48 protein-coding genes and 1 pseudogene (1 of these 49 only partly in view) are annotated in these 56,412 nt (G+C 73.8%); 24 read left to right on the forward strand and 25 right to left on the reverse strand.

The features are described 5' to 3' along the window. Positions 1-1,002: 1,002 nt before the first annotated feature. Positions 1,003-1,223, forward strand: a pseudogene (locus tag DQ392_RS27425) (mycothiol transferase); the annotation flags it as partial. A 367-nt stretch (positions 1,224-1,590) separates the two neighbouring features. Here DQ392_RS27425 and DQ392_RS36025 read toward each other — a convergent pair. Continuing rightward, the gene (locus tag DQ392_RS36025; RefSeq protein WP_114018385.1) at positions 1,591-2,565 is read right to left on the reverse strand and encodes a DedA family protein; all 975 of its coding nucleotides are present in this window, start codon (positions 2,563-2,565) and stop codon (positions 1,591-1,593) included. A gap of 181 nt (positions 2,566-2,746) precedes the next feature. Here DQ392_RS36025 and DQ392_RS36300 point away from each other — a divergent pair, with 181 nt between their 5' ends. After that, positions 2,747-3,760 (forward strand): superoxide dismutase family protein, encoded by a 1,014-nt coding sequence (locus tag DQ392_RS36300; RefSeq protein WP_425470614.1) that lies wholly within the window; start codon positions 2,747-2,749, stop codon positions 3,758-3,760. A gap of 96 nt (positions 3,761-3,856) precedes the next feature. On the opposite strand, the gene DQ392_RS27440 is transcribed toward DQ392_RS36300, so the two are convergent. Both DQ392_RS27440 and DQ392_RS27445 read right to left on the reverse strand, forming a co-directional pair. Then, positions 3,857-5,575: an alkaline phosphatase D family protein gene (locus tag DQ392_RS27440; protein WP_114018387.1), complete on the reverse strand. Its 1,719-nt coding sequence runs from the start codon at positions 5,573-5,575 to the stop codon at positions 3,857-3,859. Positions 5,576-5,776: 201 nt separating this feature from the next. Then, the gene (locus DQ392_RS27445; protein WP_114018388.1) at positions 5,777-6,457 is read right to left on the reverse strand and encodes an HNH endonuclease family protein; all 681 of its coding nucleotides are present in this window, start codon (positions 6,455-6,457) and stop codon (positions 5,777-5,779) included. Positions 6,458-7,040: 583 nt separating this feature from the next. On the opposite strand from DQ392_RS27445, the gene DQ392_RS27450 reads away from it, so the two are divergent. The 4 genes from DQ392_RS27450 to DQ392_RS27465 all read left to right on the forward strand — a co-directional run bounded on the left by DQ392_RS27450 (position 7,041) and on the right by DQ392_RS27465 (position 11,592). Then, positions 7,041-7,622, forward strand: a complete 582-nt coding sequence (locus DQ392_RS27450; RefSeq protein ID WP_114018389.1) for a TMEM165/GDT1 family protein — start codon at positions 7,041-7,043, stop codon at positions 7,620-7,622. A gap of 142 nt (positions 7,623-7,764) precedes the next feature. Further along, the gene (locus DQ392_RS27455) at positions 7,765-9,765 is read left to right on the forward strand and encodes an MDR family MFS transporter (protein WP_114018390.1); all 2,001 of its coding nucleotides are present in this window, start codon (positions 7,765-7,767) and stop codon (positions 9,763-9,765) included. A 354-nt stretch (positions 9,766-10,119) separates the two neighbouring features. Continuing rightward, positions 10,120-10,728: a peptidoglycan-binding domain-containing protein gene (locus DQ392_RS27460; protein WP_245982096.1), complete on the forward strand. Its 609-nt coding sequence runs from the start codon at positions 10,120-10,122 to the stop codon at positions 10,726-10,728. A gap of 192 nt (positions 10,729-10,920) precedes the next feature. After that, the gene (locus tag DQ392_RS27465; RefSeq protein ID WP_114018392.1) at positions 10,921-11,592 is read left to right on the forward strand and encodes an HAD-IA family hydrolase; all 672 of its coding nucleotides are present in this window, start codon (positions 10,921-10,923) and stop codon (positions 11,590-11,592) included. Between the two features lie 72 nt (positions 11,593-11,664). On the opposite strand, the gene DQ392_RS27470 is transcribed toward DQ392_RS27465, so the two are convergent. Continuing rightward, on the reverse strand, positions 11,665-12,024 hold the full coding sequence (locus tag DQ392_RS27470) for an antibiotic biosynthesis monooxygenase family protein (RefSeq protein WP_114018393.1): 360 nt from the start codon (positions 12,022-12,024) through the stop codon (positions 11,665-11,667). A gap of 391 nt (positions 12,025-12,415) precedes the next feature. Between DQ392_RS27470 and DQ392_RS27475 the strand changes: the two genes are divergently transcribed. Next, positions 12,416-14,584 (forward strand): bifunctional glycosyltransferase 87/phosphatase PAP2 family protein, encoded by a 2,169-nt coding sequence (locus DQ392_RS27475; protein WP_245982032.1) that lies wholly within the window; start codon positions 12,416-12,418, stop codon positions 14,582-14,584. 156 nt (positions 14,585-14,740) lie between these two features. Here DQ392_RS27475 and DQ392_RS27480 read toward each other — a convergent pair whose 3' ends face one another. After that, positions 14,741-15,151, reverse strand: coding sequence for a DUF2000 family protein (locus tag DQ392_RS27480; RefSeq protein ID WP_114018395.1), 411 nt, complete (start codon positions 15,149-15,151; stop codon positions 14,741-14,743). Positions 15,152-15,259: 108 nt separating this feature from the next. Between DQ392_RS27480 and DQ392_RS27485 the strand changes: the two genes are divergently transcribed. Continuing rightward, positions 15,260-16,120 (forward strand): AraC family transcriptional regulator, encoded by an 861-nt coding sequence (locus tag DQ392_RS27485; protein ID WP_114018396.1) that lies wholly within the window; start codon positions 15,260-15,262, stop codon positions 16,118-16,120. Between the two features lie 15 nt (positions 16,121-16,135). Here the strand turns inward: DQ392_RS27485 and DQ392_RS27490 are convergent, their stop codons facing one another. Continuing rightward, positions 16,136-17,383: a cytochrome P450 gene (locus tag DQ392_RS27490; protein ID WP_114018397.1), complete on the reverse strand. Its 1,248-nt coding sequence runs from the start codon at positions 17,381-17,383 to the stop codon at positions 16,136-16,138. 342 nt (positions 17,384-17,725) lie between these two features. On the opposite strand from DQ392_RS27490, the gene DQ392_RS27495 reads away from it, so the two are divergent. Continuing rightward, positions 17,726-18,895: a steroid 3-ketoacyl-CoA thiolase gene (locus DQ392_RS27495; RefSeq protein ID WP_114018398.1), complete on the forward strand. Its 1,170-nt coding sequence runs from the start codon at positions 17,726-17,728 to the stop codon at positions 18,893-18,895. A 155-nt stretch (positions 18,896-19,050) separates the two neighbouring features. On the opposite strand, the gene DQ392_RS27500 is transcribed toward DQ392_RS27495, so the two are convergent. The 7 genes from DQ392_RS27500 to DQ392_RS27530 form a co-directional block, all read right to left on the reverse strand. Next, positions 19,051-19,704 carry a TetR/AcrR family transcriptional regulator gene (locus DQ392_RS27500; RefSeq protein WP_114018399.1) on the reverse strand — a complete coding sequence of 218 codons (654 nt, stop codon included), beginning with the start codon at positions 19,702-19,704 and terminating at the stop codon, positions 19,051-19,053. Between the two features lie 604 nt (positions 19,705-20,308). Beyond that, entirely contained in the window at positions 20,309-21,301 is a 993-nt protein-coding gene (locus DQ392_RS27505; RefSeq protein ID WP_425470616.1) for an ECF transporter S component, read from the reverse strand. Positions 21,302-21,402: 101 nt separating this feature from the next. Then, the gene (locus tag DQ392_RS27510) at positions 21,403-23,106 is read right to left on the reverse strand and encodes an ABC transporter ATP-binding protein (RefSeq protein ID WP_114018400.1); all 1,704 of its coding nucleotides are present in this window, start codon (positions 23,104-23,106) and stop codon (positions 21,403-21,405) included. Next, positions 23,103-24,557, reverse strand: a complete 1,455-nt coding sequence (locus DQ392_RS27515) for an energy-coupling factor transporter transmembrane component T (RefSeq protein ID WP_114018401.1) — start codon at positions 24,555-24,557, stop codon at positions 23,103-23,105. Before DQ392_RS27515 ends, DQ392_RS27510 begins: the two co-directional genes overlap by 4 nt. A 3-nt stretch (positions 24,558-24,560) precedes the next feature. Beyond that, positions 24,561-25,271: an SCO2322 family protein gene (locus DQ392_RS27520; protein WP_425470630.1), complete on the reverse strand. Its 711-nt coding sequence runs from the start codon at positions 25,269-25,271 to the stop codon at positions 24,561-24,563. 131 nt (positions 25,272-25,402) lie between these two features. Next, positions 25,403-26,782, reverse strand: a complete 1,380-nt coding sequence (locus DQ392_RS27525; RefSeq protein ID WP_114018402.1) for an SCO2321 family membrane protein — start codon at positions 26,780-26,782, stop codon at positions 25,403-25,405. A gap of 420 nt (positions 26,783-27,202) precedes the next feature. Next, on the reverse strand, positions 27,203-28,423 hold the full coding sequence (locus DQ392_RS27530; RefSeq protein ID WP_114018403.1) for a Strvi_7410 family MBL fold metallo-hydrolase: 1,221 nt from the start codon (positions 28,421-28,423) through the stop codon (positions 27,203-27,205). 191 nt (positions 28,424-28,614) lie between these two features. Between DQ392_RS27530 and DQ392_RS27535 the strand changes: the two genes are divergently transcribed. The 3 genes from DQ392_RS27535 to DQ392_RS27545 all read left to right on the forward strand — a co-directional run bounded on the left by DQ392_RS27535 (position 28,615) and on the right by DQ392_RS27545 (position 31,383). Next, positions 28,615-30,066 (forward strand): aldehyde dehydrogenase, encoded by a 1,452-nt coding sequence (locus DQ392_RS27535; RefSeq protein WP_114018404.1) that lies wholly within the window; start codon positions 28,615-28,617, stop codon positions 30,064-30,066. A 98-nt stretch (positions 30,067-30,164) separates the two neighbouring features. Continuing rightward, positions 30,165-30,404, forward strand: coding sequence for a ferredoxin (locus DQ392_RS27540; RefSeq protein ID WP_114018405.1), 240 nt, complete (start codon positions 30,165-30,167; stop codon positions 30,402-30,404). Positions 30,405-30,501: 97 nt separating this feature from the next. Further along, complete coding sequence (locus DQ392_RS27545) at positions 30,502-31,383, forward strand: LLM class flavin-dependent oxidoreductase (RefSeq protein ID WP_114018406.1); 882 nt, start codon at positions 30,502-30,504, stop codon at positions 31,381-31,383. Positions 31,384-31,437: 54 nt separating this feature from the next. On the opposite strand, the gene DQ392_RS27550 is transcribed toward DQ392_RS27545, so the two are convergent. The 5 genes from DQ392_RS27550 to DQ392_RS27570 all read right to left on the reverse strand — a co-directional run bounded on the left by DQ392_RS27550 (position 31,438) and on the right by DQ392_RS27570 (position 35,973). Then, the gene (locus DQ392_RS27550) at positions 31,438-32,556 is read right to left on the reverse strand and encodes a DUF2891 domain-containing protein (protein WP_114018661.1); all 1,119 of its coding nucleotides are present in this window, start codon (positions 32,554-32,556) and stop codon (positions 31,438-31,440) included. A gap of 92 nt (positions 32,557-32,648) precedes the next feature. After that, the gene (gene pcp, locus DQ392_RS27555; RefSeq protein ID WP_114018407.1) at positions 32,649-33,344 is read right to left on the reverse strand and encodes a pyroglutamyl-peptidase I; all 696 of its coding nucleotides are present in this window, start codon (positions 33,342-33,344) and stop codon (positions 32,649-32,651) included. Between the two features lie 11 nt (positions 33,345-33,355). Then, positions 33,356-34,324: a DUF979 domain-containing protein gene (locus DQ392_RS27560; protein ID WP_114018408.1), complete on the reverse strand. Its 969-nt coding sequence runs from the start codon at positions 34,322-34,324 to the stop codon at positions 33,356-33,358. Then, complete coding sequence (locus DQ392_RS27565) at positions 34,321-35,079, reverse strand: DUF969 domain-containing protein (RefSeq protein WP_114018662.1); 759 nt, start codon at positions 35,077-35,079, stop codon at positions 34,321-34,323. Before DQ392_RS27565 ends, DQ392_RS27560 begins: the two co-directional genes overlap by 4 nt. 195 nt (positions 35,080-35,274) lie before the next feature. Next, on the reverse strand, positions 35,275-35,973 hold the full coding sequence (locus tag DQ392_RS27570; protein ID WP_114018409.1) for a GntR family transcriptional regulator: 699 nt from the start codon (positions 35,971-35,973) through the stop codon (positions 35,275-35,277). 142 nt (positions 35,974-36,115) lie between these two features. On the opposite strand from DQ392_RS27570, the gene DQ392_RS27575 reads away from it, so the two are divergent. The 3 genes from DQ392_RS27575 (at position 36,116) to DQ392_RS27585 (ending at position 38,519) form a co-directional block, all read left to right on the forward strand. Beyond that, positions 36,116-36,886: a LamB/YcsF family protein gene (locus DQ392_RS27575; RefSeq protein ID WP_114018663.1), complete on the forward strand. Its 771-nt coding sequence runs from the start codon at positions 36,116-36,118 to the stop codon at positions 36,884-36,886. A gap of 80 nt (positions 36,887-36,966) precedes the next feature. Further along, positions 36,967-37,650 carry a 5-oxoprolinase subunit B family protein gene (locus DQ392_RS27580; RefSeq protein ID WP_245982097.1) on the forward strand — a complete coding sequence of 228 codons (684 nt, stop codon included), beginning with the start codon at positions 36,967-36,969 and terminating at the stop codon, positions 37,648-37,650. Next, positions 37,647-38,519, forward strand: a complete 873-nt coding sequence (locus DQ392_RS27585) for a 5-oxoprolinase subunit C family protein (RefSeq protein WP_114018411.1) — start codon at positions 37,647-37,649, stop codon at positions 38,517-38,519. Before DQ392_RS27580 ends, DQ392_RS27585 begins: the two co-directional genes overlap by 4 nt. A gap of 12 nt (positions 38,520-38,531) precedes the next feature. Here the strand turns inward: DQ392_RS27585 and DQ392_RS27590 are convergent, their stop codons facing one another. After that, positions 38,532-39,221 carry a TetR family transcriptional regulator gene (locus DQ392_RS27590; RefSeq protein ID WP_245982034.1) on the reverse strand — a complete coding sequence of 230 codons (690 nt, stop codon included), beginning with the start codon at positions 39,219-39,221 and terminating at the stop codon, positions 38,532-38,534. Between the two features lie 260 nt (positions 39,222-39,481). On the opposite strand from DQ392_RS27590, the gene DQ392_RS27595 reads away from it, so the two are divergent. The 3 genes from DQ392_RS27595 (at position 39,482) to DQ392_RS27605 (ending at position 42,793) form a co-directional block, all read left to right on the forward strand. Next, entirely contained in the window at positions 39,482-40,867 is a 1,386-nt protein-coding gene (locus DQ392_RS27595; RefSeq protein WP_114018412.1) for a glycosyltransferase family 4 protein, read from the forward strand. 73 nt (positions 40,868-40,940) lie between these two features. After that, on the forward strand, positions 40,941-41,729 hold the full coding sequence (locus DQ392_RS27600; RefSeq protein ID WP_114018413.1) for a class I SAM-dependent methyltransferase: 789 nt from the start codon (positions 40,941-40,943) through the stop codon (positions 41,727-41,729). Continuing rightward, on the forward strand, positions 41,726-42,793 hold the full coding sequence (locus tag DQ392_RS27605) for a prenyltransferase/squalene oxidase repeat-containing protein (RefSeq protein ID WP_114018414.1): 1,068 nt from the start codon (positions 41,726-41,728) through the stop codon (positions 42,791-42,793). The genes DQ392_RS27600 and DQ392_RS27605 overlap by 4 nt, the downstream gene beginning before the upstream one ends. Before the next feature lie 40 nt (positions 42,794-42,833). On the opposite strand, the gene DQ392_RS27610 is transcribed toward DQ392_RS27605, so the two are convergent. From DQ392_RS27610 to DQ392_RS27625, 4 genes are all read right to left on the reverse strand, one after another. Further along, entirely contained in the window at positions 42,834-43,844 is a 1,011-nt protein-coding gene (locus DQ392_RS27610) for an LLM class F420-dependent oxidoreductase (protein WP_114018415.1), read from the reverse strand. A 125-nt stretch (positions 43,845-43,969) separates the two neighbouring features. Next, positions 43,970-44,836: a DUF5336 domain-containing protein gene (locus DQ392_RS27615; RefSeq protein WP_114018416.1), complete on the reverse strand. Its 867-nt coding sequence runs from the start codon at positions 44,834-44,836 to the stop codon at positions 43,970-43,972. A 104-nt stretch (positions 44,837-44,940) separates the two neighbouring features. Next, complete coding sequence (locus tag DQ392_RS27620) at positions 44,941-45,813, reverse strand: N-acetylmuramoyl-L-alanine amidase (RefSeq protein WP_114018417.1); 873 nt, start codon at positions 45,811-45,813, stop codon at positions 44,941-44,943. Between the two features lie 141 nt (positions 45,814-45,954). Further along, positions 45,955-46,617 (reverse strand): class I SAM-dependent methyltransferase, encoded by a 663-nt coding sequence (locus DQ392_RS27625; RefSeq protein ID WP_114018418.1) that lies wholly within the window; start codon positions 46,615-46,617, stop codon positions 45,955-45,957. 254 nt (positions 46,618-46,871) lie between these two features. Here DQ392_RS27625 and DQ392_RS27630 point away from each other — a divergent pair, with 254 nt between their 5' ends. The 3 genes from DQ392_RS27630 to DQ392_RS27640 all read left to right on the forward strand — a co-directional run bounded on the left by DQ392_RS27630 (position 46,872) and on the right by DQ392_RS27640 (position 51,996). Beyond that, positions 46,872-49,190, forward strand: coding sequence for an acyl-CoA dehydrogenase family protein (locus DQ392_RS27630; protein WP_114018419.1), 2,319 nt, complete (start codon positions 46,872-46,874; stop codon positions 49,188-49,190). Between the two features lie 69 nt (positions 49,191-49,259). Then, positions 49,260-50,453: a lipid-transfer protein gene (locus DQ392_RS27635; protein ID WP_114018420.1), complete on the forward strand. Its 1,194-nt coding sequence runs from the start codon at positions 49,260-49,262 to the stop codon at positions 50,451-50,453. A 109-nt stretch (positions 50,454-50,562) separates the two neighbouring features. Beyond that, positions 50,563-51,996 carry an MFS transporter gene (locus tag DQ392_RS27640; RefSeq protein ID WP_114018421.1) on the forward strand — a complete coding sequence of 478 codons (1,434 nt, stop codon included), beginning with the start codon at positions 50,563-50,565 and terminating at the stop codon, positions 51,994-51,996. Between the two features lie 84 nt (positions 51,997-52,080). On the opposite strand, the gene DQ392_RS27645 is transcribed toward DQ392_RS27640, so the two are convergent. Continuing rightward, entirely contained in the window at positions 52,081-52,686 is a 606-nt protein-coding gene (locus DQ392_RS27645) for a response regulator transcription factor (protein WP_114018422.1), read from the reverse strand. After that, entirely contained in the window at positions 52,683-54,050 is a 1,368-nt protein-coding gene (locus DQ392_RS27650) for a sensor histidine kinase (protein ID WP_114018423.1), read from the reverse strand. The genes DQ392_RS27645 and DQ392_RS27650 overlap by 4 nt, the downstream gene beginning before the upstream one ends. Before the next feature lie 279 nt (positions 54,051-54,329). Between DQ392_RS27650 and DQ392_RS27655 the strand changes: the two genes are divergently transcribed. The 3 genes in view from DQ392_RS27655 to DQ392_RS27665 are tightly spaced (at most 46 nt apart) and all read left to right on the forward strand, a layout consistent with a single transcriptional unit that may run on beyond the window. Then, the gene (locus DQ392_RS27655; RefSeq protein ID WP_114018424.1) at positions 54,330-55,187 is read left to right on the forward strand and encodes a MaoC/PaaZ C-terminal domain-containing protein; all 858 of its coding nucleotides are present in this window, start codon (positions 54,330-54,332) and stop codon (positions 55,185-55,187) included. Between the two features lie 46 nt (positions 55,188-55,233). After that, positions 55,234-56,316: a Zn-dependent alcohol dehydrogenase gene (locus DQ392_RS27660; protein ID WP_114018425.1), complete on the forward strand. Its 1,083-nt coding sequence runs from the start codon at positions 55,234-55,236 to the stop codon at positions 56,314-56,316. Between the two features lie 32 nt (positions 56,317-56,348). Further along, a protein-coding gene (locus DQ392_RS27665) for a 3-oxoacyl-ACP reductase (RefSeq protein ID WP_181856599.1) crosses the window boundary here: on the forward strand, positions 56,349-56,412 show its start. Its footprint extends 881 nt past the window's final position; 64 of the gene's 945 nt are visible here — the first part of the coding sequence; it begins with the start codon at positions 56,349-56,351; the stop codon falls past the right edge of the window.

Consider the following 56,412-nt stretch of genomic DNA (forward strand, 5'->3'; position numbering starts at 1 on the left):
CGGTGCGCTTCTTCTCCGGTGGCGGTACGGGCTGGAACTGCCGCGGCGGCTGCCCCTGGTACGGCTGCTGCGGGAATGACGGCTGGGGCTGCTGACGGTCGTGCTGCGGGTACTGGTTTATGGCCCCCCTGAGAATGTGGATGCCGGATGCTATCCCGTGATGAGAGGGACACGTCAGTGCAGTGTCGGACTTGGTGTGTTGTGGTGGTACTCGTCAGTTCATGACGGAAAGCGGGGGAGTCACACGCGGGCCGCCGCAGTCTCGTTCGATGCGCCACAGACCGGTGTGGACGGTTGCCAGGGCCGCGAGGAAGGGACGGCCACCACGAGGGCGGTGAGCGCCGGCACGGTCGTCTCCGGCGCCGGCGGCGGGCGGGTTCGGGGCCATGGTTGGTCCCTTTCGGGGTAGTTGGCGTTCATGGCACAAAGACGTGTGATGGATCCCGGGGCCCGGGCGTGGCTTCATTCCCTCGACCGGTTCTTCGTGTGGGCCTGCCCTGTGCTGGCTGTCCTCGCGGTGGCCTGGGGCGTCGGAAACCTGGTGGTGGGGCAGCCCGTGCGTGCCGCCGTGTTCCAGTTCCTTCTGGCCGTGCTCCTGGTGGTCAACGGGTTCTCTGCCCGGACGCGACGTCGGCGCGACCGGCTCCCGGACGAGCGTCGATGAGCTTCCGGTGACTGGCCGAAGCCCGGTCAGCGGACCGGCACCCGGTCACGGGTTCACCACGTGGCCGTGCATGGCGGTGCGGCGGACCGAGTAGGGTCCGGCGGGCCGCGCGGCGTCGAGCAGCACGGAGCCCACCGGTGTGAGCGCGCCCCCTGCCGGTGAAGCGGGCGGACATCGGCGGCACCGGCATCGGCGGCCGGGCAGGGGCGACTTCGGACCGGCCGCTGTCAGTGGCGCCTGCCAGACTCGGGCGTTCACGACCAGGAAGGCGACGATGACCGGTACACCAGCACCGCTGCACCGCTCGCCTCGGTGGGACGACGACACCCGCCCCAACCGGTGACGTCGACGAAGCCTTCGCCGTCTGGCGGGCGGAGTGCGCGCGCTCCCGGCAGATCACTGCCGCTGCCGCGTCGTTGGACGCGACGGGGATCCGCAAGTGGACCGGCGCCCGATCTCGCTGCGGAGGATCCTGGTGGACATGATCGCTGAGTACGCCCGGCACATCGGGCATGCCGATCTCCTCCGCGAGCGCATCGACGGCTCCGCCGGATTGTGACCCGGGAGCGGGATGCCTTGTCCGGCACGGGACGCCTGCCCGGCACGGGAACGGTCACTTGCCGGTCAGGGGGAGGGGCGCCTCAGGGACAGGGAGGGGCGGTGTGACCGTCATCCGCTCGTGCCGCCGGAGTGGGGTACCGCCGTCGGGGCCGTGCCGCACGAGCCGTGGGGTCCCCTTGGCCGGGGCTCGCGCTCGCCGCGCCGGGGGATGACCCTGGCCCGGGAGAAGTCGTGATCCATCCGCACGTCTCCGTGCGGCTCGCGGCACTCATGGGCCGGATCGCACAAGCAGGGCAGACGGAGAGCCAGGGGAAGCTGTCCGGCCGAGGACCGCCGTTGGGGCGCGCCGCGGCGGCCGGGGGAGTTCACGCGGGAGCCGACGTCGCCGGGGCGGCGTTGGTGACACCCTCGCCGCCCACCACCGTCTCGCCCGCAGCCGCTTCGTGTGTCGTCGCCACGTCGTGCGTCACCGCATCGCTCGTCGCGGGCTCGCTCGCGACGCCGGGGAAGGCAGGGCCGGCGCCGGGGAAGCCGGGCACGGCGCCGGGGAAGCCGGGCAGCACGGCGTCGGGGACGCCGACCACGCGCATGGCGGGCAGGAACAGCGGCAGTACGGGGAACGTCGCGGGTCCTGGGAGCGTCGCGCCGGCTGCCGTCAGGGTCTGCTGGTCGACGGGTTTCGGCCCGGCGGCCTGTGCGGTGTGCGGTTCGCGCCGTATCAGGTAGGCGGCGAAGCCTCCGGCGAGGAACAGCGCGAGTACCGAGACGGCGGTACCGAGCCAACTGGTGCCCAGCCACTGGCCGCCCAGGTAGCCGAGTCCCACGCTGTAGGCGGCCCAGGCCACACCGGCCAGCGCCGACCACGGTACGAAGTCGCGGGCCCTGCGGTGTGCGGCGCCCGCGGACAGGCTGACGACGGAACGTCCGGCGGGGGCGAAGCGGGCGAGGATGACGAGGGTGCCGCCGCCCTTGGACAGCGCGCGGCCGAGCTGTTCCTGGGCCGAGGCGAGTTTGGGGGAGCGGGCGAGGGCGCGGTCGAAGCGGTCGCCGCCCCGCCAGGCGAGCCGCCAGGCGGCCAGGTCGCCGAGGACGGAGGCGCCCGCCGCGCACAGCACCAGCGACAGCACTTCCATCAGGTGGCCGCTCTGGGCGGCGTGCCGTGCGGCGGCGCTGGGCAGGTCGGCGGCGTCGGCCGCCGTGGTGCCAGCGGCCGCCGTGGCGGCGGTGATGACGAGCACGCCGCTGGGCAGGACGGGTACGAAGACGTCGAGCAGCACCGAGACGGCGATGACCGCGTAGATCCATGGGGATCCGGTCACCGACCCCAGGATGTCCGGCACTGTTGTCCCCGTTTCTCCCCTGCCCGGCTGTCGTCGGCTGGCGCGTTACCGCCGTACAGCGTACGCCCGGGTCCCCCGCTCAGGGCCGCTGGGTGGCCGTGGCGACGCCCTCGCACCGTGGCTGGTTACAGATGCACTGAATCAGACCATAGGACAACGTGAATCGGTGGAGGCCAGCACGATGAGGGCACGTATGCGCGCGGCGGGGGTGGGGGGAGTGGCCGCCGTCACCGTGGTGACGGCGCTGTTCGCGGGGAGCGAGCCGAGTTCCGCGAGCGAGGTACCCGCTGCCGGTAAGCCTCGGGGGCTCAAGGTCTTGCGGGATCTGTGGGGACCGGAAAACCGGGGGCCGGGGAACCGTGCGGATCTGGGGGGTTCGGAGGACCTCGGGGACGGCGAGGGGGCGCGGATCGTGCGGTCACTCCAGCAGGGCAAGGAGGTCGGCCTGCGGGACCTCAGCCTACGGCTGGGCTCGGGCACGGTGGAGATCGTCGGCAGAGAGGACTCGAGCGAGGAACCCAGCGAGGACCGCGGTGGAGACCGCGGCGAGAACTCCGGCGACGACCGCGGTGACGACCGCCGGAAGGGGGACGGCGGAGAGGGCCGGCTGACCCGGGAGCTGAGGGTGACCGACGGGCAGGGCGCGCACCGTGTCCTCCGGCTCGGCGGTAGGGGAGCCGGTGCCGCCGACCTGAGCGACCGGTCGGTCCTGGTGCGCTACGACCAGTTCTCCCCGGCCAACGCGTTCGTGCGCCCCGACGCGGTCACCTACGACCGTGCGAAGGTGCCGGCCGGGGCGCGTATCGGGGTCACCCGTACGGTCGCCGACGGGGCGACCAGCGTGCAGCTGGAGGTCGGCGGTCTGCCGAAGAACCGCACCTACGGGGCGCACGTCCACACCGAGCCGTGCGGTGCGGGGCCGGACGCGGCGGGCCCGCACTACCAGAACAAGAAGGATCCGGTGCGGCCCTCCACCGACCCGCGCTACGCCAACCCGCGCAACGAGGTGTGGCTGGATTTCACCACGAACGCGAAGGGTGAGGGGAAGGCCGTCTCGCGCCACGACTGGACCTTCCGTAAAGGGGAGGCGAGGTCGGTGGTGCTGCACGAGAGGGGCACGCGCACGGAAGCCGGTCACGCGGGGGAGGCGGGCGCCCGGCTCGCCTGCTTCACGGTGCCCCTGGCCGGGGGCTGACACGCCCCGCCTGACCCACTTCGCGCGGCGGTCCCGTGTGCCGCGCCGCGGCCCCCGCGCCGACCCTCCGGCGCAGGGGCTGTCCGCGTCAGCGCCTCAATCGCCCCTCCCGGCGCCCGGTTCGCTTCCGCTGAGCCGGCCGCTGAAGACCCGCTCCAGACCGGAGCGGGGTGTGCCGTCCGGCGCCGAGGTCGCGGCGCTCGCCCGGTCGAGCACGTAGGTGGCGTCTCTGCCGTGCATGGTGAGCGTCATCAGCATGTTGCCGAACCAGGGGCCGCCCGTGCGGCGCCAGCGGAAGGGGAGTTCCTCGACGCGCGCGTGCCGGATCAGCGCCTGTCCGAGCCTGCGGCCGATCCGGCTCCAGCCGAAGCGGAAGCCCGACCGCATGACGGCGGGGATGCTGTTGTGTATGGGTGAGCAGGTCAGCTGCGTCACCCGTGCGGGCCGGCCGCCTCCCGACACCTTGAGGTCGTCGAACTGGGGCTCGGTCACATAGGCGTGGTGCACGTCGCCCGACAGGACGCTGACGGAGGCGGGGGCCTCCTGGTCGGCGGCCACGCGCTGGATGAGCTCCGTCAGCGCGTGGAACGAACGGGGGAAGGCCGCCCAGTGCTCCAGGTCGGCGCGCTGCCGCAGCTTCTCGCTGAACCCGAGCCAGCGCGCGCCCCGGGCGCCGGAGCACAGTGCGGTGTTCCACGTCTCCAGCCCGTGCACGGCGGGTGGCAGGAGCCAGGGCAGTGAGCTGCCGAGTACCAGGTGGTCGACGGCTCCGGGGCCGCCGTCCAGTACCTGCTCGTGCAGCCAGTCCATCTCCTCGTCGTCGACCATCCGGCGTTCGGCCTCGGGCAGGACGCGGCCCGCACGGGTGTCGACCATCAGCAGCCGGACGCGGCCGAAGTCGCGGCGGTAGCTCCAGCGGGCCGCGGCAGGGTCGGCGTCGGCGCGCTCGGCGAACGCGCGCAGCGCCGGCGTGCCGTCCTCCGCGTGCCGTACGGCGGCGAAGACCGGGTTCTCGGCGAGCTCCGCCGGGGAGAGGTTGCCCAGGTGCTGGTAGACCCAGTAGGAGGTCAGCCCGCCCAGGATGCGCTCGCGCCACCAGTCGGTGGCGCGCATCTCGCGCTGCCACGCCTCGCTGGTGTTCCAGTCGTCGATCACATCGTGGTCGTCGAAGATCATGCAGCTGGGAACGGTGGACAGCAGCCAGCGCACCTCCGGGTCCAGCCAGGACTCGTAGTAGAGCTCGGTGTACTCCTCGTAGTCGGCCACCTGGTCCCACGGGGGTTTCTCCACGTCGCGCCGCTCGGCGAGCTTGGCGCGGACCCGCGCGGAGGTCTCGTCCGCGTAGACCTGGTCGCCCAGCAGGAGCAGGACGTCGGGCAGGGGACCGCCCGCGAGGGCCTGCTGCGCCAGTGCGTCCAGCGCGTCGGGGCCCACCGGGTCGTGCCGGGAGCCGGCCGGGCGGGCCGCCCAGCGGCAGGAGCCGAACGCTATCCGCAACGGCTCGGTCCCGCTGGGGGACGCCTCGGGCGGGGGAAGCGTGCGGATGGTGCTGGGCGGGTGGGCGGAGCCGGCCAGCGGCCACACTTCCCGGCCGTCCAGCGTGACGCGGTAGGGCGTCTCGCTGCCCGGCTCCAGGCCGACGACGGTGACCAGCGCGTAGTGGTGCCCTGCGACCTGCCAGGTACGCGCCGCGCCCCCCGCCGTGGAGCCCTCGCAGTGCACCTCGGCCTCGCAGGGGCCTTCGGTCTCCAGCCAGACCGTGGCGGTGTCCTGATCGACGTAGCGCAGCAGTGGGCCCAGTCGGAGGCCGGTCATGCCCTTCTCCCTTGCGTCCCTCGTGCCCGTCGCGCCGCACGGCACGCCCTGGTGGGCGGTGCCGTACCGCGCGCCGCACCGGCGTCGTCGTGCCGGCGGCGCCGTACGGTGCGGGCTTTCGACCCGCACCGTACGGAACGAGGGAGCACTCCGACCAGTTTCCTGGCCGGATCCCGTCCTGCCCGCGAGCGGGCAGGACGGTCAGCAGGTCGCCAGTGCCTTCTTCAGGGCAGCCTTCTCCGGGGCGTCGGCCGTCATGTCGTAGGTGTGCTTGACCCAGACCCACATCCGCGCGTACTCGCAGTGGTAGCCGGAGGAGGGCGGCATCCACTCGGCGGGGTCCTGGTCGCTCTTCTCCTGGTTCACGTTGTCGGTGACGGCGAGGAGCTGGGCGATCTTGAGATTGTTGGCCAGTTCCTGGCGCTTGTCCTGGGTCCAGTCGGAGGCTCCGGAGCGCCACGCCTCGGCGAGCGGGACGACGTGGTCGATGTCCAGGTCGGACGGCTCGGTCCACTTCTCGCCGTCGTAGGGGCTGGTCCACGAGCCCTTCGTCGGGTAGCAGTCGCTGCCGGTCTCGACGCCCTCGCCGTCCCGCTTGAGGACGGCCTCCCGGGTGTTGCAGCTGTCACCCTGGTCGATCCAGTGGGGGAATTTCTCGCGCGAGTAGCCGTCCATGGAGCCCTCGTCCGCCTCGGTGAGGTCCCCGAGCATCGTGGTGGCTTCCTCGGCGCTCGGCGGGGCGGGGGGCTCGGCGGCGGCGGGGGAGGCGCCCAGCGTGAGGCCGACCAGCAGGGCGGAGACGACCGCCGCGAGGGCGGCGAGGAGGGCCGACCAGCGTCGACGCGCGTAGAGGCGGCGGCCTGTGCGGTGTTCGTGCGGCATGCGAACTCCCTGTGTGTGGGGGGAAGTTGAGCAACGGTGCCGAATCGTGGGGCGGATGGTGTCGGTGGTGCGGTTCACAGCGTGACGGTCGTGTGCACGTCACTTCAAGAGCCTGCCCGGGAAAGCTCTCCCGGCCACACGCGATACACCCACACGACGGACGGGGGAGGGGAGTTGGCCATCCGGCCGGCTCCGACGGGTCCCGCCGGGCCCGGTGGTTCGGCCGGCTCCGACAGGTCCCGCCGGGACCGGTGTTCGGTCGGCTCCGGTGGTCTCGTCGGCCCGGCGGCCGGTGGCGTGGCGTACCCCACCCCGGGCAGTGATCGCGTCGTGGCGGAGGCATCACGTACGCTCGTATCTCGTCTGAAGGGGAGTAGCTCTTCGCCGGACCGTCGACACACTGGCCCGCCGCGCGCGGGCCCGGCGCCCGGAGCGGGGTGCCCGCCACCGAGTGGCGGCGCCGCGCCAGCGAGACCTTCGGCCGCAGTGTCCGCGTCCGTGCGCCGTGCACGGGTCGCCAGCGACGCTGCCGTGCCGAAGTGAGCTCGCGCCGGTGCGGCAGCCCGACCACTTTGGAGTCCCCGTGCTCAGCCTCACCGTCGCCGCCGTCGTCTTCGGCGTCGTCTTCCTCGCCGAGCTGCCGGACAAGACGGCCCTGGCCGGGCTGATGCTCGGCACCCGCTACCGCGCGTCGTACGTCTTCGCGGGGGTCGCCGCCGCGTTCCTGCTCCACGTCGTGATCGCCGTCGCAGCGGGCAGCGTGCTCACCCTGCTTCCGCACCGGCTCGTGCAGGCCATCGTCGGCGTGCTGTTCCTGATCGGTGCGGCCGTGCTGCTGCTCAAGAAGGACGAAGAGGAGGAGGAGCAGACCCGCAAGCCCGCCGACCAGTCCTTCTGGAAGGTCGCGGGCAGCGGCTTCACGCTGATCCTGGTCGCCGAGTTCGGCGACCTGACGCAGATCATGACCGCGAACCTCGCCGCCCGCTACGACGACCCGCTCTCGGTGGGCCTCGGAGCTGTCCTCGCCCTGTGGGCGGTGGCCGCGCTGGGCATTCTCGGCGGCCGCACCCTGATGAAGTACGTTCCGCTGCGGCTGATCACCCGCGTCGCCGCCCTGCTCATGCTGGCGCTGGCGGCCTTCAGCCTGTACGAGGCCATCGCCTGACCCCTCCCGGGTCCCGGCCGGAACCGGCCGCCACTCGACGGGGTGATGCCGAAGCGCGGCGCGCAGCGGGGCGCCGCCCGCCGCTCCCCCGGACGGACGCGGCCGCCGCGCCCCGGAGCGCGCGGCGGGGCACCGTGGACCCATGAGCGGGGAAGAGGCGGCGGCACCGGCACGCACCGGCGAGCGCGGGGTGCTGCTGCCGATCGGCGCGCTCCTGCTGGGGCTGCTGCTGGCAGCGCTCGACCAGACCATCGTCGCCACCGCGCTGCCCACCATCGTCAGCGACCTGGGCGGCATGGAGCACCTGTCCTGGGTGGTCACCGCCTACCTGCTGGCCGTCACGGCGGTCACCCCGCTGTGGGGCAAGCTCGGTGACCAGTACGGGCGCAAACGGCTCTTCCAGACGGCGATCGTCATCTTCCTGGCGGGCTCGGCGCTGTGCGGCATCGCCCAGAACATGCCGCAGCTCATCGGCTACCGCGCCGTGCAGGGCGTCGGCGGCGGCGGACTGATCACTCTGTCGATGGCGATCGTCGGCGATCTGGTGCCGCCCCGCGAACGCGGCCGCTACCAGGGCCTGTTCGGTGCCGTGTTCGGGACGACGAGCGTGCTGGGGCCGCTGCTGGGCGGGTTCTTCACCGAACACCTCGACTGGCGCTGGGTCTTCTACATCAACCTGCCGATCGGCGTGATCGCGCTCGTGGTGATCGCCCTCGCGCTGCACCTGCCGGTCAGCCGCCACCCGCACACCATCGACTACCTGGGCACGTTCCTCATCGCGGCCGTCGCGACCTGCGTCGTGCTGGTCACCTCGCTGGGCGGCACCTCGTGGCCGTGGAACTCCGCGCAGGTCTACGGCCTGGCCGGGCTCGCCGCCGTCCTGCTGGCCTGCTTCGTCGCCGTCGAGCGGAGGGCGGCCGAGCCCGTGCTGCCGCCGAGCATCTTCGCCGTACGCAACTTCACGCTCTGCGCGGCCATCAGCTTCGTCATCGGCTTCGCGATGTTCGGCTGCATGACCTACCTGCCCACCTTCCTCCAGGTCGTGCACGGCATCACTCCGACCATGTCGGGCGTCCACATGCTGCCGATGGTGCTGGGCGTGCTGGTCTCCTCCACGCTGTCGGGCCAGCTGATCACCCACACAGGGCACTGGAAGGTCTTCCCCGTGCTGGGGACGGCGATCACCACGGTCGGCATGGTGCTGCTGCACCGGATGACGCCCGACAGTCCGCAGTGGGAGATGGGCGCCTACTTCGCCGTCTTCGGCCTCGGGCTCGGCCTGGTGCTCCAGGTGCTCGTGCTGGTCGCGCAGAACGCCGTCCGCTACGCCGATCTGGGCGTGGCCACCTCGGGCGTCACCTTCTTCCGCTCGGTCGGCGCCTCGGTCGGCGTGGCCGTCTTCGGCGCGCTCTTCGCCTCACGGCTCGGCGGCAAGCTCGCCGACGCGCTGCGCGGCAGCCGCCTCCCCCCGGGCGTGACGCCTCAGAGCCTCAAGCACGATCCGCAGTCCATCGGGCGGCTCCCTCCCCAGGCCAGACGCGGGGTGCTGGACGCCTACTCCTCCTCCATCACGGACGTCTTCCTCTACGCCTCACCGCTCGCCGCCCTCGCCTTCCTGCTGACGTGGCTGCTGCGCGAGCAGAAGCTCCGCCGCAGCGTGCAGGTACCGGACGAGAGCGAGACGCTGGGCCCCTGCCCCGTCGAGCGCAGCTCCGCCGACGAGGTCACCCGCGCCCTGTCCCGGCTGTGCACCATCGAGGGGCGCCGGGACCTGTACGTGCGCATCGCCGCGACGGCCGGGATCGAGCTGGCGCCTTCCGCCACGTGGATGCTGCTGCGCGTCCACAACGACGGGCCCGTCGAGCCCGCGCTCCTGGAGGACGCCGGAATCGTCCCGCGCCGGGTGGTCGTGGACGGCTCCAGGGAGCTGGAGGAGCGCGGTCTTGCGACCAGGGCGGGCCTGGAGCTGGTGGCCACCCCGCGCGGCGAGCAGGCCGCGCGGGAGCTCACCGACGCCCGTCGGCGGCTCCTGTCCGACCTGCTGGGCGACTGGTGGTCCCCGGACCGCCCCGCGGACCTGTCCGAACTGGTGCGGCAACTGAACGCCGAGACGGGCCGCTCGGAGCCGCCCCGGGCGGCTTAGGGCCTCTCGTTCGGAACGGAAGTCCCTAGCGGCACGAGCGACCCGGGGCGACGGCCGGCAAGGACTCAGGGCCGGGGTGGGCCGGGGCGAGGTCCGTACGGGCGTGACGTCCACGTCTGACCCTTTCTGTGCCCGTCTATGGACGTTTCGACTTTTCACGGGTGCTTGGCCCTGACCGACCCGGACCGCGTAGGGTCCACCACTGGACAGTTGCAGGCGATTCGGGCCCGGCGGCTGCCGTGGTCCGGACAGTACGGCCCTCGCTAGGGACGCGGCCGTACCAGGGGAGGGGATCGGGATGAGGGGGGACGAACGCTGTCCCGAGTGCGGGGGGAGCGCGCTTTCTTGGCGGTCGTGGCCGGCATCGGTGTGGCGGCCGTGCTGGGGGCGGGCCTGCTGACCACCCGGATCCTCACCGACGACGGCCGCGGCGCGGACGACGGCCGCGCGATGCGTCCCCTTCCCACCGGCGCGCCCACCCACGCGCTGCCGACCGCCTCACCCTCGACGTCGCAGGCCCCGAGCGGGAGCGAGCGGCCGAGTCCGGCGCCCTCCCGTACGGGCACACCGGGTACGCCCCGCGCCGACCGCGGCGGTGACGAGCACACCACGCGGCCCTCCCCCTCTCCTTCCCGCGACCGCGAGGGAGAGGGGAAGGAGAGGCGTCCGGACGGGTCGGCGGAGGGCGGGCACCGTCACGGCCGTCCGCATGAGGTGTGGGAGGACTCGTCGTCCGGCGAGACCCTGCGCCCCGGCGATTCGGGGCCCGAGGTCGCCGAGTTGCAGCGGCGGCTGAAGCAGACCGGGTACTACGACAGGGGCGCGGAGGAGGACGGCGTCTACTCCTCCGGCGTGCAGGAGGGCGTCTTCCGCTACCAGGCGCACTACCGCCTCTGGGACGACCCGCCCGGCGACTACGGCCCCAGCACCCGCCGTCACCTGGAGTCCCGTACGCCGGGGTGAGCGGGCTGGCGGGGCGCGGCGCCCAGTTTGTATGATGGAGGAACAAATGGTCCCGCCCGTGCCCCCTCGCATCCGGAAGGGGCGTCCCTGACCCGGCGGGCGGGCCATCTGTCCCCGTTCGCCGACCCAGCCGTACGCGGCGGACGGCTCCGCCGAGCCCTCCGCGACCGCCCGCGCCCCAGGGAGCCCCGCATGACGACCCCCTCCATCACCGTTCGCGGGCTGCTGCTCGACATGGACGGCACGCTCGTCAACTCCGACGCCGTCGTCGCACGGATCTGGCGGGGATGGGCCGCCGAGAAGGGCCTCGACCCCGACGAGGTCCTCCGCGTCGCGCACGGCCGCCAGGGCCACCTCACGATGGCCACCGTGCTCCCGGGCAGGCCCATGGAGGTCAACTACGCGGAGAACCGCGCCCTCCTCGCCAAGGAGACCGCCGACACCGACGGCATCGTGCCCGTCCCCGGCGCTCCGGCCTTCCTCGCGGCGGTCCGGGACCTCCCGCACGCGCTCGTCACCTCCGCGTCCCCCGGGCTCGCGACGGCCCGCATGGCGGCCGCCGGGCTGCGGATGCCCCAGCTGCGCGTCACCTCCGAGGACGTCAGCGCCAGCAAGCCGGATCCGGAAGGCTTCCTCAAGGGCGCCGCCGAGCTGGGCTTTCCCGCGGCCGAGTGTGCCGTCTTCGAAGACTCGGCCGCGGGCATCGCCGCCGGTCTGGCCGCCGGCATGCCGGTCATCGGCGTCGGCCCCCGCGCTCCCGAGCACCGGCCCACCCTCCACGTGCCCGACCTGGAACACCTCCGGCTCGAACCGCTCGCCGACGGCCGCGTCCGGCTCACCGCCACCGCGGCCGGCGCCGCCTGATCCGGCAGGGCGCCCGGCTGACCGCCGGCCGGACACTCGTCCGAGCCGGCCCGGGGAGCGCCCGGGGCCGGCTCACTTCTTCGGCGGGGCCTGCTGCACGACCTCGAACGACCAGGTTTCCGAGCCGGTCGCGGCGGGCTTCGGGCGCTCCGCGCTCTGGCTGCCGCCGCTGCCGCTGTCCTCGCTGTCGTCGCCCTTCGCGCGCTGGTGCGCTTCCTTCATGGGGCCGTTCATCCACGCCTGGAACGCCTCCTCGTCCCGCCAGCGGGTGTAGACGAGGTAGCGGTCGGAACCCTCCAGGGGGCGCAGCAGCTCGAACCACTCGAAGCCGTCGGCGCTCTCCACGAAGCCCTTCCGGGCGGCGAAGCGCTGCTCCAGCACCTCCCGCTGCTCGGTCGGCACGGTCAGCGCGTTGATCTTGACGATGCTCATGTCCCCATCGTGCCTCATCCCGCCTCACCTGCCGCAGCCGTCGGCGGCCCGGCACCCGCGCAGGACCCGCTCCCGGCCGCGCGCGGAAAGGCTTGTCCCGTTCTGGTCAACCGACCGGGCGCGGCTGTCAGGTAGCGAGTAGGTTTCTCGCGTCTGACGTGAGAAGGCCGCGGCCGCACATCTGTGCGGTGCGGCCCGGGCACGGTGGAACAGCGCGGGGGGCCGGCGGCGAGCTGACCGGCGGACAGGACGGAGACGGCGGGGCGTGGCGGCGGAATCGGTGGCGGAGGGGCGTGGCGGCCCTGACCGCGGCGGGAAGTGGTCCGGGGGCGGGAACGGCCCAGGGCAGGGTGTCACGCGGCCGTGGAGCCGCGCGGGCTTCCGTCCTGGCGTGCTCCTGGCGGGCCTGTGGGCCCTCACGCTCTGTCTGGCGGCGCGGCAGGCCACCGCCGTGCTGCGGCTCCCGCAGGAGGAGCGGCTGGTCGACCTGTTCGCCTGGATCGGCGACAACGGCGTGCTGCGCCTGCACGGTTCGCTCTACGGCGGCGACCAGCCCTTCACCGGTACGCCGTTCGCCGGGCTGGTGCTCAAACCGCTCACCCGCGCCGCCGAACAGACACTCGGCGTCGCCTGGACGTTCGGCACGATGCTGCTCGTCGCCGCCGTCGGCGTCCTGGCGGCCAGGGCGCTGCCGGGGCCTGTCCCTCGGCGTACCGCGCTGTGCGCCGTCCCGGCCGCGCTGAGCCTGCTGGCGCTCTCCATACCCGTACGCAACACCTTCCACCTGGGCCAGACCAGCGTGCTGCCCGTGCTGCTGGTGCTGGCCGGCTGGCTGCTGGGCGGCGCGCGAGGGGAGCCGGAAGCGCACCACGGGGCGGGCACGGCATCCGGCGAGCGGCCCGCCGCGCTGTTGGGCAACGGACGCGCCGTCCTGGGCGCGGGAACCGGGGGCGCCCTGATCGGTGTGGCCTGCGCGCTGCAACCGGCCACCGTGCTGTTCCTGCCGCTGCTGTGGCTCACCGGCCGCCGTCAGGCCGCGGTCACCGGCACGGGCACCTTCCTGCTGTGCACGCTCGCCACCTGGGTCGTGATGCCCGGCGACTCCACGGCGTACTGGATCCACCACGTCGCGGGCGCGGGACTGGGCGAGCCCGCCGACGCGATCGCCAACCAGTCGCTGCACGGCGCCCTGTTGCGCGCGGGACTGCACGGACCTGCCGAGATCGCGCTGTTCGCCGTGGCGGCGGCCGCGGTGGGCTGGCTGGCGCTGCGCCGCGCGGTCCGCTACGCGCGGGACGGGCAGCCGCTGCTGGCCGCGGCGATCGTGGGCAGCGCCGCCGTGGTGGCCTCCCCGGTCGCCTGGCAGCACCAGCAGCTGTGGGTGCTGCTGGCCGTGGTCGGCCGGGTGGGCCGGCGCTCGGGGGACCGGCTGGTGTGGCCGGTTTTCGTCGCGATGGTGATGACGCTGGACGGCAGCGCGCTGGTCCCGAAGGTCGCCGTCTTCGGAGTGTTCGGCGAGAACGCGGTGCTGTTCGCGGCGCTGCTCGCGTCCTGTGCCATCCCCTTCATCCGCCGCGACGCGACCGTGTGGGACGCACCGGAGCCCATGGGCGCTCTCAGCCGGCCCAACCTGATGCTGGAGCTGCTGCTGATACGCGTCTGGTACTGGGCGTACTCCTGGGTTCGCGGGCACGCGCCCGACTCGCGCTCCCTCGCGGAGGGGCACGGGCACCAGATCCTGGAGGCGGAGTCCTTCCTGCACCTGGATGTCGAACACGGCCTCAACAGGCTGGCGGTGCGCACACAGTGGCTGCGCGACGCCTGCGACTTCTACTACTCGACGTTCCACTTCCTGGTGCCGATCGCCCTGCTGGCCTGGCTGTACGCCCGCCGGGTGCCCCGCTACCGCGGGGCGCGCACGGCACTGGGCTGCGCCACCCTGCTGGGTCTTGTCGGCTTCTGGCTCTACCCGCTCGCGCCGCCGCGGCTGATGCCGGGCCTCGGCTACGTCGATACGGCACACGGGCCGCAGGACCTGTCCGACCCCGACTTCGGCGCGCTCACCTCGCTGTCCAACCAGTACGCCGCGATGCCCTCGCTGCACGTGGGCTGGTCGCTGTGGTGCGCCGTGGTCGTCTTCATGATGACGCGGAACGTCTGGCTGCGGGCACTGGGCGTCCTCTACCCGCTGATGACGATGTTCGTGGTGATGGCCACCGCCAACCACTACCTGCTGGACGCGGTGGGCGGCGTCCTGGCCGTGGTGGCGGGCTTCGCCGGCGCGCGGTGGCTGGCCCGGCTGCGGGAACGCAGGGCGCCCGCCGCGGAACCGCCGCCGGGCGGTACGGACAGCCTGCCGCGGCCTCGGCCGCCGGTAACCGGTTCCGCCGCGGGTCCTTCGGACGGAAGTGCCGCCGGTGGTTCGACGGGCGGGCGGGGTGCCGCTGGTCCGTCGGCTGGGAGCGACGACGGTGTCCCGGCGGGCGGGAGGGGCGCCGCCGGCCCGTCAGCCCGGAATGCCCCTTCCGGTTCGCCGCCCGGCCCGACAGCCGTCGGCTGACCGCCGGTGGCCGGGGCGGCCGTCGGGACCTCGCGGGTGCACGGTGCGGCTATCGAGGGCTCGCCGGTGGACGGGACCGCCGACGGGGCGCCGGTGGGTGGGGCGGCGGCCGCCGACGCACCGCGGGGCGCGTGAGCGGCGGCCGGACCCGCCGCGTCACCCGTGCAGCTTCAGACCCTTCACCGCCCGGTCCACCGCGTTCCGCGGACCGTAGAGCCCCAGCCCCGCGAGGGTGAGCTTGTCGGCCTCGACCGCCCGGACGGCGGCGCGGTTGTCCGCGTCGTTGCCCGTGGCGAACATCTCGTCCGTGTAGACGGCGGTGGCCAGGCCACGGGAGAGCGCACGCCGGTGCGTCGTCGCGAGCCCTTCCGCGTCCGCGGCGAAGCAGAGCACCGGCTCGCGGGCCAGTGCGAGATAGACGTTGCCGGAGCCGTCCTCGTAGGGCCCGCCCATCACCTCGTCCGAGGCGTGCGCGATCCCGCTGGCCAGGAACGCGGTCACGTTGAGCTTCTGCCAGTCGGCGAGGTCGGCGCGGACGACGACGGCGATCTTCGTATCGAAACGCATGAGCCCAGGCTGTCGGCGCCGCGGGCGGCCGTCTTGAACGCTCGTGCGCGCTGTGCCAGCCCGTGGACGGCCCGCAGCACGGCGTTGAGGTCCTGACAGACTGACCCCATGGGTGAGTGCACGCGCCGGGACGCCGGAGACGGCACCGCGGCGGGCGACTGGGTCCGCTACTGGCGGGCGCCCGACCAGCCGGTGGAGGCCATGCGCGCGCACTTCACCGGGCACGTCTTCCACCGGCACAGCCACGACGCCTACTCCTTCGCCGTGACCGAGACGGGCGCGCAGCGCTTCCACTGCCGCGGCGGGCGTCACACCAGCGGCGCCGGCATGGTGATGGCGTTCAACCCGGACGACCCGCACGACGGCGAGTCGGCCGTCGAACAGGGCTTCACCTACCGCATCGTCCACCTGGGCCCCGACCTCGTCCGCTCCGTCCTCACCGACGCGGCGGGCCGTGACGCCCCCATGCCGCTGTTCCCGCAGCCGGTGCGCGAGGACCCGGTGCTGCGGCGCGCGCTGCTGCGGCTCAACGCCGCCGTCTCGGCCGGCGCCGCGGCGGGTGCGCTGGCGCGGGACGAGCGGCTGACGGACGCCGTTCTCGCCATGGTGCGCCGGGGCGCGCACAGCCCCGCGCGCGTCGCCGGTGTGCGCGCCGGAACCGCTGCCGTACGCCGCGCCCGCCTGCTGCTGGAGGAGGACTGGGCACAGGAAGTGCCGGCCGAGCGGCTGGCGCGGGCGGCCGGGTGCAGCCGGTTCGCTCTCTACCGCGCGTTCCGCGCCGAGCTGGGCCTGCCGCCCAGCGACTACCAGCGGCAGCTGCGGCTGCGCGCCGCCCGGCGGATGCTGGAGGGCGGCGCCACGGCGGCCGAGGCGGCGGCGGGCTGCGGCTTCGCCGACCAGGCCCATCTGCACCGCTGGTTCGTCCGCTGTTACGGCATCACACCGGGCGCCTACACGCGCGGCGCGTGAGGCCCCAGGGGGCCGTCATCCGTAGTGGACCCGCAGTTCCTTGATGCCGTTGATCCAGGCCGAGCGGAGCCTGCGGGGCGCCGGTCCCGCCAGGGAGATGCCGGGTACGAGGTCGGCTATGGCGTTGAAGATCAGGTTGATCTCCAGTACGGCGAGGCTCTTGCCCAGGCAGAAGTGCGGCCCTCCGCCGCCGAACCCGAGGTGCGGGTTGGGATCGCGGGTGATGTCGAAGACCTGCGGATCGGCGAAGACCTCCGGATCGTTGTTGGCCGAGGAGTAGAAGAGACCGACGCGCTGCCCCGCGCAGATCTGCTGCCCGCCCAGTTCGGTGTCCTGGGTGGCGGTGCGCTGGAAGGAGACCACGGGCGTGGCCCAGCGCACGATCTCCTCGGCTGCCGTTGCGGGCCGCTCGCGGGTGAACAGCTCCCACTGCTCGGGGTGCGTGAGGAAGGCGTGCATACCGTGGCTGATGGCGTTGCGTGTGGTCTCGTTCCCCGCGACCGCCAGCAGGATCACGAAGAAGCCGAACTCGTCCGCGTTCAGGTTGCCCTCGCCCTCTGCGGCCACGAGTTTGCTGACGATGTCGTTCGCGTAGTGCGCGGGGCACTCCTTGCGTGCCTGCGCCATCGTCATCGCGTACGAGACGAGTTCGGCCGCCGACTGGGTGCCCACCTCCTGCGTGATGGCGTACTCGGGGTCGTCGTAGGCGACCATCTTGTTGGACCACTCGAAGATGCGGGAGCGGTCCTCCTGCGGTACACCGATGAGCTCGGCGATGGCCTGGAGGGGCAGTTCGACGGCGATGTCCGTGACGAAGTCGCCGCTCCCCGCGTCCCTCGCGCCGCTCACAATGCGCCTCGCGCGCTCGCGCAGGGCGTCCTCCAGGGCGCGGATGGCCCGGGGGGTGAAGCCCCGCTGCACGATCTGGCGCACCCGCGTGTGTTCGGGCGGGTCCATGTTCAGCATGATGAGCTTCTGGATGTCGATCTGCTCGCGCGTCATGTGGTCGGCGAAGCGGATGACGGCGGTGTTCAGGTTCGAGGAGAACAGCTCCGGGCGGGTGGAGACCTCTTTGACGTCGGCGTGCCGCGTCACCGCCCAGTAGCCGTCGTCCGCGAATCCGGCCACGTCGTGCGGCTGCGGGTTCCACCACACCGGGGCCGTCTCGCGCAGCAGGGTGAACTCGGGCAGCGGGACGCGCTCTTGGTAGACGTCCGGATCGGTGAAGTCGAACCCGTCGGGCAGCGCGGGGCAGGAGGACATCGGCGGCTCCACTCCCTCTTCGAGGTCTCGGGCCCTCACGGCACAGGCGGCACCCGGAGCGGCCCCGGCACCACGCGCACCGGGCAAGCCGTCGAGGCGGGAGGCACAGGGGCGCCACCGCGCGGTGCTGACGGGCCATCAGAATCGCCCTGAAGGTAGTAACGGGTTCTACAAGTGGCAAGGGCCACGGCGGTGGAACTTGCCTGCGGGGCGCACGCCGGACTCGTGCACACCCCTTGCGCGGCGGGGAGCCGCCTCCCCACACTGTCCGAAGAACTAGAACGCGTACTAGTTGTGTTCGTCGTGCTGGTGGGGAGCCAGCCGGGCTGGAGAGGACGACTCATGGCCGCCGAACCCGTCATCGTCGAAGCAGTACGCACCCCCATCGGCAAGCGCTCCGGCGCCCTCGCCACCTTGCACCCCGCCTACCTGCTGGGCGAGACCTACCGCGAACTCCTCGGCCGCACGGGCATCCACGCCGACTGCGTCGAACAGGTCGTCGGCGGCACCGTCACCCACGCGGGCGAACAGTCCATGAATCCAGCGCGCAACGCCTGGCTCGCCGCGGGCCTGCCCTACGAGACCGCCGCCACCACCGTCGACTGCCAGTGCGGCTCCTCCCAGCAGGCCAACCACATGGTCGCCAACATGGTGGCCGCCGGCGTCATCGACATCGGCATCGGCTGCGGCGTCGAGGCCATGACCCGCGTGCCGCTGGGCAGCGGCTCCAAGCACGGCCCCGGCAAACCCTGGCCCGAAGAGTGGCACGTCGACCTGCCCAACCAGTTCGAGGCCGCCGAACGCATCGCCCGCCACCGCGGACTGACCCGCGAACGCGTCGACGCGCTCGGCCTCCTCTCCCAGCGGCGTGCCGCCGCCGCGTGGGCGGAGGAGCGCTACAAACGCGAGACGTTCGCCGTCCAGGTGCCCACCACCGAAGAGGAGCAGGCGGCGGGCGAGGGCATGTGGCGCTCCGTCGAGCGGGACGAAGGGCTGCGCGACACCTCACTGGAGGCGCTCGCCCGGCTCAAACCCGTCCTGCCCACCGCCGTGCACACCGCAGGCAACTCCTCGCAGATATCCGACGGCGCCGCCGCCGTGATGTGGGCCTCCAAACGCATGGCACGGGCGCTGAAACTCCGGCCGCGGGCACGGATCGTCGCCCAGACCCTGGTCGGCGCCGACCCGCACTTCCACCTCGACGGGCCCGTCGACGCCACCCGCGCCGTCCTGGGCAAGGCGGGCATGTCCCTCAAGGACATCGACCTGGTCGAGATCAACGAGGCCTTCGCCTCCGTCGTCCTGTCCTGGGCCCAGGTCTTCGACCAGGACCTGGGCAAGGTCAACGTCAACGGCGGAGCCATCGCACTCGGACACCCCGTCGGCGCCACGGGCGCCCGGCTGATCACCACCGCCCTGCACGAGCTGGAACGGAGCGACAAGGAATTCGCCCTGGTCACCATGTGTGCGGGCGGCGCGCTGTCCACGGCGACGATCTTGCAGCGGTTGTGAGGAAGCGGAGGGCAGCGTGGGCCCATCGGCTTGTGGGCCCGGTGTGGGTGGGTGGCTCGTGGTGTTGAAGTGGGCTCGTGCGAAAGCCGTCAACGGCCGTGCATCGTGAGCGGGTAGCGGGTAGCGGGTAGCGGGTAGCGGGTAGCCGTGAGTCGTCAGCTGTCCGGCGCTGTGGTCGCCGGCGACGGCGGGACTGGTCTCGGCTCCTCGCGCAGCGCGGCGGGTTCCGTCGGCGCTTCCGCCGGGGTGGCGGCACTGTGCATCAGTGTCCTCGCCGCGGAGCGCGCGTGCCGTGCCGGGGTGGGGGAGTCGCTGATGGACGCGTTGCTCATCGCCCCGTCGAGCAGCACGGAGAGCTGGGAGGCCAGCCAGTCGGGGTCGGCCGCGCCCGTCTCGAACGCCAGACCGCGCAGGAAGGTGCGGACCGCGGACTTGTGTTCGCGGACGGCCTCGACGACCCCCTGGGAGCCCGCACCCAGCTCGCCGAAGGCGTTGATGAACGCACAGCCGTGGAAGTCGGGTCCGTCCACCCAGTCGTAGAGCCAGTCGAAGACCGCCAGGACACGGGACTCCGGGTCGGTGTGGTCGGCCACGCGCTCCTCCAGCGCGGTGCGCGCCCACCGGTCGCGGCGTCGGAGGTAGGCCTCCACGAGCGCGCCCTTCGAGGGGAAGCACTGGTAGATCTTCTTGAGCGAGACGCCCGAAGCGTCGCGGATCCTGTCCATCCCCACGGACTGCACGCCGTACTCGTAGAAGAGGGCGTCCGCAGCGCTGAGGATGCGGGTCTCGGTGGTGTCGTCGCCGTTCATGCTTCCGTTCTCCCCAGGTCTTGAGAACCGCCGTTCTCTACGATACGGTCTTACCGGAAGCGAGAACGAGCGTTCTCGCGGCCGTAACGGGGAGTGAACGGGGGGACCGAAGCATGACCGAGCGCACTACGTCGCGAAGGACACGCTTGGGTGAGCTGGCGGGGGCCGGGCTGAGTGCAGCCCCGGCCGTCGTCGGTAAGCACATTCCGTGCGCCGCTGCCGAGAGGTTTGGTGTCGCCGCGAGACCTGCCGACATCTCCTTCCACGGCGCGAGACGCCTCCGTGCGAGACGGGCCGGCGCGTCCGTCGTCCGGCCGCTCGCCGGGCGAGGCTGAGGCACAGCCCTTCCGCGGACTGCCGCCGCCGCTCCGGAAACGGCGGCCTCCTTCGTGCCTCCCTGCGACGAGGGGCGTCGCCTACGAATGGAGAAGAGCGGCGGCGGCGAGGCCGGGCACCCGGCGCGCCCGAACGCCGGTACGTCCGCACGAGGTGGGGTCCCTGCCTGCGGGACCCCACCTGAGACCCCGCGTTCCTGCCCGTCGGGGTCGGGCAGGAACGCGGTAACTCCGTCGGGCGGCCCGAGCCCACGCCCGCCCGGGTCGCCTCACGCCCGGGGCCGCGGCCGTGCCCCGTCGTCGCCGGTTTCGTCCCTCTCCGGTGGTGACGCGAACGCGGCTGACGCGTCGAAGGCGGCCCGTCGGGTGGCCCGGCGCAGCGCCCGCAGCACCGTGCCCCCCAACGTGGCAGTCAGCACGACGGTGAGAAGAGCCCGCGGAACGTCCCACCCCAAGGAGGTGGCCAGCACGTACGCCCCGTATCTGGCCAGGTTCTCGTGCACCGGATCGCCGGGCACGAAGGAGAGCCCGGAGCCGAGCCCGGCGATGTACGGCCAGCCCTGCATATTCATGACCAACCCGTAGAGCAGCGCGGAGACCGCCCCGTACGCGGCCAGAAGCAGCAGCTCCCGGCGGCCTCGCAGCGTGGCCTGGCCCGGCAGCAGCCCCGCCCCCATGGAAACCCAGCCCATGGACAGCATCTGGAACGGCATCCACGGCCCGACCCCGCCGGTGAGCAGGGCCCCGGCGAACATCGCGACGGCACCGAGCACGAAACCGAAACCGGGCCCGAGGACCCGGCCCGACAACACCATCAGAAAGAACATCGGCTCCAGCCCGGCGGTGCCCGCGCCCAGCGGCCGCAGCGCGGCACCGGCCGCGGCCAGCACGCCCAGCATGGCCACGGCTTTGGCGTCGAGCCCGGTGTCGGACACGGTCGCGACGGCTACCGCGAGCAGAAGGGGGAGCAGCGCGGCGAACAGCCATGGCGCGTCCTGCGAGTGCGCCAGCCCGGAGCCCTGCCCGGCCAACAGCGGCCAGGCGAAGGCGGCCAGGCCGGTGGCGCTGGTGAGGGCGAGCGCGGCGATCGACCTCGGCCCGAGCCGGATCGCCCTGACCTTCGACGCGGGCTCGGGTCCGGCTCCGGGTTCGGACCCTGGCGCGGGCCCGTGCGCCGGAGCGGGCGTCTCGGCCGAGGACGAGACGTCGGTCGAGGCGTTGGCCGAGGAGCCTTCCGCGGCGTGGCCCGGGGACGGGGGCACGGGTGCCGTAGCCGGGGCGGAGGGCCCCGGCTCCGCTGCCGCAGGCGTGTCGCAGGCCGGCCCCGCTGCCGGGTCTGAGCGCCGCCTCACAGCGTGCCGTCTCACAGCGCCTCCCTGACCTGGGCGACCGTCAGCCACGGCTGCGGGGCGAGGATCTTGGAGACCTGCGGGGCGTAGGCGGGAGAGGAGGTGATGACCTCGTGGGTGGGCCCGTCGGCCACGGTCTCGCCCTGGGCGAGGATGACGACCCGGTGGGCGATCTCGGCCACCAGCTCGACGTCATGGGTGGCCAGTACCAGCGCGTGCCCCTGGTCGGCGAGTTCGCGCAGCAGCGCCACCAGCCGGGCCTTCGCCGCGTAGTCCAGACCGCGCGTGGGCTCGTCCAGCAGCAACAGTGGTGGCCTGGCCGTGAGGATGATGGCCAGGGCGAGGGCGAGCCGTTGGCCCTCCGACAGGTCGCGGGGGTGTGCGGTGCCGGGGATGCCGGGCAGCAGCCGGGAGACGAGGGCGCGGCAGGTGCCGGGGTCCGCGCCCGCGTCCGCGTCGGCCGACCGGCACTCCCGGGCGACGGTGTCGGCGTAGAGCAGATCGCGTGGCTCCTGCGGTACGAGACCGGCGTGGCGCAGCAGCTCTGCCGGGCGTGTCCGGTGCGGCACTCTGCCCTCCACCGTGACCCGGCCCGAGGTGGGGCGGTGCATGCCGACGAGGGTGTTGAGGAGGGTGGACTTTCCGGCGCCGTTGCGGCCCATGAGCGCGACGGTCTCTCCCGCGCGTATGCGGAGGCTGACGTCGTGCAGGGCCGTCACCCGACCGCGCACGAGCCCGAGCCGCGAGGTCTCGGCGAGCGGTGGAGCGGAGTCGTCGGGCGAGACGGCGGAGGCAGGTCGGACAGCGGGACCCGGCGGGACGGCGGGAGCGGATGGGCTGGCGGCATCCGCTGAGGTGGGCGGTGCGGGGGCGGCCACCGGGGTCGCGCCCGCACCGGGAACACGGGTCGCCAGGCGCTCCCGGAGGCCGTGCGCTCTGCGGCGCGCGTCGCGTACGGAGAGGGGGAGGGGGTCCCAGCCCGCGAGGTCGCCGAGTTCCGTCACGGGTGGCCGCACGGGCGAGACGGCGAGCATCGCTGCCGGGTCGCCGAGGCGTGCGGTGCCGTCGGGGGACAGCAGCAGTACCTGGTCGGCGTACTGCACCACGCGCTCAAGGCGGTGTTCCGCCATGAGCACGGTGGTGCCCAGGTCGTGGACCAGGCGCTGGATGACGGCGAGCACCTCCTCGGCGGCGGGCGGGTCGAGTGCCGAGGTCGGCTCGTCGAGTACGAGGACCTCGGGGTGCGGGGTGAGGACCGAGCCGATGGCCACGCGCTGCTGCTGGCCGCCGGAGAGGGAGGCGATGGGGCGGTCGCGGAGGTCGTTGAGGCCGAGCAGGTCGAGGGTTTCCTCGACGCGGCGGCGCATGGTGGCCGCGGGCAGCCCCAGCGATTCCATGCCGTAGGCCAGTTCGTCCTCGACGGTGTCGGTGACGAAGTGGGCGAGCGGGTCCTGACCCACCGTTCCCACCAGGTCGGCGAGTTCGCGGGGTTTGTGGGTGCGGGTGTCGCGGCCCCCCACGGTCACTCGGCCGTGCAGGGTGCCGCCGGTGAAGTGCGGGACGAGGCCGGAGACGGTGCCCAGCAGCGTGGACTTGCCCGATCCGCTCGCGCCGATGAGCAGGCACAGTTCCCCTTCGGGGAGGTGGGCGTCGACGGTGGGGAGGGCGGGTTGCGGCGCGTCCTCGTAGACGACCGAGACGTGGTCGAAGTGGATCACTGTGCGCGCTCCTGCTCGTCGTCGTTCCGGCCCCGCAGCGCCCGCGCGGTCCTGTGGGGGCCGCCGTCGTCGCTGTCCGGCCGGGGTGAGGGGACGTCGCCAGGGGGCCGTCCCGCTCTCTTCGTGCGGCTCCCGGTGCCCGCGGCGGCCGCCGTGCCGGAGTCCGGTTCGGACCCGGAACCGGACCTGGACCCGGAGCCGGGTCCGGAGCCTGAGCCGGTCGCGGGGGCAGGCGCGGCGGGGGCGACGGCGGCGGGGAGCAGGCCGAGGAGGACGGCGGCGGCGGGCCACAGGGGCAGTTCGGGAGCCTGGAGCGGGACGGCGGGAGGTGCGAGCGCTGCGGGGAGCGCGTCGGCGGCGGTGATCATGAGTCCGGCGACGGCGGCCCCCGACGCGGCGACGAGCCAGGCTCGCGGGCCCCACCGGTCGGGGCGGTAGCGGGTGCGGACGGTTCGCCTGCCGCCCAGCCAGAGCCCGGCCAGCGCGAGCGCCAGCCCGGCCAGCAGCACCGGCAGTCCGAAACCGGCGCCCTGTGCGGCCAGCAGGCCGTAGGTGCCGGCGCACACACCCAGGAGTCCGCCGAGGGTGAGCGCGGTGGTGATGCGGCGTACCGCGACCGGTACGCGAGCCGTGCGGCCGTATCCGCGCGCGTCCATCGCCGCCGCGAGCGCCACCGAGCGCTCCAACGCGCCCTCCAGTACCGGGAGCCCGACCTGGACCACGCCGCGCAGCCCGCGCTCGCCGCGCCCCCGCAGCCGGCGTGCCGCCCGCAGCCGTCGCACGTCGGCGACGAGGTGGGGCGCGAACGTCATCGCGACCACCACCGCGACCCCGGCCTCGTAGAGGGCGCCCGGCAGCGACTTGAGCAGCCTGGCCGGGTTGGCGAGGGCGTTCGCGGCGCCGACGCAGACGAGCAGGGTGGCCAGTTTGAGCCCGTCGTACAGGGCGAAGACCATGCCCTCCGCCGTCACTCTCCCCCCGATCCGCACGCCCTGCGCCCACTCGGGGAGCGGTACTTCCGGCAGTTCGACGAGCAGGTGGGTGCCGGGTACGGGCGAGCCGAGGAAGAAGGCGAGGACGAGACGGATGGCGAGCACGAGGACGCCCAGTCTGAGGAAGGCGGCGTACGAGCGGGCCCAGGGCGCGTCGGTGCGGCGCACGGCGACGACGTATCCCGCGACCGCGATCACCAGTGCGAGGAGCAGCGGATTGGTGGTGCGGGACGCGGCGGTGGCGAGCCCCAGCGCCCACAGCCACCAGGCGCCGGGGTGGAGGGCGGTGCTGCGGGTGGTGAGTGGCGCTCTCGCCAGGGGGCGGGCGGAGAGCGTACGGCCGCGGGTGTACGGTGCTTTCGGCAGCGGACGGCCTGGGGCCGCCGTTCCAGCGTCCGTACCCCGGGGGGCGGCGGCACCGTGCCGGGTGTGCGGTGCGTCCGGGAGCGAGCGGCGCATCGGTCAGTGCCTTCGGCGGCGGGCCTGCCAGAACGCCGCGAGGCCCAGGATCGCGACGGCCGCGACGCCCGCGGTCAGCCCCAGCCCTGACGAGATGCCTCCGCCGTCGGCGTCACTGCCGCTGCCCTCGTCGCTCCGGGCGCCGCGGTCCCCGCCGCCCTGTCCGTCGTCGCCGCCATCGCCGTTCTCAAAGCTACCGTCGCTGCCCGCCTGCTCGCCGCACCCCTTGGCGGGGTAGTGGTCGATGGCGCACAGCAGGGATCCCGAGCCGTAACGGAGCGGGGAGGCGACCTTGGCCAAAACCTCGGCGGCTGACGCCTTCTCGGGTACGAGGGCGCACCGGGTCCTGGGTGCGGGGGGCGCCCCCGTCTCGCTCTCGGGCGCGTCGGCGCGGGTGCCGAAGTCGATGCGGACGGCGACGCGCTTGCTGCCGTCCTCTGGCTCGGTCTTCTCGCAGGCCGCCGCGAACGTCGTGGTGCCGCGCGGCTTCGCGGCCTGCTGGGAGTCCTCGCTCAGGGCGAAGCGGAAGCCGAGGGTGTCACCGTCGCCGGGGCGCTGGGTGGCCGGGCCCTCGGTGGCGTAGGCCCAGGAGCCGTCCTGGGCCTGCTGCCAGAAGGACCAGTAGCGGTAGCCCGTCCCGGCCGCGGGCCGCGCGGAGTCGGCGGCGTGCGCGTGCGGTGCGGGCAGCGCGAACACCGCGCACACCGTGAACACCGCGAGGACGGCGGCCAGGAGCGTGCCCACCGCGGCCCCGGGCCGGGCGCGTGCGCGGACGCGGGTACCGGCGCCCGGCGACCGGGAGGGCCGGGCCTTCGCCGGTATGGCGGCGCGCACCGTGCGGCCCCTCACAGCTGCTGCCTCTTGCGGCGGCCGCTCAGCAGGATGCCGAAGCCGGCGCCGACGGCGAGGCCGACGAGGACGAAGGCCCACACGGGGATGGTGGCGCCGTCGTCCTTCTTCTCGGACTCGGAGGAGCCGTTGTCCGCGTCGGGCATCTGGGCGGGCCGGGGACCCGTGTCGGTCAGGCGGGCCAGCAGGTCGGTGCCGCCGAGCTTCGCCGGGTCGCCCCCGGTGGCGCGGGAGGCGAGCATGAGGGCGCCGAGGGCGGCGGGATCGTTCTTGGACTTGTCCCACTTGTCGAGGTTGTCCGCCAGCCAGGTCAGGGAGGACTTCGCCTCGTTGCGATGGCCGCCCGCCGCCAGGGCGATCACCGCGTCCGCGGTGTTGGCGTAGTCGGGCTGTTCCTTGTCGTCGCCCGGCATGACCGTGGTGAAGTGGCCGCCGTTCTTCTTCAGCACCGAGGCCAGGTAGGCCGCGCCCGCGCCCGCGGCTTCCTCACGCCCGCCGGGTACACCCCCGCCGTCCCCGTTGCCCTCGCCCTTCGTGTCCCCGCCCCCGTCACCGGTCGCGCACTTCAGCGGCGTCACCGGCTTGCTCTTGGCGTCCTTGTCCTGCGGGTCGACGAGGACGCCCTCGCCCAGGGCCGCGAGGGCGGCGGCGGCCGTGGCGTCGTTGTTCGGGGTGAGCTTGTCCTTCTTGTCCGGCCGGTAGGCGAAGGCGCCCTGTTGGCCGGGTGCGTCCTCGATGCCCTTGGAGGAGCAGGTGAGCTGGAAGGACAGCAGCGCGTCGTACGGCGACGCACCGCCCGGCGCGGTCGTCTTCGCCGCGTCCTCGCCCGCGGCGTGCAGGGCGCCGATGGCCAGCGAGGTGGAGTTGGCGTCGGAGGGGGCGTCGGCCGCGGAGCCCCAGCCGCCGTCCTTGTTCTGCACGGACACCAGCCAGTCCACCCCTTCGCGGACCGCCTTGCCGCGTCCGCCGACCGCCGCGAGGGCCTGCACGGCGAGGGTGGTGGCATTGACGTCGGAGGGGGTGGTGTCCGGATCGCACTTCTCGGCCGGGTCGGCGCGGTACGCGGTGAACGAGCCGTCGGCGCACTGCTGGCCCGTGAGCCAGTCCACGGCCTTCTTCGCGGGCACGGCGCCCGCACCGTCGAGGGCGAGCAGGGCCATCGACTGCCGCCACACCCCGTCGTACCGGGGGTCGGCGTCGCCGTAGAGCCCGCCCGGCAGGTCGGACGGCTTCGCGTCCTGTGCCGGGGCCAGGTCCGCGACGGCACGGGAGGGGACCGGGGCCGCGGGTGCGGTGGCGGATGCCACGGGTGCGGCGCTCGCGCACAGCACGGTGGCGGCGGCGAGGACCGTGGCGCGGCGGCGGCGCGGTGACATTGCGGGTGCCTTTCGGTGACGGGAGCGGACCGCAGCCGGGCACGGCCGCCCCGCCCTACGGGTCCGCACGAGAGCGCGGTCCGCACCACGGTGCACCGGGCTCGGCTCCGTATACCTCGACGGTGCCGGTGGCCTGACGGCCACGGGAGCCCACCTTCGACCGGGTGCTCCGGCTCGCGGCCGCCGGCAGCCGTCGCACGTGCGTACGCCGTGCGGCTGCGGCGACGGCTGCTGCTGCGGCGCACGGCGGTACGGACGACGACGCCGCGGTGGCCCGCTCACGGTTGCGGGTCAGCGCCGGATTCGCACCGGCTTCCCCCGGTCGGAGGCGTTGTTCGTCTGTCGGCCACTGTAGCGGGACCAGGCGCCCGGCGGCCCCTCGGCCCTGAGCGGCCCGCGTCCGGACCGTGCGGGGCCGCGTCAGTCGGCGGCGCGGTAGGTGACGGGGGCGCTGCCGGGGACGGCTTCCGCGTGGCCGAGTTTGACCAGGCGGCGCAGGTGGGCCTCGGCTTCCGCCACGGCGATGGTGCGGGAGCCGAACGGGATCTGCTCCCACGGCCGGTTCCAGCGCATCGACTCGGCGAGCTGCCAGGGGGTGAGCTCCCGCTCGGCGAGCAGCGCGCGCAGGTCGGTGAGGCGCTCCGCGTGGTGGGAGGTCAGCTCGTCCACGCGGGCCCCGGCCCCGGTGAACGCGTACTGGTGGGCGGGCAGCACCTCGGCGGGGGCGAGCCCGGCGATCCGTTCCAGGGAGTCGAGGTAGTCGCCGAGCGGATCGGTGATCTCGTCGCTGTCCGGGTCCTCGTACAGGCCGATGTGGGGGCTGATCCCCGGCAGCAGGTGGTCGCCGGAGAAGAGCCGTCCGCCGCCGTGGTCCGTGGCCGCCTCGCCCGGCTGCGGTCGCTGCTCGGGATGCCGCTCCTCCAGGTGCAGGCACACGTGCCCCGGGGTGTGGCCCGGGGTCCAGATCGCCCGCAGGCGGCGCCCCTCCAGGGCGAGCAGCGCGTTCGGCTCGATCTCGCGGTCGGGCAGTGCGGCCCGTGCGCCCGGCAGCGGCCCGCCCGAGCCGTCGGCCAGGGCGGCGCGCAGCGGCGCGGTGTGCGCCTCGGGAGCCCCGGCCGCGGTGAGTTTCCCGACGAGGTAGCCGAGCCACTGCCGCTTGTCGGAGCTGCGGGAGCGGCGCACCACGGCGGCGTCCGCGGCGTGCATCGCGATCCACGCGCCGGACTCCTCGCGGACGCGCGCCGACAGGCCGTGGTGGTCGGGGTGGTGGTGGGTGACCAGGACGCCGTGCAGGGAGCCCACCGAGGTGCCGCAGGCGGCCAGTCCGTCGACGAGGGTCTGCCAGGAGGTGGGGTCGTCCCAGCCGGTGTCGACCAGGACGGGTCCGGCGTCCGTGTCGATCACGTACACGAGGGTGTGGCCGAGCGGGTTGTCCGGAATGGGGACGGGGATGCTCCAGATCCCGCCCCCGTGGGCGGTGACCCGCGGCGGCCGGGCGGACCGCTCGGCGGTCCCTCGCGGTTCGGTGGCCCGCGTGGTGGATGGCCGCGGCTCGGCGGCCCGTTGCGGTTCGGCGCCCCGCCGCGGTTCTGTACCCGGCTGGGGCCCGGTGGGCTGCGGCGCGTGCGGCGCGTCCGTCATGGCGGCGGCTCCCGGAGGATTGCGTACCCGAGTCCGGCCGCCGGGAGGTCCGGCCGGCCTGGAGACGAGGGCTGGCACAGGCATTGTTCCCTAGAACTAGAACTGGTACTAGTTCTGATGCGCTGTCAGCGGGGTGTCGGGCGTCACACGGCACCGCGCGGCGCGCGGCCGTGCGGTGGGAGAGGGAGGGCATGGGCATGTACGTCGAACACCAGCAGCTCTACATCGGGGGCGCGTTCACCGACCCCGCGGGCGACGGGACGATCGAGGTGGTCTCGCCGCACACCGAGCAGCCCATCGGCCGCGTGCCGCACGCCTCACGCGCCGACGTCGACCGCGCGGTGGGGGCCGCGCGCGAGTCCTTCGACTCGGGCGTGTGGTCGGGGCGTTCGCAGGCCGAGCGCATCGGGACCGTCACCCGTATCAAGGACGCCCTCGCTGCGCGCAGCGAGGAGATCGCCCAGCTCATCAGCGCGCAGAACGGCACCCCGTACACCTCGGGTGTGATGGTGCAGTCGCTGGCCGCGATGATGGTGTGGGACGCGGCGCTCGGAATCGCCGCCGGCTTCCCCTACGAGGAGCGCAGGGCGGGCGCGCTCGGCCCGCTGCTGGTGCGGCGGGAGCCGGTGGGCGTGGTGGCGGGCGTGGTGCCCTGGAACGTGCCGCAGTTCACGGCCGCGGCCAAGGTGGCGCCCGCGCTGCTGGCCGGCTGCTCCGTGGTGCTCAAGGTCTCGCCCGAGACCCCGCTGGACGCCTACGTGCTGGCCGAGATCGCGCAGGAGGCCGGACTCCCGCCCGGTGTGCTCTCGATCCTCCCCGCCGGCCGGGAGGTGAGCGAGTACCTGGTGGGCCACCCGGGGGTCGACAAGGTCTCCTTCACAGGATCGGTCGCGGCGGGCAAACGCGTGATGGAGGTGGCTTCCCGCAACCTGACCCGCGTCACGCTGGAGCTGGGCGGCAAGTCGGCGGCCGTCATCCTGCCCGACGCCGACCTGGACGCGGCGGTGGCGGGCATCACTCCGTTCGCGTGGATGATCAACGGCCAGGCGTGCGTGGCCCAGACGCGCATCCTGGCGCCGCGCGAGCGCTACGACGAGATCGCCGCGCGCTTCCGGGCCGCCGCCGAGGCGCTGACCGTGGGCGATCCGCTCGACCCCGCGACCGAGGTGGGCCCCCTGGTCGCCGCGCGCCAACGGCAGCGCTCCCTCGACTACATCGCCCTCGGCCGGAAGGAGGGCGCCGAGGTCCTGGCGGGCGGGGGGACGCCCGAGGCGATGCCGACGGGCTGGTACGTGGAGCCCACGCTCTTCGGGAACGTCGAGAACTCCATGCGGATCGCCCGCGAGGAGATCTTCGGCCCCGTCATCTGCCTACTGGCGTACGACGGCGAGGACGAGGCGGTCCGCATCGCCAACGACTCCGACTACGGGCTCTCCGGCAGCGTGTGGACGGCCGACACCGAACGCGGCGTCGACGTCGCCCGCCGCGTGCGCACCGGCACCTACTCCGTGAACACCTTCAGCCTCGACATGCTCGGCCCCTTCGGCGGCTACAAGAACTCCGGCATCGGCCGCGAGTTCGGCCCGGAGGGGTACGCGGAGTACCTGGAGCACAAGATGATCCACCTGCCGGCCGAGGCGTGAGCGCCGCTCCGCAGGCCCGTGGGCGCGGGGCGACGGGCCTGCGGGGCACACAGGCGCGGGACCGTCGGAATCCGAGACGAACAGCGAAGGGAGCGCCCATGGCCACGGCCGACCGCTGGCATATCGAGGTGGACAGGGACCTGTGCATCGGTTCGGGGATGTGCACCGCAGGCGCACCGGAGGCGTTCCGGCTGGACGCCGCCCGCCAGTCCCGGCCCGTGGAGACGGAGCGCGCCCCCTCGGAGGAGGTGCGCTCCGCTGCCGAGGGGTGCCCCGTCGAGGCCATCACCGTGACCCTGGCCGATACGGGAGAGGCGGTCTTCCCGCCGGAGGAGTGACCTGCGGGTGCCGAGCACGGCGGGCGCTGAGAGCGGCGGCCGCCGCGCGGGCGGTATTCCGTTGCCGGAGGGGTGCCACCCGGGATAGGACAGGAGCATGACGTCTCTTGGTGCTGTCTTCCGTCCCCAACTCCCCCCGGAACGCCTGCGGGACATCGCCCGGGCCGCGGACGAGGCCGGACTGGACCAACTGTGGCTGTGGGAGGACTGCTTCCTCCAGAGCGGTGTCGCGGCGGCCGCCGCCGCGCTCGCCTGGACGCGGCGGCTGCGGGTGGGCGTCGGCCTGCTCCCCGTCCCGCTGCGCAACGTCGCGCTGACCACCATGGAGACGGCCACCCTGCGCCGGCTCTTCCCCGGCCGCTTCGCCGTCGGCCTCGGCCACGGGGTGCAGGGGTGGATGGGGCAGGCCGGCGCCCGTGCCGACTCGCCCGTCACGCTGCTTCGGGAGCACCTGGACGCCATGCGGGCGCTGCTGCGCGGTGAACGGGTCACGGTCGAGGGCCGGTACGTGCGGCTCGACGACGTCGCCCTGGACTGGCCGCCGGGCGACGACCCCGCGGACACGGCCGTGTTCGCGGGCGCACGCGGGCCGCGTTCGCTGCGGCTGAGCGGCGAGGCCGCGGACGGCACGGTGCTGGATGCCAACACCGCACCGGACGGCATCCGGCACGCGCGGTACCTCGTCGACGAGGGCCGCGCGGCGGCCTCCCGCACGGGACACCACGAGATCGTCCACTACCTCAGCACCGCCACAGGACCCGACGCGGCGGCCCGGCTGCGCGCCGAGCGGCTGCGCGAGGGCCAGGACCCCGAGGCGGGACCGGGTGTCGCGGGCGGCGCCGCCGCTGTCGCCGAGGCGGTCGCGGAAGCGGTCGCGGCGGGCGCGGACACCGTCGTCCTCCAGCCCACCGCGGACGAACCCGACCCCGAGACCTTCGTCCGCTTCGCCGCAGAGGAGGTGCGGCCGCTCCTGGACTGACCGCGGGCGCCCGTCCCGGACCGTCTCACGGGCGGTCCGGGAGGCAGCGGTCCGTCAGTCCGGGATGCCGCTGCCCAGGGCGAGGGCCGCGAACGTCGCCAGCCAGTGGTCCGTGGTGAAGTCCCCCGACGTGGTGGCCGGGAGCGCGGCAGCGAGGTTGGCGTCGGCGGACGCGTGCAGGGCGGCGGTACGTGGATCGCCGCTGGGCAGCGCACCGGCGATGGAGCGCAGGGCCGCCGAGCGGCTCAGACACAGACCGAGCAGGTGGCCGATCTGCGGGTCAGCCGTGTCCGAGATGCGCGGTGGCGGGAGGAAGTCCGCTCCTCTCGACTCGTCCAGCTCCGGCAGGAACCGGCCCACCCATGCGGCGAACTCCTCTGCCGGCAGCACGCGGCGCACGGTGTCCGCCTCGCACAGCAGCGGGGAGAGGAAGTCCTGCCCCGACGGCTCCCAGCGGGTGGCCGCGCCGTGGTCGGGCACGTACCACTCGCGTACCTTCTCGGCCACCGGCGCCACGAGGTGCGGCACGCCGGCTCGTTCGGCGCTGTCCAGCACGAGGCCGAGGGCGAACGCGCTGTTGGCGTGGGTGCCGTGCCGCACGGGGTAGGTGGCCTTGGGCAGCCAGTCGCAGAGCAGCTCGGCGGCGGTTCCGGCGGCGGGGACGAGAGCCGCCCGCCACGCTGCCGCACCGGCGCGCTCTTCCGCACCGTAGGGCTCCGCCCCTGCGTAGGGCTCCGCTTCGGCGTACGGCTCCGCCCCTGCGTCCCGCTGGTCCGCCGTGAGGCCGATGTCCGTGTCCGCGCACGCGCCGCTCTCACCGGCGAGCGCCAGCAGCCATGCCCAGCCGTAGGGCCGCTCGAACGAGGGGTGGGCCCGCAGGTAGGCGCTCTCGGCCGTCAGCGCTTCGGGCGTCAGGTGCCGGTCGAGTGTGCGCACCACCGCGTCCCGCAGGGCGGGTTCCGCGCCATTCCACGGCAGCCGCAGCGACCGCAGGAGGAGCCAGTGCATGTGGACGGACGAGTGCCAGTCGTAGGCCCCGTAGAAGGCGGGGTGGAACCGGCGCGGCTCCACCAGTTCCCCGCGTCCGGCGAGCAGGTGCGCCGGGGCGTTCGGATACTCCCGGGTGACGTTGGCGAGGGCGACCTCGGCGAAGCGTGGCAGCCGCTCCACCAGCGCCTCCCACCGTTCGCGCCGGCTCGTGACGCCCTCGGCGTCTGTGGTGCTCCCGGCGCCCTCGACGGTGCCCTCCGGTCCGGTCGTGCCGCTCAATGTGTCGCTCCTCCCGCCACGCGCAGGTCCACCGTCGTGCGCGCCGCGGTGGCCACCATGGCGGCCAGGCCGTGTGCGGCGTCGCGTACGGAGAGCGAGGGTGGGGTCGGGGCGTGGGCCGCGGCCTGCTGCGGGGTGTAGGGGACGTGGACGAAACCGCCGCGCACCGCGGGGTGCTCGGTGGCCAGCAGGTGCGCGAGTCCGTAGAAGAGGTGGTTGCACACGAAGGTGCCCGCCGTCTGGGAGACGGAGGCGGGGACGCCGGCCTCCCGCGCCGCGGCGGCGCAGGCCTTGATGGGCAGGGTGCTGAAGTAGGCGGCGGGGCCGCCCGCCACCACGGGCTCGTCCACGGGCCGGCGGCCCGCGTTGTCGGGTATGCGGGCGTCGTCGACGTTGAGGGCGACGCGTTCGACGGTCAGGTCGGTGCGGCCGCCCGCCTGGCCCAGGCACACCACCAGGTCGAGCCCGTCCCCGGCGTCCTCGACGGCGGCGCGCAGCTCCTCAAGGGCCGTGCCGAAGGCGCAGCTGATCCGTACCGCCCGCACCCGGACCCCGGGCGGGGGGTCGGCGGCGAGCAGTTCGGCGGCCTGCCAGGAGGGGTTGACCTCCTCGCCGTCGAAGGGGGCGAACCCGGTGACCAGTACCTGCGCGGGGGAGGAGGGGTCGGGCGCGGCGGGCGGGGGCGCAGTCACGGGGGCCGCTCCTAGAAGGCGAAGAGGTAGACGATGGCGATGTTGCAGGCCAGCAGCGCCACCGCGGTGGGGGCCTGGGCCTTGATCGGCCCGTACTGGTCCTTGAGCTCCAGCAGTGCCGCGGGGACGAGGTTGAAGTTGGCCGCCATGGGCGTGCACAGGGTGCCGCAGAATCCGGCGAGCATGCCGACCGCGAGGACGGCGGCGGGATCGCCGTTCATCTGCTCGATCAGGACGGGCCAGCCGACGGCCGCGGTCATCACGGGGAAGGCGGCGAAGGCGTTGCCCATGATGACGGTGAAGACGAACATGCCCGCGCAGTACAGCGCGACGGCCGCCAGCTTCTGGCCGTCCGGAAGGATGGATTCGGTGATCTCGCGTACCTGGGTGCCGACGCCCGCGGCCTGGAATATCGCTCCCAGTACGGCGAGCAGCTGGGGCAGCAGCAGGGCCCAGCCCATGGACTCCAGCAGCCCGCGCCCGGCGTGCAGGGGCACGCTGACGCGCCGTTCGCGCAGCACCCACATGCCGACGGCCAGTGCGACGATGGCGCCGAGGCCGAGTCCGAGGATGGTCTCGCTGCCCTCTTCGAGTACGGGGCTGCCGCCGATCTCGACCTTGGCGACCAGGACGGCGCACACCATGGCGACCAGCGGGATGGTCAGCGCGGGGATGAACAGCTTGGCGCCGAAGCGTGCGGCCAGCGTGGCGCGTTCGGACTCGCTGGTGGTCTGCGGGACGCCCTTGCCGGTGAGGTTGAAGCCGCCGACGCAGATGAGGCCGAGGACGGCCACCCCCAGGGGTTCGGCGGGCAGGGACTTCTCGTTGACCCAGGTGCTGTAGAAGAAGCAGACGCCCAGCAGCCCCCAGAAGGCGGCCGTGCCGTGGCGCTTGGGGTTGGTGCGGTCGCGCAGCATCTGGGCCGCCATGATGACGAAGACGGCGCCGACCAGCCAGAAGAACCACTCGGATTTGATCACTTGGCGGCCCCGCCTTCCGTGCTTTCCGGGGAGCGCCCTTGCGCGTCCTCGCGCGCCACTGCCATCTCGGCGTTCGCGGTCACCAGGTCGCGCTCCAGTTTCCGGTCGAGGCGCAGCAGCCTGCCGCCGTGGATGAAGAAGGCGCACACGGCGCTGGGGACGGCCCACAGCGCGAGGTGCAGCGGCTCCAGGTGGGTGTGGTATGTGCTGTTGACCAGGCCGGTGATCAGCAGGATGGAGCCGATGGCGAGGAAGCAGTCCTCGCCGAAGAAGAGGCCCACCGTGTCGGTGCCGGCGGCGTGCGAGCGCACCTTCTCGCGGACCTTCCGGGGCAGCGGGCGGTCCTCGTTCATGCGTTCGGTGGCGGCCTCGGCCATCGGCGCGATCATCGGGCGGACGCTCTGTGCGGGGCCGCCGATGGTCTGCAAGCCGACGGCCGCGGTGAGCTGCCGCAGCAGCAGGTAGAGGGTCAGGAAGCGTCCGGTGGTCAGCTTGGTGCCGAGCTTGCCGATGAGGGTGCGGGCCTGCTGCTGGAGACCGTTGCGTTCCAGGAGGCCGATGACGGGCAGCGTGATCGCGAAGATCGTCACCGACCGGCTGGACGCGAAGCTCTCGCCGAAGGTCCGCAGGATCTCGACGGGGGAGAGCTTGCCGAGCAGCCCTGTGACGATCCCCGCCACTCCGACGACGAGCAGCGGGTTGCGGCGCGTCGCGAAGCCGAGGACCACCACGAGGACGCCGAGGAGAACGATCATGTCGCCTCCGCCTTCCATGAAGCGACTTCCGCCAAGCGGATTCCGGTGAAGCGAATTCCACGGGAGGCTAGAGGATTGTTGAACGATCCGACAAGAGTGAGCCATGTCACTCGGAGGCCCTCCCCTCACTCGGAGGCCGTCACTCGGCTGTCGCCGCGACGCGGCCGGCGGGACCCGCTGTCCCGAGGGGGTGCCTTACGGGTACGCCTCCAGCAGCTGCCGCAGCGAGTCGTCCAGATAGGCCGCCAGCAGCTGCTCGGCCGCGGCCTTCCGCCCCGCCTCCAGAGCTCCGGCGAGCTCCTGGTTGCGCGTGAGGTAGGGATCGTGGAAGCGGCGCAGGTCGCCCATGATGTGGAACGCGAGCCGCAGTTCGGCCAGCACGCCGCGCATCATCTCGTCGGTGCGGACGCTGCCGGCGAGGCCGGCCAGTGCCTGGTGGAAGCGGATGTTGGCGGTCGAGCACTCCTGCCAGTCGCCGTCGGCCGCCGCCTTCTCGCCCGCCGTGACGGCCGCCCGCACCTCGGCCACGTCGTACGGCGGCTCACCGAGCCCGCGCAGGGCCGCGCACTCGACGAGGCGGCGGACGCGGTAGATGTCCACGATGTCGGTGTCGGTCAGCACGCGGACGAACGTGCCCCGGTTCAGCCGGTGGACGAGCAGCCTCTCGTGCGTCAGCAGCCGGAACGCCTCCCGCAGGGTGTTGCGCGAGACGCCGAGGGCACCGCAGATGCGCTCCTCCGAGAGCCGGGTACCGGGCGGGAAGGAGCCCCGGGCTATCCGCTCGCGCAGAATGGCCGCCACGCGTTCGGCCGTGCTGGTACGTCCCAGCAGCGCACGGTCGGCGGCCAGGTCCGACAGCGCGGCGGACAGGCCGGCGGGCGGTTGTGCGGACATGGGTCTCCCTCGGGTGGGTGCGCGCGCCGGCGCGGGGCCGGGGGCGGGATGGGGGCGTCCTGGGCGGCATCCGGGCGAACCGGACGCCGGGCCCTCTTGCCGGATTGTTCAACAATCGCTTACGTTGCTGGCGATGGACCGGATGATCGACCTTAACGCCGACCTCGGCGAGGGCTTCGGGCGCTGGCACCTGACCGACGACGAAGCCCTGCTCGCCTCGGTCACCAGTGCCAACGTCGCCTGCGGCTACCACGCGGGGGACCCCGCCACCATGCGCCGCGTCTGCGAACTGGCCGCCGAACGCGGTGTCCGCATCGGCGCGCAGGTCTCCTACCGCGACCTGGCCGGCTTCGGCCGCCGCGCCATGGACGTGCCCGCCGCCGAGCTGGCCGCCGAAGTGGCGTACCAGGTCGGGGCGCTGGAGGTCTTCGCCCGCGCGGCCGGCTCCGCGGTCGCCTACGTCAAACCGCACGGCGCGCTCTACAACCGCGCCGTCCACGACGCCGAGCAGGCCGCCGCCGTCGTCGAGGGCGTGCGGCTGGCCGAAGCGGCGCGGGGCCCCGGCAGCCCGCTGCCGGTGCTCGGCCTGCCGGGATCCCGGCTGCTGGCCGCCGCGGCCGAGGCCGGACTGCCCACGGTCGCAGAGGCGTTCGCCGACCGCGCCTACCGCCCCGACGGCACGCTCGTGCCCCGTACCGAGCCCGGCGCCGTGCTCCACGACCCCGAGCAGGTGATCGAGCGGGCGCTGCGCCTGGCCGGGGACGGCGAGCTCGTCGCCGCCGACGGCGGACGGCTGCGCAGCGCGGCCCGCTCGCTGTGCGTGCACGGCGACACCCCGGCCGCCGCGCGACTGGCCCGGCGGGTCCGCGAGGAGCTGGCCGCGGCCGGCGTCACCGTCCGGGCCTTCGCGTGAGCCGGAGCGCGCACGAGGTGGCCGGGGAACGCGGCGCGAGTCCGGAAGGCCGCGCGGGCCGCGGCCAGGCCCGCGCCGCCGTGCTGCCGGTGGGCCGCGACGGGCTGCTGGTCGAACTCGGCACCGCCGAGGAGACCGAGGCCCTGCACGCCGAACTCCTGCGCCGCCGCGCCCTGGGCACCCTGCCGCCCGTCGCCGAGATCGTCCCAGGGGCCAGGACCGTGCTGCTGGACGGCTTCCCGAGCGCCGACGCGGCCCGCGCGCTGGCCGCCGAGCTGCCCGGCTGGAACGTGCCGCCGCTGACCGGCTCGGCGGCCGGCGCGCTGGAGATCCCCGTCCGCTACGACGGCCCCGACCTCGCCGACGTGGCGGCGCTGTGGGGCGTGGCCGAGGACGAGGTGCCGCGTATCCACGCGGCCGCCACCTTCCGCGTCGCCTTCTGCGGATTCGCCCCCGGCTTCGGCTACCTGACGGGGCTCGACGAGCGCTACCACGTGCCGCGCCGCGCCGATCCGCGCACCCGCGTCCCGGCCGGTGCCGTCGGCCTCGCGGGCCCGTACACGGGCGTCTACCCGCGCTCCTCACCCGGCGGATGGCAGCTGATCGGTACGGCACCCGAAACGGTGCTGTGGGACGCGGACCGCACCCCCGCCGCACTCCTCACGCCGGGAACGCGCGTGCGTTTCGTCCCGCTGGAGTCCGACGAGGCGCAGCCCGGGCCCCGACGAGCCGGGCCAGGGCCGGCCCCTGGGAGGCGACCGTGAGGGCCGGCGGACTTCAGACGGCACGGGCCGGGGTGCTGACCACCGTCCAGGACCTCGGCCGCGCCGGCTACGCGCACCTGGGCGTACCGCGCTCCGGAGCCCTCGACGCGGGCGCTCACCGCCTCGCCAACCGGCTGCTCGGCAACCCGGAGACGGCCGCGACCCTGGAGACCACCTTGACGGGGTGTGCCGTGCGGGCCCTGCGTCCCACCGTCGCCGCCGTCACCGGCGCGCCCTGCCCGGTGAGGGTCGACGGGCGGCCCGCCGCCTGGGGGCAGCCCGTCCACGTCCCCGCGGGCGCCGTCCTCGACGTCGGTGCCGCCACCCACGGCGTCCGCTCGTACCTGGCGTTCGACGGCGGCGTGGACGCGGATCCGGTGCTGGGCAGCCGCGCCACCGACCTGCTCTCCGGACTCGGACCCGCGCCCCTGCGCGAGGGCGGGGTGCTCGGCCTCGGCGCGCCGCCCGCGCACCGGCCCGCGGGCTGCTGCGACGCCGCCGCCTGGACGGCGCCGCCGCGCGAGTTGCTGCTGCCCGTGGTGCTGGGGCCGCGGCACGACTGGTTCACCTCCGGCGGGCTGCGCACCCTGCTGACCTGCGGCTACCGGGTCTCCGCCGCCAGCAACCGGATCGGGCTGCGCCTTGAGGGCCCCGCGCTGGAGCGGGCCGGGGAAGGGGAACTGGCCAGCGAGGGCATGCCGCTGGGAGCCGTCCAGGTGCCGCCCGAGGGCCGTCCGGTGATCTTCCTGGCGGACCACCCGACGACCGGTGGCTACCCCGTCGTCGGTGTCGTGCCCGCCGAGGCGCTCGACGTGGCAGCCCAGGCCCCGCCGGGAACCCCGGTCCGCTTCACCCCCGCGGGGGCGTGAGGGCTCGCGCCTTCAGTCCTCTTCCGCTTCCGCCGGGGGCGCCGTCACCGCGATCAGCCGGCAGACCGTCTCGATGTCGATCTTGACCTGGGCGATCGAGGCGCGCCCCGAGAGCCAGGTGATCAGCGCCGAGTGCCAGGTGTGTTCGATGACGCGGACCGCGGAGAGCTGCTCGGGGGTGGCGGGCCCCTCCAGGCCCATGGCGTCCAGGATGATCGCCGTCGTCAGCCGGGAGACGGTGTCCACCTCGGGGCTGACGGAGCGGTCGGCGAAGTTGAGGGCACGGACCATCGCGTCGGCCAGCTGGGGCTCGCGCTGGAGGGCGCGGAAGGCACGCATCAACGTCTTGGCGACGCGGGCGGCCGCCTCGGTCTCCTCCGGGGGCCGCTTGTGCAGGGTCTCGTGCATGTGCTGCAACTGGTCCTGCATGGTGGCCACCAGCAGGTGCACCTTGGAGGGGAAGTAGCGGTAGAGGGTGCCCAGGGCGACGTGCGAGGAGTCGGCCACCTCGCGCATCTGCACCGCGTCGAACCCGCCCCGCCTGGCCAGCTGCGCGCTGGCGTGCAGGATGCGGCGGCGCCTGGCCTCCTGGCGTTCGGTCAGCGGCGGAGACTGCGTCAGCGGGTGCGTGAGCGGCTGCGGGCGCGACGGCCGCTTGGCTCGGGCCGTGTGCGGGGGCTTGGGCTGCGGCGGTGTCGGCATCGCGTTGTTCGTCCCGTTTCCGTGGCGTCGTGAAGCCCTGGGGTGAGCCGTGCATTGTTGCAGGCCCCGCAGGGGTGGCGCGAATCACCTGCTCCGGTGGTTCGCCCGAAGTGACTGGCCGGTAAATTCTTCACTCCGGGGCGAGTCCCGGGCGGCGCCACCGCCCGGTGCCGTCCCTCCCGAACAGCGACCTGAAACTTGTTCTAGGTTAGCGCGAGCGGCTACGCTCCGGCGGAACGCAGTGACGAAGGGGGCCGCGAGTGACCGGTCAGGCCGTAACGGACCGCCCGCTGCGCATCGCGCTGCTGACGTACAAGGGCAACCCCTTCTGCGGCGGCCAGGGCGTCTACGTACGCCACCTCTCCCGCGAACTCGCCCGCCTGGGCCACACCGTCGAGGTCATCGGCGCCCAGCCCTACCCGGTGCTCGACGAGGTCCCCGACGCCTCCGGGCGCCTCACCCTCACCGAGCTGCCCAGCCTCGACCTCTACCGCCAGCCCGACCCCTTCCGCACCCCGGGGCGCGGCGAGTACCGCGACTGGGTCGACCTGATGGAGGTCGGCACCATGCGGACGGGCGGCTTCCCCGAGCCGCTCACCTTCTCGCTGCGCGCCCGCCGCCACCTGGCCACGCGGCGCGGCGCGTTCGATGTCGTCCACGACAACCAGACGCTCGGCTACGGCCTGTTGGGCGGCCCCGGGGCGCTCGGCGCGCCCCTCGTGACCACCATCCACCACCCCGTCACCGTCGACCGCAGACTGGAGTTGGAGGCGGCGCACGGCTGGCGGCAGCAGGTCTCCGTCCGCCGCTGGTACGGCTTCACCCGCATGCAGCGCCGGGTCGCCCGCCGCCTGCCCTCGGTGGTCACCGTCTCGGGCTCCTCCCGCCAGGAGATCGCCGACGACCTCGGTGTGCGCCACGAACGCATCCACGTCGTGCCCATCGGCGCCGACACCCGCCTCTTCTCGCCCGACGCGTCCGTGCCCGAGACGCCGGGCCGGATCGTGACGACCTCCAGCGCCGACGTGCCGCTCAAGGGCCTCGTCTTTCTCATCGAGGCGCTGGCCAAGGCGCGCACCGAGCAGCCCGAGGCGCACCTGGTCGTCGTCGGCAAACGCCCCGCCCACGGCCCGGTCGCCGACGCGATCGACGCCCACGGCCTGGGCGGCGCCGTCGAGTTCGTCAAGGGCATCACCGACGCGGAACTCGCCACGCTGGTGCGCTCCGCCCAGGTCGCCTGCGTCCCCTCCCTGTACGAGGGCTTCTCCCTGCCCGCCGCCGAGGCCATGGCCACCGGCACACCCCTGCTGGCCACCACGGGCGGCGCCATCCCCGAGGTCGCCGGGCGGGACGGCGACACCTGCCTGGCCGTGCCGCCGGGCGACGCCGGCGCGCTGGCCGCCGGGCTCGTACGGCTGCTGTCCGACAGCGCGCTGCGGGCCAGGGTCGGGGCCGCCGGACGGGAGCGGGTGCTGCGGAAGTTCACCTGGGAGAAGGCGGCGCTGGGCACCGTCGAGTGCTACCGCGCCGCCATGGGCGCGCCCGCACGCGAGACCGCGCCGCCCGTGGCGCGGCCGCCCGTCGGGCCGCCGCACGCCGCCGCCGAAAGCCGGCACGAGCCACCGAAGGCCGAAGCAAGTCGCTGAAAGCCGCTGACCCGCCGCCCTGTCGGCCCCGCTCCCGCCCCCCCCGCATGACCTTCTGGAAGGCTGATCGCCTGTGCTGACCGTGGACTTCGCCCGCTTCCCGCTCGCCCCCGGCGACCGCGTGCTCGACCTGGGATGCGGGGCGGGACGGCACGCCTTCGAGTGCTACCGGCGCGGAGCACGCGTGGTCGCGCTCGACCGGAACGCCGAGGAGATCCGCGAGGTCGCCGCCTGGTTCGCGGCCATGGCCGAGGAGGGAGAGGCCCCCGAAGGCGCCACCGCCACCGCCATGGAGGGCGACGCGCTCGCCCTGCCGTTCCCCGACGACAGCTTCGACGTCGTCATCATCTCCGAGGTCATGGAGCACATCCACGACGACAAGGGCGTCCTCGCCGAGATGGTGCGCGTCCTGCGGCCCGGCGGCCGGATAGCGGTCACCGTGCCCAGGTACGGCCCGGAGAAGGTCTGCTGGGCGCTCAGCGACGCCTACCACGAGGTGGAGGGCGGCCACATCCGCATCTACCGGGCCACCGAACTCCTGGCCAAGATGCGCGGGGCCGGGCTGCGCCCCTACGGCAGCCACCACGCCCACGGACTGCACGCACCGTACTGGTGGCTCAAGTGCGCTTTCGGGGTGAACCGCGACGGCGACGAGGCAGCGCTGCCGGTGCGCGCCTACCACAAGCTGCTGGTGTGGGACATCATGAAGCGCCCGCTGGCCACCCGGCTCGCCGAGCGCGCCCTCGACCCCGTCATCGGCAAGAGCTTCGTCGCCTACGCGACCAAGCCGCACCTTCCGCACCTCACCGAGGCCGACGACCTTCAGCTCCGCGCCGACGAGAGTGCGGCGGCGGCCAAGTGACCAGCCCCGAGCGCACCGAGCGGCTCGTACTGCCCGGCGTCCTGACCGCAAAGCAGGCCCGGCAGACCGTCGCCGGCATCGCGGCCCAGCAGCGCGACGACGGCGCCATACCGTGGTTCCGCGGCCACCACCTCGACCCGTGGGACCACGTCGAGGCGGCCATGGCCCTGGACGCCGCGGGCGAACACGACCGCGCCGAGGCCGCCTACCGCTGGCTCGCCGCCCACCAGCGGCCCGACGGCTCCTGGTACGCGGCCTACGCCGACGGTGACGCGGCCGCCCCCACCGACCGGGCCCGCGAGACCAACTTCTGCGCCTACCCGGCCGTCGGCATCTGGCACCACTACCTGGCCACCGGCGACGACGCCTTCCTCGACCGCATGTGGCCCGTGGTCACCGCGGCCGTCGCGTTCGTGCTCGAACTCCAGCAGCCGGGCGGCGAGATCGGCTGGAAGCGCGAGGCCGACGGCACCGCCCGCACCGACGCGCTGCTGACCGGATCCTCCTCCGTCCACCACGCGCTGCGGTGCGCGCTGGCGATGGCCGAGCACCGCGAGGAGCCGCAGCCCGACTGGGAACTGGCCGTGGGCTGGCTCGGCCACGCCATCCGCCGCCACCCCGAACGGTTCCTCGACAAGAGCCGCTACTCCATGGACTGGTACTACCCCGTCCTCGGCGGCGCCCTGCGCGGCACCGCGGCCAAGGAGCGCGTCGAGGAGGGCTGGGACCGCTTCGTGGTGCCCGGCTTCGGCTGCCGCTGCGTCGTCCCCAACCCGTGGGTGACCGGCGGCGAGAGCGCGGAACTGGCCCTCGCGCTGTGGGCGATGGGCGAGTCCGACCGGGCCCTGGACGTGCTCCAGTGGATGGGCCACCTGCGCGCCGACGACGGCATGTACTGGACGGGGTACGTCTTCGAGAACGAGGCCGTCTGGCCCGTCGAGCGCACCACGTGGACGGCGGGGGCGCTGCTGCTGGCCGTCGCGGCGCTGGGCGGCGACGACGCGACGGTCCAGGTCTTCCGCGGCGACGCCCTGCCGACGGGCCTGGACCCCGACTGCTGCTGAGGCTTCCCCGGGAACGCGGGGGCCGGGGCGCCCCCCGGGGCTACCCGGCCAGCTGGGCCAGCACCCGCAGCGTGTGCGGATCGGGTGCCAGCACCAGCAGGTCGGTCACCGGACCCGCGCGCCACAGCTCCAGCCGTTCGGCGACCCTCGCGCGCGGGCCCACCAGCGAGATCTCGTCGGCGAAGGCGTCGGGCACGGCGCGTACCGCCTCCTCGCGCCGCCCCTCGGCGAACAGCGCCTGGACGCGCTCGGCGTCCTGCGCGTACCCCATGCGCGCCATCAGCTCCGCGTGGAAGTTGCGGCGGGCGTGCCCCATGCCGCCGACGTAGAAGCCGAGCATGGCCTTGACGGGCAGCAGGCCCTCGGCCACGTCGTCGCAGATCCTGGCCTGGGCCAGGGGTGCGACGAGGAACCCGGGCGGTGCCGTGGCGAGCGCGTCCTGGTAGACCGAGGCGCGCGTCGGCGACCAGTACAGCGGCAGCCAGCCGTCGGCGATGCGCGCGGTCTGGGCGACGTTCTTGGGGCCCTCCGCGCCGAGCAGGACGGGCAGGTCGCCGCGGAGCGGGTGGGTGATGGACCTCAGCGGTTTGCCCATGCCGGTGGAGCCGGGGCCCGTGTACGGGTGCGGGTGGTAGCGCCCGTCCAGGGTCACGGGCGCCTCGCGGCGCAGTACCTGGCGTACGACGTCCACGTACTCGCGGGTCAGGGTCAGGGGCGAGGAGGGGAAGGGCCGCCCGTACCAGCCCTCGACCACCTGCGGGCCCGACAGGCCCAGCCCCAGGTGCATGCGGCCGCCGCTGAGGTGGTCGAGGGTGAGGGCGTGCATGGCGGTGGCCGTGGGGGTGCGGGCCGCCATCTGTGCGACGGCGGTTCCCAGGCGGATGCGGCTGGTGTGGGCGGCGATCCAGGTCAGGGCCGTGAACGCGTCCGAGCCCCAGGACTCGGCGGTCCACACCGAGTGGTAGCCCAGGTCCTCCGCCTCGCGGGCGAGTTCCAGGTGGCGGGGGTCGGGCCCGCGGCCCCAGTACCCGAGCGCCAGTCCGAGCCGCATCGCCCGCCCCCTTCGTCCGCCCGCCCGGCAACTGACAAGACGTCAGGTCGCCGGGGCAGCGTACGGCAGCGGCCCCCCGCCCGGAAGGGCGAGGGGCCGCTGACCCGTGCGGGCGGCCTGGAGGCTCAGCCGCGCTGGATGTTGGAGGTGTCCTGTAGGACGCCGCGGCGGCCGTCCTGCGTCTGGGCGATGAGCGCCTGGCCGCGCTGTTCGACCGCCAGGTACCAGGTACCGGGGGCCAGTTCGGCGATCGGCTGCGGCGAGCCGTCCTCGGGGAAGAGCGGACGCGCCATCGGGACGGCGAACCAGAACGGCTGGAACCCGGCGTCCTGGGGAGCGCCCGGGGCGCCCTGCGCGCCCCCGTGGGGCTGGCCCGGCCCCGGCTGGCCCGGCTGCGGCCCCGGCTGGCCGTACTGCGGCTGACCCGGCTGACCGCCCTGCGCACCGTACGGGCCCGGCTGGCCCGCCTGCGGGCCGCCCGGGTAGCCGTAGCCGCCCTGCTGCGGGTAGCCGTAGGGCGCCGCACCCGCGCCGGGACCCCCCGCACCGCCGGCGGGCACCAGCGGAGCCGCCAGCGCCGGGACGACCGGGGTGATGAGCGCCGCGGCAGCACCGATCAGCACCGCGATGAGCCCGAGGATGGCCCCGGCACCCATGTCGGCGCCGTCAGGGGCGACGATGAACTCCCAGATCATGGACCACAGTGAGACCACGATCAGGCTCGCACCGAACTGCGGCAGCGTGACGGCGCCGAACTTGCGGCCCTCCGGCAGGAAACGGCCACCGACCAGCGCCGCGGCACCGAGGATCCCCGTCAGGAAGATCGAGGGCAGGATCAGCTGGAGCTTCTCCGTGTCCCAGGCGTTCGGTACCTCGTCGCACAGCGAACCGGAGCATTCGATGGAGAAGAAGTCGAGGAACGAAGCGATGAACAGCAGCACCGCTGCTCCTATCACCGCACCGTCGCCTCGCGTGAGCGAGCGGATGTTCACGTGGGGTCCTTAATCGGTCTGGTCATGGTTGAAGTCTGCCGGGGGTGAGCACCCCATCGTACGGATGAGACTACGGGCGGGCCCCGGGGGTTCGCTTCCCGGTTTCACGGTTTCCCCTTCCCGGCTGTGAGGAAAGCGGTGATCCCGTCCGTGACCCCGCCTGCCGCCTTTTCGCGCCACTTCGCCGACGTGAGGTTGGCGACGTCGTGCGGGTCACGCATGTTGCCGCATTCGAGGAAGACCTTGGGCACCTTACTCAGGTTGAGGCCCCCCAAGTCGCCTCTGGTGTCCAGGCCGTTGCCGTCACCAAGGTAGTTGGCGGGCTGTTCGCCGGTGGCCGTACGGAAAGCGTCGCGCAGATCGGTACCGAACCGTCGAGAAGGCGTGACGATGTCGCGGGTGTCCGCGGCGCCCTCGTGGACCGATGCGGGAAGAATCACATGGAAACCGCGGCTTCCAGCGGGTGCCCCGTCAGCATGGAGCGAAATGGCCGCGTCCGCTTGCGCCTGATTTCCCTTTTCCGCGCGTTCATCCACGCATGGGCCGTACGGCTCGTCGCCGTCGTGCGTCAACCTGACGGTGGCCCCGTGCTCCTGAAGCCGCGCACGGACCCGGTGGGCCAGATCGAGAGTGAAGTCGGCCTCCGCGTAACCTGAATTGGTCGCGGTGCCCGTGGTGTCGCATTCCTTCTTCCCCGTGCCGATATCGACGCGCCGGGAAATCTTGCCTGGCTGGTCGCGGTTGTGCGGATTGTGGCCGGGGTCGACGACGATCACCTTGCCGCGCAGCGGCTTGTCCGCCGGCTTCTCCCCTCCCCGCGCGTCGTCGCCCTGCTCGCTCCCCGCGCCGGGGGAGGACGCAGAGGTGCCTCCCCCGTCCTTCGCGTGCGGCTTGCCGTCCTCGTCACCGTCTCCGCCGAACGCGCCGCATCCGGCGGTGCCCAGGCACACGAGCGCGGCGGTCACCGCCGCCGCCATCCGCTGCCCCGTCCGCCGCCGTCGCTTCACGTAGCCTCCATTCGACACGGGCGTAGATGGTAGGCCCTCGCCCCCGGGCAGCCTCCGGCGCGGTGGCCGCGGGGCACCCGGAGTGAGGAGCGGGGGGCGCGGGTGCCGCGCTCAGCGCCGCCGCAGGACCCGCAGGGAACCCGTCGCGGGGCCCGGGCCGTAGGCGCCCGAGGCCAGGGCGCGCTCGTGGAGGTGGTGCGGCGCCTGTCCGCCGTCCGCCGGGTCGGGGAAGACGTCGTGGATCACCAGCAGTCCGCCGGGTGCCAGGTGCGGGGTCCAGCCCTCGTAGTCGGCGCTCGCGTGCTCCTCCGTGTGGCCGCCGTCGATGAAGACGAGACCCAGCGGCGTCCCCCACAGCGCGGCCACCCGCGGCGAGCGTCCGACCAGCGCGATCACGTGCTCCTCCAGGCCGGCCGCGTGCAGTGTGCGCCGGAAGGTGGGCAGGGTGTCCATCGCGCCCACGACCGGGTCGACGACCTCGGGATCGTGGTACTCCCAGCCGGGCTGCTGCTCCTCGCTCCCGCGGTGGTGGTCGACGGTGAGCGCCGGCACCCCCGCCGCCCGGGCCGCGTCCGCCAGCAGCAGCGTGGAGCGCCCGCAGTAGGTGCCCACCTCCAGCAGCGGCAGCCCCAGCGCCCCCGCCTCGGCGGCCGCCGCGTACAGCGCCAGGCCCTCGTCCCGCGGCATGAAACCCTTCGCCGCCTCGAACGCGGCGAGCGTATGCGGCTGCGGAGCGGCGACGCCGCCACCGGGGGTGGGGGAGGGCTGGTTCATCGGTGTTCCTTACCTGTCGTGGACGCGCGTCCGCGTTTCGCCCGCGGTCCGTTCCGGGCCGGCGCGCTACCGGGTCATGCTGCCCTACCGCCGTCTCCCTGCCGGGAGAAGGTGCCGCAGAGGCGCTCCGCCTCCCGACGAGAATCTCCCACCGAGGGCCTCCCACCGGGGGCCCCACCGAGGGTTCACGGCGCCCGGTCTCGCCGTCGGCGCGCACCTTCCCTCTTGGTGGAACGTGTTCTACTGTGCCCCGCATGGCCGACGGGAGTACCGCAAGTACCGGAATCGCAGGCGGCATCGGAACGACCCAGGAGCAGCGGGACCTGGCCGCTTCCGTACGGGGCTGGCTGGCGCGCGCCGTCCCCGGCACGGAACGGCGCGCGGCGCTGGAGACTCCGCCGGGCCCGGAGCGGCCCCCCTGGTGGAAGGGGCTCGCGGAGCAGGGCCTGTGCGGCATCCACCTGCCCGAGGACGCGGGCGGCGGGGGCGGCTCCCTGCCCGACCTGGCCGTCGTCGTGGAGGAGACCGGCAGGGCCGCGCTTCCCGGCCCTTACCTGCCCCACGTCCTCGCCTGCGAACTCCTGCGCGCGGCGGGCGGCGTGGACGCCGCACTGCTCGGTGCGCTGGCCACCGGTGAGCGCGTCGCCGCCCTCGCCCTCGGCCCCGGCTCCCTCACCGCGGCGCCCGGGCACGGCGACGGCCCCTCCTACGTGCTCGACGGCACCGCCCCACCCGTGCTCGGCGGAGCCCAGGCCGACGTGGTGCTCCTCGCCGCGGGCACCCCGGCCGGCACCGTGTGGCTCACCGTCGACGCCGAAGCGCTCGACATCAGCGCGCAGGAGAGCGCCGACCCCCTGCGCCCCACCGCCGAGGTCACCGCCCGCGGGCTGGAGGTGCCGGCGGCCCGCGCGCTGCCGCTCGACGACGACCGCGTACGCGAGGTCGCCGCCGTCCTCTTCTCCGCCGAGGCGTGCGGTCTCGCCGCCTGGGCACTGGCGACCGCTACCGAACACGCCCGGACCCGCGAGCAGTTCGGGCGGCCCATCGGCCAGTTCCAGGCCGTCAAGCACCTGTGCGCCGACATGCTCGTCCGCCTCGAACAGGCCAGGGCCCTCACCTGGGACGCGGCCCGCGCCTCCCGCACCCCGGACGAAGGAGCGGCGCAGGCGGCGGATGCGGCCGGCGGGCAGCACGGCGATGAGGGCGGCCCCGAGGCGGTCCGCGGGCTGACGGCGGCGCTCGCCGCCTCGGTCGCGCTGGAGGCGGCCCACACCTGCGCCAAGGACTGTGTGCAGATCCTCGGAGGCGTCGGCTTCACCTGGGAGCACGACGCACACCTGTACCTGCGCCGCGCCGTGGTGGCCCGGCAGCTGCTGGGCACCGGTGCGGCGCACCGGCTCCGCGCCGCCCGGCTCGCGGGCGCGGGCACCCGCCGCAGGCTGCGCATGCGGCTGCCGGACGAGGCGGAGGGCTACCGCGCGCAGGCGCGCGAGGTGATCGCGCCGCTGCGGGGGCAGGACCCCGCGGCGGTCCGCCGCGCGCTGGCGCCGACCGGCTACGCGGCCCCGCACCTGCCCACGCCCTACGGTCTGGGCGCGGGGCCCGTGCGGCAGCTGGCGGTGCAGCGCGAGCTGGACGAGCACGGCGTGAAGGTCTCCGACCTGGGGATCGCCACCTGGGTCGTGCCCTCTGTGCTCACCTACGGCACCGAGGCCCAGCGCGAGCGCCACCTGATGCCCACGCTCAGCGGCGAGGTGCTGTGGTGCCAGCTCTTCTCAGAACCGGAGGCGGGCTCGGACCTGGCCTCGCTGCGCACCCGCGCGGAGCCGACCGGGGACGGCGGCTGGCGGATCAACGGCCAGAAGGTGTGGACGTCGGCGGCGCAGTGGGCGCAGTGGGGCATTCTGCTGGCGCGCACGGACCCGGAGGCGCCCAAGCACGAGGGCCTGACGTTCTTCCTCGTCGACATGGCGCACACCCCCGGACTCGAGGTGCGCCCGCTGAAGGAGATCACGGGCGACGCGCTGTTCAACGAGGTGTGGTTCGACGACGCCGTGCTCCCGGCCGACGCGGTGGTCGGTGAGGTGAACGACGGCTGGCGGGTGGCCCGGCACACTCTGGGCAACGAACGCGTCCACATGGCCGATCAGCTCACCTTCGGTACGGGACTCGAAGCCCTCCTCGCCCGGCTGGGCCCAAGCGGCGGTGCGCACGAGGGCGTCGACGACACGGTGCGCGAGCGGATCGGCGCTCTGGCGGCCGAGGCCCACGCGCTGGCCTGCATCGGGCTGCGCACCACGCTCCAGCAGGTCGAGGGGCTGGATCCGGGCGCCGGCGCCAGTGTCCGCAAGCTCATCCAGACCCCGCACCAGCAGCGGATCGCCGAGCTGGCCCTCGAACTGCTCGGCGCGGACGGCGCGGTGTGCGAGGGAGCCGGTGAGCGGGCGGTGCACGAGTTCCTGATGTCGCGCTGTTTGACCATCGCGGGCGGCACCACCCAGGTGCAGCTCAACGTGGTGGCCGAACGTCTGCTCGGACTGCCTCGTGACCCGGAGCCGCGCCCCCTCATCTGAGCCCGTTCGCTCATCCGGGCTCGTTGGGCGAGCTCGTCCGAACGCTCTCCAAAGACACAAGGAGCAGCCATGACCGGCAAGGCGTTCGTCATCGGCGTGGGGATGACCCCCTTCGTCAAACCCGAAACCCGCGAGTGGCAGTACTGGGACATGGCCGAGGAGGCGGGCAGCGCGGCGCTGGCCGACGCGGGACTCGCCTACGACGCCGTCGAACAGGCCGCCGTCGGCCACTGCCACCAGCCCTCGACCGCCGCTCAGCGCGCCGTCTACGAACTCGGCCTCACCGGCGTCCCCGTCTACAACGTCAACAACAACTGCGCCACGGGCTCCACCGCGCTGATGCTGGCCCGCCAGTTCGTGGCCTGGGGGATCAACGACTGCGTCCTCGCGCTCGGCTTCGAGAAGATGCGCAAGGGCGCCCTGGGCTCGGGCGCCGACCCGGGTGACTTCGCCACCTCCCCCGTCGCCCGGCACTACGGCGTCATGGCGGCCGGGCACGGCTTCGAGGCGAGTCCGCCCACCGCGCAGATCTTCGGCAACGCGGCCCGCGAGCACATGGAGCGGTACGGCACCACGCGGGAGCAGCTCGCCGCCGTGGGCGAGAAGAACCACCGCCACTCGGCAGGCAACCCGCGCGCGCAGTTCCGCGAGGTGTACGAGCGGGACGAGATCCTCGCCGCCAAGGTCATCCACGACCCGCTGACCCGGCTCCAGTGCTCACCCACCTCCGACGGCGCGGCGGCCGCGCTGGTCGCCTCCGAACGCTTCGTGCGCGCAAGGGGGCTCCAGGAGCACGCCGTGGAGATCGCCGGGCAGGCCATGACGACCGACACCGAAAACTCCTTCGCCGCCGGCTCGTGCATCGACGTCGTCGGCCGCCCCATGTCGCGGGCCGCAGCGCGGCAGGTGTACGAGGAGAGCGGGCTCGGCATCGAGGACGTCGACGTGGTCGAGCTGCACGACTGCTTCTCGGTCAACGAGCTGCTCACCTACGAGGCGTTGGGCATGTGCGCTGAGGGCGACTCCGGCCGGCTGGTGGAGTCGGGGGCGACGGCCTACGGGGGCCGGTGGGTGGTCAACCCCTCGGGCGGGCTGATCTCCAAGGGGCACCCCCTCGGTGCGACGGGCCTCGCCCAGTGCGCCGAGCTCGTCTGGCAGTTGCGCGGCACCGCGGGGCCCCGCCAGGTGCCGGGGGCGCGCGTGGGCCTGGCCCACAACATCGGCCTGGGCGGCGCCGCGGTGGTGACGGTGCTGCGCCGCTGAGACCTGCCAGGGTGCGCCCGCGGCCCGCCTTGTCCCGCCCGGCCGCACCGTCGCCGGGCGGGCGGAAAACCGCGGGGGCGGGTCCGGGGGAAATGACACACTTGCGCGCATGCCCCTCACCGCGCCCCGCCTCTGGGCGGTCGTGCTGGCCGCCTGCGCAGGCCAGTTCCTCGTCGTGCTGGACGTGTCCGTCGTCAACGTCGCCCTGCCCTCGATGCGCGACACCCTCGCGCTGTCCGAGACGGGCTTGCAGTGGGTCGTGAACGCCTACACCCTCACCTTTTCCGGGCTGATGCTGCTCGGCGGCCGGGCCGCCGACCTGTTCGGGCGGAAGAAGGTCTTCCTCGCGGGCCTCGCCCTGTTCACGGCGGCGAGCCTGGCGGGCGGCCTCGCGCAGGAGCCGTGGCACCTGCTGGCGGCCCGCGGCATCCAGGGCATGGGTGCCGCGATCCTGGCCCCGGCCACGCTGACGCTGCTGACGACGTCCGTCCCCGAGGGCCCGGCCAGGACGAAGGCGATCGCGACTTGGTCGGCGGTGGGCGCGGGCGGCGGCGCCGCGGGCGGGCTCGTGGGCGGGGTGCTCACCGACGCGCTCTCCTGGCGCTGGGTGCTGCTGATCAACGTGCCCATCGGCGCGCTGGTCGTCGCGGCGGCCGCCGTCTGGCTCACGGAGAGCCGCGAGGAGACGGTGCGCAGGCTCGACGTGCCCGGTGCGCTGCTGGTCACGCTGGGCCTGGGCGCGGTGGCGTACGGCATCGTGCGGACCGACAGCGCAGGCTGGGCGGCTCCCAGCGCGCTGGGCCCGCTGGTGGCGGGGCTCGTGCTGCTGGTGCTGTTCGTCCTGGCCGAGGCGCGGTCGCCCGAGCCGCTGGTGCCGTTGCGGCTCTTGCGCAACCGTGCCGTCTCCGCCGCGAACGTGGCCATCTTCATCAACGGCCTGGCGATGTTCGCCATGTGGTATTTCCTGTCGCTGTACACCCAGAACGTGCTCGGCTACACGCCGCTCCAGGCGGGTTTCGCGCTGGTCCCGCACTCGCTGACGATCGTGCTGGGCTCCAAGGTGGCGCCGTTGCTGATGGCGCGGGCGGGCGAGCGGTATCTGGCGGTGGCCGGCGCGGCGATGGCCGGGCTCGGCTACCTGTGGCAGGGCACCATGGACGCGCAGGGCGGATACGTGACGACGATCCTGGGGCCCGGCGTGGTGATGGCGCTCGGCGCGGGTCTGGCCGCCACGCCGCTGGCCACCATCGCGACGGCGACCGAAGATCCGGGCGAGGCGGGCCTGCTGTCCGGGCTGTTCGGCACGGGACGCACGATGGGCGGGGCGCTGGGACTGGCCGTGCTGTCCACGGTCGCCGCGGCCCGCACCGACGCGCGCCACGACGCCGCCTCGCTCGCCGCCGGCTACGGCATGGCCTTCCGGGTCGGGGCGGTTCTGCTGGGCGCCTGCACGCTGTTCATGCTGGCGGCGCTGCCCAGGACGCTGAAGAGGGCCCCCGTCGTGCCCGGGCGGGACCCCGCTCCGGCACCCGAACTCCCCTGAGCGCGCGCGAACTGCCCTCAGGGCGCGGGAAACCCCTCCTGGAGACGAGGGAACTCGCCTCCCCGCCCCGGCGGCCGGCCGCCGTCACAGCCAGCCGTTCCGGCGGGCCGCGCGGACGGCCTCCACGCGGTTGCGGGTGGAGGTCTTGCCGATGGCGGCGGACAGGTAGTTGCGCACCGTCGCCCCCGACAGGTGGAGCCGCGCGGCGATGTCGGCGACGGTCGACCCGTCGGCCGCGGCGGACAGCACCTCGCACTCGCGCCGGGTCAGCGGGTTGGGCCCGGCGCTGAGCGCGGCGGCCGCCAGCGCCGGGTCGATCACGCGCTCGCCGGCCAGCGCTCTGCGGATCGCCCCGGCCAGCTCCTCGACGGGGCCGTCCTTGACGAGGAAGCCGCCCGCGCCCGCCTCCATGGCGCGGCGCAGATAGCCGGGCCGGCCGAACGTGGTGAGGATGAGCACGGTGCAGGAGGGCAGCCTCTCGTGGAGCTCGGCGGCCGCGTCGAGACCGCTGCGTCCCGGCAGCTCGATGTCGAGCAGCGCGACGTCGGGCCCCGCCTCCAGTGCGGTGGGGACGATCTCGTCACCGGAGGCGACCTGGGCGACGACCTCCATGTCCTCCTCCAGGTCGAGCAGCAGGGCGAGCGCGCCGCGCATCATGCCCTGGTCCTCCGCCAGCAGGACCCTGGTCACCGGCCCGTCCTCTCTTCGGCCGCGCCCTCGGCCGTCTCGACGTCCACGGGCAGTTCGGCCACCACCCGGAAGCCGCGCCGCCCGTCGGCACCGCCGTCGAGGGTGCCGCCCGCCGCCGCCAGCCGCTCGGCCAGCCCCTTCAGTCCGGTACCTGCCGGCTGACCGGCCGCGGTGGCCTGCGGGCCGGTGGCGGCCCGCTGGCCGCCACCGGAGCGTACGCGAGCGGCCGGTGCGCCTGTCCCGCGTCCCCCGCTGCCGGGTTCGCACCCCTCGCTGCCGGGTTCGCACCCTGTGCCGGGCACGCATCCGTCCTGTGCGGGGCCGCGTCCGTCGTCGGTGACCGTCACCCGCACCAGGTCTGTTGTCGTCCGCACCTCGATCTCGCAGCGGTCGGCTCGGCTGTGCCGCACCGTGTTGGTGACGCACTCACGGACCACCCAGCCCAGCAGCGCCTCGGTCTGCGGCGGCAGGGGCGGGCCCCACCAGCGCACCTCGGGGGTGATGGCGGCCGCCTCCAGCACGGAGCGGGCCCGCTCCAGCTCGGTGGCCAGGCTGCCCTCGCGGTAGCCGCTGACCGCCTCGCGGATCTCGGTGAGCGCCTGCCTGCCGACGGTCTCGATGTCCCTGGCCTGGGCGAGCGCGGCGTCCAGGTCGCGGGCGCTCAGCCGGCGGACGGCCTCCGCCTTGACGACGATCACCGAGAGGGTGTGGCCGAGCAGGTCGTGCAGGTCGCGGGAGAAGCGCAGCCGCTCGCGCTCCACGGCGGTCCGCGCCAGCTCCTGCCGGGTGTCCTCCAGCTCCCGCACGGTATCGAAGAGCCCCAGCACCGCGGCGGTCACCATGCCGGAGACGAACGTGCCGTAGCCGATGCCCACGGCGCTGGTGATGTCGCCGTGGCCGTGGTCCCAGCCGGTGACGCATCCGGCGGTGCCGCTCAGCGCGATCAGCCACACGCCCAGGGGTCTGCCGCGCAGCTGCCGTACGGCGCCGGAGGCGAGCGAGAGCAGCGGGAAGAACATCGTCCACGCCCCGCCGTAGCCGACGGCCACCGCGAAGGTGACCGCGGTCAGTCCCGCGAGCCCGTACAGCGGGGTGCGCCGGTCGCGGTGGCGGGGGTCGAAGGCGGTGAAGACGACGTAGATGTAGAGGGTGTTGAAGGCGAGCAGCGCGGCTCCGCCGATCCAGGGGTTGCCGGCCTTTCCCTGGACGACGTGGGAGAAGGCGCCCAGTCCCATGAGGAGCCAGGGCAGGAAGGTGTACTTGCCAGGTCCCTTGCCCTGCGCTGCCCGCTCCCGGTGCCGCTCGGGCGCGGGATCGGCCGGCGCCCCGGGCCGCGCTGTCGGTGTGCCTGCGACTGTCGTCATGGCGACGACGGTACGGCGCCTGGCGGTCAGCGGTGCAGATCCGGATGTGGGCGGCCGACCAGGACGAATGTCACGGCCGGGCCCGGCGCCCACCTCACCTGATGAGGCATCAGGTCTTCCCATGTGCGGGACGCTGCGTTATACAGGTAGCCCCCGGATCGGTTAGAACGTGTTCTCATTCCGGCCCGGCCCGAAGCGGTCCTGGCCCGGCCGGCGGTGCGGACGGCCGGGCCAGGACCTCGCCGAGCACCCCGAAGGACGCAAGGAGCCCGCCACCCCATGCCCATCGACGCAGCGAAGGCCCTCGCGGCCGGACCCCGCAGCACCGAGATCTCCTGGAACCACAAGGACGTCCAGCTCTACCACCTCGGCCTCGGCGCCGGCGTGCCCGCCACGGACCCGGCCGAGCTGCGCTACACGCTGGAGAGCAAGCTGCACGTCCTGCCCTCGTTCGCCACCGTCGCGGGCGCCGGCATGGGTGTCGTCGGCGGCCTGTCCGCGCCCGGTATCGAGGTCGACCTGGCGGCCGTGCTGCACGGCACCCAGTCCGTCGTCACCCACCGGCCGATCCCCGTGGGCGGGCGCGCCACCTCCACCTCGCGGGTCGCCGACCTCTATGACAAGGGCAAGGCCGCCGTGCTCGTCCTGCGCACCGACGTCACCGACGAGGAGGGACCGCTGTGGACCAGCCAGGCCCAGCTCTTCGTCCGCGGCGAGGGCGGCTTCGGCGGCAAACGCGGCCCCTCGGCCCGCATGGAGCTCCCCGAGCGGGACCCCGACCACGTCGCCGACCGCCCCATCCGCGAGGAGCAGGCGCTGCTCTACCGCCTTTCCGGGGACTGGAACCCGCTGCACGCCGACCCCGACTTCGCCCGGCTCGCCGGGTTCGAGCGGCCCATCCTGCACGGACTGTGCTCGTACGGGATGGCGTTGAAGGCCGTGGTCGACCAGGTGCTCGGCGGAGACGTCACCCGCGTCTCCTCCTACGCCGTCAGGTTCGCCGGCGTCGTCCATCCGGGCGAGACCCTGCGGGTGCGCGTCTGGCGCCTGGACGAGGCACGCCTCCAGCTGACGGCCACGGCCCTCGAGCGGGACGACGCCGCCGTGCTGGGGGACGCCGTGGTCACGCACACCTGAGCCGGTACGCCCCCCTCGACCACCTCTCGACGCGAAGGGATCCGAGATGCGCGCAGCGGTACTGCACGAGACCGGTCAAGGCGAGCTGGAGGTCGTCGACGACGTCGAGCCTGCCGGATTCGGCCCCGGCAAGGTACGCGTCCGCATCCGGGCCACCGGACTGTGCCACTCCGACCTGTCCGCGATGAACGGGACCCTCCCGCAGCCCGCCCCTTTCGTGCCGGGCCACGAGGGCGCGGGCGAGGTGCTGGAGGTGGGGGACGGCGTCACCCACGTACGGGCCGGCGACCGGGTCCTGGTCTGCTGGCTGCCCGCCTGCAACACCTGTCCCTCGTGCCGGCGCGGTCAGCGGCACCTGTGCCTGACCGGCTTCATGAACGCGGGCACCGCCAACTTCCGCCGCACCACCGGCGGCACCGACGTCTTCGGCTTCGCCGGCACCGGTACCTTCGCCGAGGAGGCCGTCTTCGACGCGCCGTGCGCGGTGCCGATCCCCGACGACGTGCCCTTCGAGATCGCCGCCCTGATCGGCTGCGGTGTCACCACGGGTCTGGGTGCGGCGTTCAACACCGCGCGAGTCGAGGCGGGTTCGTCGGTGGCCGTCCTCGGCTGCGGCGGTGTCGGCATCAGCGCCATCCAGGGGGCCAGGGCGTGCGGGGCCGCGCGGATCGTCGCCGTCGACCCCGTCGCCTCCCGCCGCGCGGCGGCGCTGCGGTTCGGCGCGAGCGAGGCCGTCGCCCCCGACGGACTGGCCGAGGCGAAGCGGCGGCTGACGGGCGACGAGGGCTTCGACTACGTCTTCGAGGTGGTCGGCAGGTCGGCGACGGCCCGTACCGCCTACGAGACCACCCGGCGCGGCGGGACCCTGTGCGTGGTGGGCGCGGGCGCCATGGACGACCAGCTCCAGTTCAACATGTTCGAGCTGTTCTTCGACGAGAAGCGCATCCTGCCCTCCCTCTACGGCGGCGGCGACGTGCTGCGCTCCTACGACCGTGCGGTGGCGCTGTGGCGAGCCGGCCGCATCGATCTAGAGCCGCTGATCACCCACCGGGTGGGCCTCGGCGAGATCAACGACGCCATCGACCAGATGCGCACCGGTGAGGCGCTGCGCACCAGCATTTCCCTCTGACGGCCACCGCGAGCGACTTCGAGAGGACGGAGATGTCAGTGGCGGGTTGGTTGCAGGGCAGGACCGCGATCGTCACCGGTGCGGGGCGCGGCCTGG

Source organism: Streptomyces reniochalinae, from assembly GCF_003323735.1.
GTDB classification, from domain to species: domain Bacteria; phylum Actinomycetota; class Actinomycetes; order Streptomycetales; family Streptomycetaceae; genus Streptomyces; species Streptomyces reniochalinae.

What these genes read in the sequence shown, in the direction of transcription:
- DQ392_RS36300 (WP_425470614.1), top strand. Translation starts at nt 2,747, where the DNA reads ATGAGGGCACGTATGCGCGCGGCGGGGGTGGGGGGAGTGGCCGCCGTC.
- DQ392_RS27440 (WP_114018387.1), bottom strand. Translation starts at nt 5,575, where the DNA reads ATGACCGGCCTCCGACTGGGCCCACTGCTGCGCTACGTCGATCAGGAC.
- DQ392_RS27445 (WP_114018388.1), bottom strand. Translation starts at nt 6,457, where the DNA reads ATGCCGCACGAACACCGCACAGGCCGCCGCCTCTACGCGCGTCGACGC.
- DQ392_RS27455 (WP_114018390.1), top strand. Translation starts at nt 7,765, where the DNA reads ATGAGCGGGGAAGAGGCGGCGGCACCGGCACGCACCGGCGAGCGCGGG.
- DQ392_RS27465 (WP_114018392.1), top strand. Translation starts at nt 10,921, where the DNA reads ATGACGACCCCCTCCATCACCGTTCGCGGGCTGCTGCTCGACATGGAC.
- DQ392_RS27470 (WP_114018393.1), bottom strand. Translation starts at nt 12,024, where the DNA reads ATGAGCATCGTCAAGATCAACGCGCTGACCGTGCCGACCGAGCAGCGG.
- DQ392_RS27480 (WP_114018395.1), bottom strand. Translation starts at nt 15,151, where the DNA reads ATGCGTTTCGATACGAAGATCGCCGTCGTCGTCCGCGCCGACCTCGCC.
- DQ392_RS27485 (WP_114018396.1), top strand. Translation starts at nt 15,260, where the DNA reads ATGGGTGAGTGCACGCGCCGGGACGCCGGAGACGGCACCGCGGCGGGC.
- DQ392_RS27490 (WP_114018397.1), bottom strand. Translation starts at nt 17,383, where the DNA reads ATGTCCTCCTGCCCCGCGCTGCCCGACGGGTTCGACTTCACCGATCCG.
- DQ392_RS27495 (WP_114018398.1), top strand. Translation starts at nt 17,726, where the DNA reads ATGGCCGCCGAACCCGTCATCGTCGAAGCAGTACGCACCCCCATCGGC.
- DQ392_RS27500 (WP_114018399.1), bottom strand. Translation starts at nt 19,704, where the DNA reads ATGAACGGCGACGACACCACCGAGACCCGCATCCTCAGCGCTGCGGAC.
- DQ392_RS27515 (WP_114018401.1), bottom strand. Translation starts at nt 24,557, where the DNA reads ATGCGCCGCTCGCTCCCGGACGCACCGCACACCCGGCACGGTGCCGCC.
- DQ392_RS27525 (WP_114018402.1), bottom strand. Translation starts at nt 26,782, where the DNA reads ATGTCACCGCGCCGCCGCCGCGCCACGGTCCTCGCCGCCGCCACCGTG.
- DQ392_RS27530 (WP_114018403.1), bottom strand. Translation starts at nt 28,423, where the DNA reads ATGACGGACGCGCCGCACGCGCCGCAGCCCACCGGGCCCCAGCCGGGT.
- DQ392_RS27535 (WP_114018404.1), top strand. Translation starts at nt 28,615, where the DNA reads ATGGGCATGTACGTCGAACACCAGCAGCTCTACATCGGGGGCGCGTTC.
- DQ392_RS27540 (WP_114018405.1), top strand. Translation starts at nt 30,165, where the DNA reads ATGGCCACGGCCGACCGCTGGCATATCGAGGTGGACAGGGACCTGTGC.
- DQ392_RS27545 (WP_114018406.1), top strand. Translation starts at nt 30,502, where the DNA reads ATGACGTCTCTTGGTGCTGTCTTCCGTCCCCAACTCCCCCCGGAACGC.
- DQ392_RS27565 (WP_114018662.1), bottom strand. Translation starts at nt 35,079, where the DNA reads ATGATCGTTCTCCTCGGCGTCCTCGTGGTGGTCCTCGGCTTCGCGACG.
- DQ392_RS27570 (WP_114018409.1), bottom strand. Translation starts at nt 35,973, where the DNA reads ATGTCCGCACAACCGCCCGCCGGCCTGTCCGCCGCGCTGTCGGACCTG.
- DQ392_RS27575 (WP_114018663.1), top strand. Translation starts at nt 36,116, where the DNA reads ATGATCGACCTTAACGCCGACCTCGGCGAGGGCTTCGGGCGCTGGCAC.
- DQ392_RS27590 (WP_245982034.1), bottom strand. Translation starts at nt 39,221, where the DNA reads ATGCCGACACCGCCGCAGCCCAAGCCCCCGCACACGGCCCGAGCCAAG.
- DQ392_RS27610 (WP_114018415.1), bottom strand. Translation starts at nt 43,844, where the DNA reads ATGCGGCTCGGACTGGCGCTCGGGTACTGGGGCCGCGGGCCCGACCCC.
- DQ392_RS27620 (WP_114018417.1), bottom strand. Translation starts at nt 45,813, where the DNA reads ATGGCGGCGGCGGTGACCGCCGCGCTCGTGTGCCTGGGCACCGCCGGA.
- DQ392_RS27625 (WP_114018418.1), bottom strand. Translation starts at nt 46,617, where the DNA reads ATGAACCAGCCCTCCCCCACCCCCGGTGGCGGCGTCGCCGCTCCGCAG.
- DQ392_RS27630 (WP_114018419.1), top strand. Translation starts at nt 46,872, where the DNA reads ATGGCCGACGGGAGTACCGCAAGTACCGGAATCGCAGGCGGCATCGGA.
- DQ392_RS27635 (WP_114018420.1), top strand. Translation starts at nt 49,260, where the DNA reads ATGACCGGCAAGGCGTTCGTCATCGGCGTGGGGATGACCCCCTTCGTC.
- DQ392_RS27640 (WP_114018421.1), top strand. Translation starts at nt 50,563, where the DNA reads ATGCCCCTCACCGCGCCCCGCCTCTGGGCGGTCGTGCTGGCCGCCTGC.
- DQ392_RS27650 (WP_114018423.1), bottom strand. Translation starts at nt 54,050, where the DNA reads ATGACGACAGTCGCAGGCACACCGACAGCGCGGCCCGGGGCGCCGGCC.
- DQ392_RS27655 (WP_114018424.1), top strand. Translation starts at nt 54,330, where the DNA reads ATGCCCATCGACGCAGCGAAGGCCCTCGCGGCCGGACCCCGCAGCACC.
- DQ392_RS27660 (WP_114018425.1), top strand. Translation starts at nt 55,234, where the DNA reads ATGCGCGCAGCGGTACTGCACGAGACCGGTCAAGGCGAGCTGGAGGTC.